This is a genomic window from Pseudomonas sp. AN-B15 (assembly GCF_019056475.1).
Classification (GTDB): domain Bacteria; phylum Pseudomonadota; class Gammaproteobacteria; order Pseudomonadales; family Pseudomonadaceae; genus Aquipseudomonas; species Aquipseudomonas parakoreensis.
This window is the reverse complement of record NZ_CP049737.1, coordinates 57,672-113,788: the sequence shown is the minus strand read 5'-3', so window position 1 is coordinate 113,788 and position 56,117 is coordinate 57,672. Positions and strand designations below refer to the sequence as shown.

General features: G+C 60.9%; 54 protein-coding genes (2 of these 54 cut by a window edge). 29 read left to right on the top strand and 25 right to left on the bottom strand.

Translation table 11 applies throughout. From position 1 onward, the window contains the following. The 3 genes from GTQ41_RS00545 to GTQ41_RS00535 all read left to right on the top strand — a co-directional run. A protein-coding gene (locus GTQ41_RS00545) for a PA0069 family radical SAM protein (protein ID WP_047297475.1) crosses the window boundary here: on the top strand, positions 1 to 436 show its 3' end. 623 nt of this gene lie to the left of the window's left edge; 436 of the gene's 1,059 nt are visible here — the last part of the coding sequence; its start codon lies off the left edge, out of view; the stop codon is at positions 434 to 436. Between the two features lie 238 nt (positions 437 to 674). Continuing rightward, positions 675 to 1,406 (top strand): carbonic anhydrase, encoded by a 732-nt coding sequence (locus GTQ41_RS00540; protein ID WP_047297474.1) that lies wholly within the window; start codon positions 675 to 677, stop codon positions 1,404 to 1,406. A 90-nt stretch (positions 1,407 to 1,496) separates the two neighbouring features. Further along, positions 1,497 to 3,023, top strand: coding sequence for a SulP family inorganic anion transporter (locus GTQ41_RS00535; protein WP_047297473.1), 1,527 nt, complete (start codon positions 1,497 to 1,499; stop codon positions 3,021 to 3,023). A gap of 124 nt (positions 3,024 to 3,147) precedes the next feature. Here GTQ41_RS00535 and GTQ41_RS00530 read toward each other — a convergent pair whose 3' ends face one another. Continuing rightward, positions 3,148 to 3,798, bottom strand: coding sequence for a hypothetical protein (locus tag GTQ41_RS00530; protein WP_047297472.1), 651 nt, complete (start codon positions 3,796 to 3,798; stop codon positions 3,148 to 3,150). A 370-nt stretch (positions 3,799 to 4,168) separates the two neighbouring features. On the opposite strand from GTQ41_RS00530, the gene coxB reads away from it, so the two are divergent. The 4 genes from coxB (at position 4,169) to GTQ41_RS00510 (ending at position 8,559) form a co-directional block, all read left to right on the top strand. Next, the gene (gene coxB / locus GTQ41_RS00525) at positions 4,169 to 5,296 is read left to right on the top strand and encodes a cytochrome c oxidase subunit II (protein WP_047297471.1); all 1,128 of its coding nucleotides are present in this window, start codon (positions 4,169 to 4,171) and stop codon (positions 5,294 to 5,296) included. Positions 5,297 to 5,378: 82 nt separating this feature from the next. Then, positions 5,379 to 6,965, top strand: coding sequence for a cytochrome c oxidase subunit I (gene ctaD, locus GTQ41_RS00520; RefSeq protein WP_041074772.1), 1,587 nt, complete (start codon positions 5,379 to 5,381; stop codon positions 6,963 to 6,965). A gap of 129 nt (positions 6,966 to 7,094) precedes the next feature. Further along, the gene (locus GTQ41_RS00515; RefSeq protein WP_047297470.1) at positions 7,095 to 7,646 is read left to right on the top strand and encodes a cytochrome c oxidase assembly protein; all 552 of its coding nucleotides are present in this window, start codon (positions 7,095 to 7,097) and stop codon (positions 7,644 to 7,646) included. A gap of 25 nt (positions 7,647 to 7,671) precedes the next feature. Continuing rightward, complete coding sequence (locus GTQ41_RS00510; protein ID WP_047297469.1) at positions 7,672 to 8,559, top strand: cytochrome c oxidase subunit 3; 888 nt, start codon at positions 7,672 to 7,674, stop codon at positions 8,557 to 8,559. 7 nt (positions 8,560 to 8,566) lie between these two features. Here the strand turns inward: GTQ41_RS00510 and GTQ41_RS00505 are convergent, their stop codons facing one another. After that, positions 8,567 to 8,770: a twin transmembrane helix small protein gene (locus GTQ41_RS00505; protein WP_041073718.1), complete on the bottom strand. Its 204-nt coding sequence runs from the start codon at positions 8,768 to 8,770 to the stop codon at positions 8,567 to 8,569. 71 nt (positions 8,771 to 8,841) lie between these two features. Between GTQ41_RS00505 and GTQ41_RS00500 the strand changes: the two genes are divergently transcribed. The 5 genes from GTQ41_RS00500 to GTQ41_RS00480 are packed head-to-tail and all read left to right on the top strand — an operon-like array spanning position 8,842 to position 12,750. After that, positions 8,842 to 9,582 carry an SURF1 family protein gene (locus tag GTQ41_RS00500; RefSeq protein WP_047297468.1) on the top strand — a complete coding sequence of 247 codons (741 nt, stop codon included), beginning with the start codon at positions 8,842 to 8,844 and terminating at the stop codon, positions 9,580 to 9,582. Then, positions 9,548 to 10,141: a hypothetical protein gene (locus GTQ41_RS00495; RefSeq protein WP_047297467.1), complete on the top strand. Its 594-nt coding sequence runs from the start codon at positions 9,548 to 9,550 to the stop codon at positions 10,139 to 10,141. The genes GTQ41_RS00500 and GTQ41_RS00495 overlap by 35 nt, the downstream gene beginning before the upstream one ends. A gap of 10 nt (positions 10,142 to 10,151) precedes the next feature. Then, positions 10,152 to 11,231, top strand: coding sequence for a heme A synthase (locus GTQ41_RS00490; RefSeq protein ID WP_047297466.1), 1,080 nt, complete (start codon positions 10,152 to 10,154; stop codon positions 11,229 to 11,231). Next, a complete protein-coding gene (gene cyoE / locus GTQ41_RS00485) occupies positions 11,219 to 12,118 on the top strand; it encodes a heme o synthase (protein WP_047297465.1) in 900 nt (299 codons plus the stop codon). Before GTQ41_RS00490 ends, cyoE begins: the two co-directional genes overlap by 13 nt. Next, positions 12,115 to 12,750: an SCO family protein gene (locus GTQ41_RS00480; RefSeq protein ID WP_007962772.1), complete on the top strand. Its 636-nt coding sequence runs from the start codon at positions 12,115 to 12,117 to the stop codon at positions 12,748 to 12,750. Before cyoE ends, GTQ41_RS00480 begins: the two co-directional genes overlap by 4 nt. Before the next feature lie 190 nt (positions 12,751 to 12,940). Here the strand turns inward: GTQ41_RS00480 and GTQ41_RS00475 are convergent, their stop codons facing one another. The 3 genes from GTQ41_RS00475 to GTQ41_RS00465 form a co-directional block, all read right to left on the bottom strand. Further along, positions 12,941 to 13,711: a MetQ/NlpA family ABC transporter substrate-binding protein gene (locus GTQ41_RS00475; protein ID WP_047297464.1), complete on the bottom strand. Its 771-nt coding sequence runs from the start codon at positions 13,709 to 13,711 to the stop codon at positions 12,941 to 12,943. A gap of 78 nt (positions 13,712 to 13,789) precedes the next feature. Continuing rightward, positions 13,790 to 14,464, bottom strand: coding sequence for a methionine ABC transporter permease (locus tag GTQ41_RS00470; RefSeq protein WP_041073706.1), 675 nt, complete (start codon positions 14,462 to 14,464; stop codon positions 13,790 to 13,792). Further along, complete coding sequence (locus GTQ41_RS00465) at positions 14,464 to 15,471, bottom strand: methionine ABC transporter ATP-binding protein (protein ID WP_027610230.1); 1,008 nt, start codon at positions 15,469 to 15,471, stop codon at positions 14,464 to 14,466. The genes GTQ41_RS00470 and GTQ41_RS00465 overlap by 1 nt, the downstream gene beginning before the upstream one ends. A gap of 260 nt (positions 15,472 to 15,731) precedes the next feature. Here GTQ41_RS00465 and katE point away from each other — a divergent pair, with 260 nt between their 5' ends. Continuing rightward, positions 15,732 to 17,873 (top strand): catalase HPII, encoded by a 2,142-nt coding sequence (katE, locus tag GTQ41_RS00460; protein WP_047297463.1) that lies wholly within the window; start codon positions 15,732 to 15,734, stop codon positions 17,871 to 17,873. Between the two features lie 76 nt (positions 17,874 to 17,949). Here the strand turns inward: katE and GTQ41_RS00455 are convergent, their stop codons facing one another. Genes GTQ41_RS00455 through GTQ41_RS00440 form a run of 4 tightly spaced genes read right to left on the bottom strand, consistent with a single transcriptional unit; the run spans position 17,950 to position 20,749 of the window. Then, the gene (locus GTQ41_RS00455; protein ID WP_047297462.1) at positions 17,950 to 18,663 is read right to left on the bottom strand and encodes a PA5502 family lipoprotein; all 714 of its coding nucleotides are present in this window, start codon (positions 18,661 to 18,663) and stop codon (positions 17,950 to 17,952) included. 37 nt (positions 18,664 to 18,700) lie between these two features. Continuing rightward, positions 18,701 to 19,489, bottom strand: coding sequence for a zinc ABC transporter permease subunit ZnuB (znuB, locus tag GTQ41_RS00450; protein ID WP_041073699.1), 789 nt, complete (start codon positions 19,487 to 19,489; stop codon positions 18,701 to 18,703). Then, complete coding sequence (gene znuC / locus GTQ41_RS00445) at positions 19,482 to 20,267, bottom strand: zinc ABC transporter ATP-binding protein ZnuC (RefSeq protein WP_041073697.1); 786 nt, start codon at positions 20,265 to 20,267, stop codon at positions 19,482 to 19,484. The genes znuB and znuC overlap by 8 nt, the downstream gene beginning before the upstream one ends. Next, entirely contained in the window at positions 20,267 to 20,749 is a 483-nt protein-coding gene (locus tag GTQ41_RS00440; RefSeq protein ID WP_041073695.1) for a Fur family transcriptional regulator, read from the bottom strand. Before GTQ41_RS00440 ends, znuC begins: the two co-directional genes overlap by 1 nt. A 66-nt stretch (positions 20,750 to 20,815) precedes the next feature. Between GTQ41_RS00440 and GTQ41_RS00435 the strand changes: the two genes are divergently transcribed. Beyond that, a complete protein-coding gene (locus GTQ41_RS00435; RefSeq protein ID WP_080963336.1) occupies positions 20,816 to 21,736 on the top strand; it encodes a zinc ABC transporter substrate-binding protein ZnuA in 921 nt (306 codons plus the stop codon). An 84-nt stretch (positions 21,737 to 21,820) separates the two neighbouring features. Here the strand turns inward: GTQ41_RS00435 and GTQ41_RS00430 are convergent, their stop codons facing one another. Both GTQ41_RS00430 and GTQ41_RS00425 read right to left on the bottom strand, forming a co-directional pair. Then, entirely contained in the window at positions 21,821 to 22,774 is a 954-nt protein-coding gene (locus GTQ41_RS00430) for a homoserine kinase (protein ID WP_047297460.1), read from the bottom strand. Positions 22,775 to 22,836: 62 nt separating this feature from the next. Further along, positions 22,837 to 23,133 carry a DUF2782 domain-containing protein gene (locus tag GTQ41_RS00425; protein WP_041073689.1) on the bottom strand — a complete coding sequence of 99 codons (297 nt, stop codon included), beginning with the start codon at positions 23,131 to 23,133 and terminating at the stop codon, positions 22,837 to 22,839. 74 nt (positions 23,134 to 23,207) lie between these two features. Between GTQ41_RS00425 and polA the strand changes: the two genes are divergently transcribed. Beyond that, entirely contained in the window at positions 23,208 to 26,012 is a 2,805-nt protein-coding gene (gene polA, locus GTQ41_RS00420; RefSeq protein WP_217325403.1) for a DNA polymerase I, read from the top strand. 413 nt (positions 26,013 to 26,425) lie between these two features. Here the strand turns inward: polA and yihA are convergent, their stop codons facing one another. Beyond that, positions 26,426 to 27,070, bottom strand: a complete 645-nt coding sequence (yihA, locus tag GTQ41_RS00415; RefSeq protein WP_047297458.1) for a ribosome biogenesis GTP-binding protein YihA/YsxC — start codon at positions 27,068 to 27,070, stop codon at positions 26,426 to 26,428. Positions 27,071 to 27,261: 191 nt separating this feature from the next. Here yihA and GTQ41_RS00410 point away from each other — a divergent pair, with 191 nt between their 5' ends. From GTQ41_RS00410 to GTQ41_RS00380, 7 genes are all read left to right on the top strand, one after another. After that, the gene (locus tag GTQ41_RS00410; RefSeq protein WP_047297457.1) at positions 27,262 to 27,567 is read left to right on the top strand and encodes a cytochrome c5 family protein; all 306 of its coding nucleotides are present in this window, start codon (positions 27,262 to 27,264) and stop codon (positions 27,565 to 27,567) included. 32 nt (positions 27,568 to 27,599) lie between these two features. Beyond that, positions 27,600 to 28,211, top strand: coding sequence for a cytochrome c (locus GTQ41_RS00405; protein ID WP_047297456.1), 612 nt, complete (start codon positions 27,600 to 27,602; stop codon positions 28,209 to 28,211). Positions 28,212 to 28,411: 200 nt separating this feature from the next. Further along, on the top strand, positions 28,412 to 29,053 hold the full coding sequence (locus tag GTQ41_RS00400; protein WP_007962741.1) for a thiol:disulfide interchange protein DsbA/DsbL: 642 nt from the start codon (positions 28,412 to 28,414) through the stop codon (positions 29,051 to 29,053). Between the two features lie 14 nt (positions 29,054 to 29,067). Continuing rightward, positions 29,068 to 29,946, top strand: coding sequence for an endonuclease/exonuclease/phosphatase family protein (locus GTQ41_RS00395; RefSeq protein WP_047297455.1), 879 nt, complete (start codon positions 29,068 to 29,070; stop codon positions 29,944 to 29,946). Further along, on the top strand, positions 29,943 to 32,009 hold the full coding sequence (locus tag GTQ41_RS00390; protein WP_047297454.1) for a GGDEF domain-containing protein: 2,067 nt from the start codon (positions 29,943 to 29,945) through the stop codon (positions 32,007 to 32,009). Before GTQ41_RS00395 ends, GTQ41_RS00390 begins: the two co-directional genes overlap by 4 nt. A gap of 101 nt (positions 32,010 to 32,110) precedes the next feature. Continuing rightward, positions 32,111 to 32,890 carry an N-acetylmuramoyl-L-alanine amidase gene (locus GTQ41_RS00385; RefSeq protein WP_217325402.1) on the top strand — a complete coding sequence of 260 codons (780 nt, stop codon included), beginning with the start codon at positions 32,111 to 32,113 and terminating at the stop codon, positions 32,888 to 32,890. 76 nt (positions 32,891 to 32,966) lie between these two features. Further along, entirely contained in the window at positions 32,967 to 34,580 is a 1,614-nt protein-coding gene (locus GTQ41_RS00380; protein WP_179295003.1) for an EAL domain-containing protein, read from the top strand. Here the strand turns inward: GTQ41_RS00380 and GTQ41_RS00375 are convergent. Next, the gene (locus GTQ41_RS00375; protein ID WP_047297451.1) at positions 34,577 to 36,367 is read right to left on the bottom strand and encodes a KinB sensor domain-containing domain; all 1,791 of its coding nucleotides are present in this window, start codon (positions 36,365 to 36,367) and stop codon (positions 34,577 to 34,579) included. The genes GTQ41_RS00380 and GTQ41_RS00375 overlap by 4 nt on opposite strands. A gap of 10 nt (positions 36,368 to 36,377) precedes the next feature. After that, positions 36,378 to 37,724, bottom strand: a complete 1,347-nt coding sequence (algB, locus tag GTQ41_RS00370) for a sigma-54-dependent response regulator transcription factor AlgB (protein ID WP_047297450.1) — start codon at positions 37,722 to 37,724, stop codon at positions 36,378 to 36,380. 426 nt (positions 37,725 to 38,150) lie between these two features. Between algB and GTQ41_RS00365 the strand changes: the two genes are divergently transcribed. From GTQ41_RS00365 to GTQ41_RS00345, 5 genes are all read left to right on the top strand, one after another. Next, a complete protein-coding gene (locus tag GTQ41_RS00365; protein ID WP_047297449.1) occupies positions 38,151 to 38,435 on the top strand; it encodes a hypothetical protein in 285 nt (94 codons plus the stop codon). 72 nt (positions 38,436 to 38,507) lie between these two features. Beyond that, a complete protein-coding gene (locus tag GTQ41_RS00360) occupies positions 38,508 to 38,672 on the top strand; it encodes a DUF1328 domain-containing protein (RefSeq protein ID WP_003177151.1) in 165 nt (54 codons plus the stop codon). Positions 38,673 to 38,674: 2 nt separating this feature from the next. After that, the gene (locus GTQ41_RS00355; protein ID WP_047297448.1) at positions 38,675 to 39,139 is read left to right on the top strand and encodes an inhibitor of vertebrate lysozyme family protein; all 465 of its coding nucleotides are present in this window, start codon (positions 38,675 to 38,677) and stop codon (positions 39,137 to 39,139) included. A 700-nt stretch (positions 39,140 to 39,839) separates the two neighbouring features. Next, positions 39,840 to 41,171, top strand: coding sequence for a glutamate/aspartate:proton symporter GltP (gene gltP, locus GTQ41_RS00350; protein WP_047297447.1), 1,332 nt, complete (start codon positions 39,840 to 39,842; stop codon positions 41,169 to 41,171). 186 nt (positions 41,172 to 41,357) lie between these two features. After that, the gene (locus GTQ41_RS00345; RefSeq protein ID WP_041073662.1) at positions 41,358 to 42,587 is read left to right on the top strand and encodes a nucleoside recognition domain-containing protein; all 1,230 of its coding nucleotides are present in this window, start codon (positions 41,358 to 41,360) and stop codon (positions 42,585 to 42,587) included. A gap of 140 nt (positions 42,588 to 42,727) precedes the next feature. Here the strand turns inward: GTQ41_RS00345 and GTQ41_RS00340 are convergent, their stop codons facing one another. From GTQ41_RS00340 to GTQ41_RS00295, 10 genes are all read right to left on the bottom strand, one after another. Next, entirely contained in the window at positions 42,728 to 43,351 is a 624-nt protein-coding gene (locus GTQ41_RS00340) for an ABC-type transport auxiliary lipoprotein family protein (RefSeq protein WP_047297446.1), read from the bottom strand. Next, entirely contained in the window at positions 43,348 to 44,286 is a 939-nt protein-coding gene (locus GTQ41_RS00335) for an MlaD family protein (RefSeq protein WP_047297445.1), read from the bottom strand. Before GTQ41_RS00335 ends, GTQ41_RS00340 begins: the two co-directional genes overlap by 4 nt. A gap of 1 nt (position 44,287) precedes the next feature. Next, complete coding sequence (locus GTQ41_RS00330; RefSeq protein WP_047297444.1) at positions 44,288 to 45,091, bottom strand: ABC transporter ATP-binding protein; 804 nt, start codon at positions 45,089 to 45,091, stop codon at positions 44,288 to 44,290. Next, on the bottom strand, positions 45,088 to 46,236 hold the full coding sequence (locus GTQ41_RS00325; RefSeq protein ID WP_047297443.1) for an ABC transporter permease: 1,149 nt from the start codon (positions 46,234 to 46,236) through the stop codon (positions 45,088 to 45,090). The genes GTQ41_RS00330 and GTQ41_RS00325 overlap by 4 nt, the downstream gene beginning before the upstream one ends. Positions 46,237 to 46,290: 54 nt before the next feature. After that, positions 46,291 to 47,319 (bottom strand): DUF5924 family protein, encoded by a 1,029-nt coding sequence (locus GTQ41_RS00320; RefSeq protein ID WP_047297442.1) that lies wholly within the window; start codon positions 47,317 to 47,319, stop codon positions 46,291 to 46,293. 237 nt (positions 47,320 to 47,556) lie between these two features. After that, positions 47,557 to 48,957, bottom strand: a complete 1,401-nt coding sequence (locus tag GTQ41_RS00315; protein ID WP_047297441.1) for a pitrilysin family protein — start codon at positions 48,955 to 48,957, stop codon at positions 47,557 to 47,559. 177 nt (positions 48,958 to 49,134) lie between these two features. Next, on the bottom strand, positions 49,135 to 50,793 hold the full coding sequence (locus GTQ41_RS00310) for a Na/Pi cotransporter family protein (RefSeq protein ID WP_047297440.1): 1,659 nt from the start codon (positions 50,791 to 50,793) through the stop codon (positions 49,135 to 49,137). A 377-nt stretch (positions 50,794 to 51,170) separates the two neighbouring features. Beyond that, positions 51,171 to 51,938: a TerC family protein gene (locus tag GTQ41_RS00305; protein WP_047297439.1), complete on the bottom strand. Its 768-nt coding sequence runs from the start codon at positions 51,936 to 51,938 to the stop codon at positions 51,171 to 51,173. Between the two features lie 70 nt (positions 51,939 to 52,008). Next, positions 52,009 to 53,316, bottom strand: coding sequence for a CitMHS family transporter (locus GTQ41_RS00300; RefSeq protein ID WP_041073646.1), 1,308 nt, complete (start codon positions 53,314 to 53,316; stop codon positions 52,009 to 52,011). Positions 53,317 to 53,543: 227 nt separating this feature from the next. Then, the gene (locus tag GTQ41_RS00295; RefSeq protein WP_047297438.1) at positions 53,544 to 53,888 is read right to left on the bottom strand and encodes a DOPA 4,5-dioxygenase family protein; all 345 of its coding nucleotides are present in this window, start codon (positions 53,886 to 53,888) and stop codon (positions 53,544 to 53,546) included. An 83-nt stretch (positions 53,889 to 53,971) separates the two neighbouring features. Between GTQ41_RS00295 and GTQ41_RS00290 the strand changes: the two genes are divergently transcribed. After that, the gene (locus GTQ41_RS00290) at positions 53,972 to 54,637 is read left to right on the top strand and encodes an NAD(P)-dependent oxidoreductase (RefSeq protein ID WP_041073642.1); all 666 of its coding nucleotides are present in this window, start codon (positions 53,972 to 53,974) and stop codon (positions 54,635 to 54,637) included. A 46-nt stretch (positions 54,638 to 54,683) separates the two neighbouring features. Here the strand turns inward: GTQ41_RS00290 and GTQ41_RS00285 are convergent, their stop codons facing one another. Beyond that, on the bottom strand, positions 54,684 to 55,634 hold the full coding sequence (locus GTQ41_RS00285) for a LysR family transcriptional regulator (protein ID WP_047297437.1): 951 nt from the start codon (positions 55,632 to 55,634) through the stop codon (positions 54,684 to 54,686). Positions 55,635 to 55,748: 114 nt separating this feature from the next. Here GTQ41_RS00285 and betC point away from each other — a divergent pair, with 114 nt between their 5' ends. Next, positions 55,749 to 56,117 carry the start of a choline-sulfatase gene (gene betC / locus GTQ41_RS00280; protein ID WP_047297436.1) on the top strand. It continues 1,146 nt past the right edge of the window, so 369 of the gene's 1,515 nt are visible here — the first part of the coding sequence; the start codon lies at positions 55,749 to 55,751; its stop codon lies beyond the right edge, outside the window.

The window sequence follows — 56,117 nt, the reverse complement described above, 5'->3', positions numbered from 1 at the left end:
GGCCCGGTTGCGGGCGATCCGGGTGATGCGCGAAGCGGGCATTCCGGTGGGGGTGTTGTGTTCGCCGATGATTCCGATGATCAACGACAGCGAAATCGAAAGCCTGCTGACCGAGGCGCATGCGGCGGGTGCGCAAAGTGCCGCCTACATGATGCTGCGCCTGCCGCTGGAGGTGGCGCCGCTGTTCGAGGAGTGGCTGCACGCGCACTATCCGCAGCGCGCGGCCCATGTCCTGAGCCTGATCCGCCAGAGCCGTGGCGGCGAGCTTTACGACAGCCGTTTCGGTGCACGGATGCGCGGCGAAGGGCCGTTCGCCGACTTGCTCGCGCAACGCTTTGCCAAAACGATCAAGCGTCTCGACCTCAATCATCGCGAGGGCTATGACCTCGACTGCAGCGCCTTCTGTCCACCGGGTCGCCAGATGTCGTTGATTTAGCGACAATTGGCCCTGTGGTTGAGGGGCTGGAATCCTTCCGCCGTAACCCTCAGTCACGTTTTTTGTGACCTGGAACACACGTTCTAGAGCGCTTGATTCAGTTTCAGTTAAGTTTCGGCGGCTACCTTGTTCATCGAGTGACTGACGGGTCGGGATGGCCCGGATGTTTTAAACAGCCACTGGCTTCATACCGGAATACACGGGAATGACTCCCCGAATCCGCCAAAGAGGATGAATCATGAGTGACAAGGATAAACAGCCGTTGGCTGCGTCGGCGCAAGCCGTCCCTGGGGCGCAATCCGCCGATGCAGCGCTGCGAACGATCGTTGACGGCTTTTTGCATTTTCATCATGAGGTCTTTCCGCAACAGGAAGAACTCTTCAAGAAACTCGCCACGGCGCAATCGCCACGGGCGATGTTCATCACCTGTGCCGACTCGCGCATCGTGCCCGAGCTGATCACCCAGAGCTCGCCGGGCGATCTGTTCGTGACCCGTAACGTGGGCAACGTCGTACCGCCTTATGGCCAGATGAACGGCGGCGTTTCCACCGCCATCGAATACGCGGTACTGGCGCTGGGCGTGCAACACATCATCATTTGCGGCCACTCCGACTGCGGCGCCATGCGCGCAGTGCTCAATCCGGACAGCCTGGAAAAAATGCCGACAGTCAAAGCCTGGCTGCGCCATGCGGAAGTGGCGAAGACCATGGTGCATGACAACTGCAACTGCACCGACGAAAAAGAAAGCATGCCGATCCTCACCGAGGAGAACGTCATCGCCCAACTGCAGCACTTGCGTACCCATCCTTCGGTAGCCTCACGCATGGCGAACGGTCATCTGTTCATCCATGGCTGGGTCTACAACATCGAAACCAGCGAAATCAAAGCTTACGACGCGGATCAGGGACGCTTCCTGCCGCTCGACGGCAGCCATCCGATTCCGGTGGCGACGCCCAAAGCGCGCTTCTAAATCCTCCTAAAAATCTGTGTGGTTTGACGCCGGCCGCTGTTTCAGCGGTGCGGCGAAGCCACGCCTGAAGAAAACTTCGGGAGAGTCACCATGCGTGCTGCTCAATTGAAAGCGGTTCTGCCACGGGAGTTGCTGGCTTCGGTGGTTGTGTTTCTGGTCGCCCTGCCGCTGTGCATGGGTATTGCGATTGCTTCCGGGTTGCCACCGGCCAAAGGCCTGATCACCGGGATCATTGGTGGTCTGGTGGTCGGTTGGCTGGCGGGCTCGCCGTTGCAAGTCAGCGGGCCGGCGGCGGGACTGGCGGTGTTGGTGTTCGAGCTGGTGCGCCAGCACGGGATCGAGATGCTCGGGCCGATTCTGCTGCTCGCCGGTTTCCTGCAGCTGGTGGCCGGGCGTTTGAAGCTTGGGTGCTGGTTTCGGGTGACGGCGCCCGCGGTGGTGTACGGCATGCTTGCGGGGATCGGTGTGCTGATCGTTCTGTCGCAGGTGCATGTGATGCTGGATGCCAAGCCGCAGCCCTCGGGTCTGGATAACCTCACAGCGTTCCCCGGCGCGGTGGCGCAAGCCTTGCCGTCATTTGGCTGGCAGGCCGGATTGCTCGGGCTGGCGACCATTGCGGTGATGTGGCTCTGGGAAAAATTCCGTCCGCATTCGCTGCGCTTCATTCCCGGTGCGTTGCTCGGCGTTGGCCTGGTCACGGGCGCCAGCCTGCTGCTGGCGTTGCAGGTGAAACGGGTCGAGGTGCCGGCCAATCTGGCCGAAGCCATCGACTGGCTGAAACCGGCGGATTTGCTCAGCCTTGCTGACCCAACCCTGCTGATTGCGGCTTTCGCCGTGGCGTTCATCGCCAGCGCCGAAACCCTGCTGTCTGCAGCAGCAGTAGATCGCATGCACAGCGGTGTGCGCTCGGACTTCGACCGTGAACTCTCAGCGCAAGGCGTCGGCAACATGCTTTGCGGACTGGTCGGTGCGCTGCCGATGACCGGGGTGATCGTGCGCAGTTCGGCCAACGTCCAGGCTGGCGCAACCACCCACTATTCGACGATCTTCCATGGTTTGTGGCTGCTGGCGTTCGTGCTGTTGTTGTCGAGCGTGCTGCAAAGCATTCCGGTGGCGAGTCTGGCAGGCGTGCTGGTGTACACCGGTTTCAAACTGGTGGATCTCAAGGCCTTTCGCGGTCTGGGCCGTTACGGGCGGATGCCGATGTTCACCTACGCCGCCACGGCGCTGGCGATCATCTTCACCGACCTGCTGACCGGTGTGTTGATCGGTTTCGGTCTGACGATGTTGAAACTGGCGTTCAAGGCTTCGCGCCTGAAGATCAGCCTGATCGACCTGCCGCAGGACGGTGAGATGGAGTTGCGTCTGGTAGGCGCGGCGACCTTTCTCAAGGTACCGGCACTGACTCAGGTGCTGGGCAGCATTCCAGCGGGCACAACGGTGCATGTGCCGCTCAATCACCTGAGCTACATCGACCATTCGTGTCTGGAGTTGCTGGAGGAATGGGGCCGGGCGAATGCGGCGAAGGGGTCGAAGCTGTTGATCGAGTCGCGCGGGTTGAAGCGGCGGTTGGAGGGACGGGTTCGCACAACAACAGGCATCGGCGCTGCCGGTTAAATCTGCGGGGTGAACTCAACCGCTGTAGGAGCTGCCGCAGGCTGCGATCTTTTGCTCTTGATTGTTAGAAACAACATCAAAAGATCGCAGCCTGCGGCAGCTCCTACATTGGATTGTGTGTAACTCAGGCAGCGGGCTGATCCAGCTCCAGGCCAACGCCCAGGCGGCGGCCCATGCACGGCCAGCGCTTCCAGGCGGCACCGGTGTCCGGGCTGCTCAGTTTGTCGCGGTAGGCTTCTACCGATTCCAGCGCAAAACTCTCGTCGTCGAGCATCTCGTCGATGGCGTGATGCACGGCTTCGTCCAGTTGATTGGCAAATTCCTCACCGATCAGTTGGTGAGCAATCAGATTGGCGACCGTCATGTCCAAGGGGATCAGTGGCTGGCCGAAATGCTTGATGTACAGATCGTTGACCTCTTCGACAAAGCGGTGCGCCAGATAGGCTTCGTCCAGCAGGCTGTCCAGACCAACATGCCCGGACATGATCGCCGGCGGCTGGAGGAAATACTGCTCGGCTATTTTCAGCACCGGCTTGATCTGCGATTCGATTCCCGCTTCCCTGGCGACTTCATTGGCTGCATCCAGCAGATCTGGCACTTCATCGATGTAGGCGGCGACAAAACGCGTCAGCACACCTTGGGCGTCGGCTTCCGGCAACTGGATCGCCGGGTGTAAATGAGGCAGTTTGCTTTCCAGCTGACGGGTCAGCAGGCCGGTTTCCTTCTCGTGTTTTTGGGCTTTTTGGATCTGCTCGCGCAATGCGGCGGTGTTCATGAAAACTCCAGGGAACAAGGCAATGAAATAGGGAAGACATAAGTTAGCTGGCTTACGAAAAATGCTAAGACGCATTTGTCATAATTATTTCATCCTTGATGCAGCAGCGTTATATCGGTTCGCCACCACTCGTCTGCATCCTTCTCCATTCGTGCCCTTTAGCGCAAGTCCCGGCTGTTTCAGAACATTAACGCCACGACATTGCAATTCCCGACGGCTGTCTATACTCGCCATTGAATGGAGTTAGCTGATGACGCCCGACTGCCCACGCAGCAAGGCCCGGCGATTCAAGTTCGTAGTCTGATGCAGCCGCTCCCTTGCCGAAGGCGTTGCGCCTACGGGATAACAAGAACGATAAGGGGAACCCGCAATGATGCGACATCCACACGTCTGGATGGGCCTCCTGTTGTGGTCGATTTTCAGCCCGGCCCAGGCGGCCTGGACTGTGAATATGGCGCCTGGAGCGACTGAAATCAGTCACGCAGTATTCGACCTGCACATGACCATTTTCTGGATCTGTGTGGTGATCGGGATCATCGTCTTCGGTGCCATGTTCTGGTCGATGATCGTGCATCGCCGCTCGACCGGGCAGGTCGCCGCAAAATTCCACGAAAGCACCACCGTTGAAATTCTCTGGACCGTCGTGCCGCTGCTGATCCTGGTGGCGATGGCCGTTCCGGCGACCGCCACCCTGATCCGCATGTACGACACCAGTGAGCCGGATATCGATATCCAGATCACCGGTTATCAGTGGAAGTGGCACTACAAATACCTGGGCCAGGACGTCGAATTCTTCAGCAACCTGGCCACCCCCGCCGAACAGATTCACAACAAGGAAGCCAAGGGCGAGCACTACCTGCTCGAAGTCGACAAGCCGCTGGTGCTGCCGGTCGGCGCCAAGGTGCGCTTCCTCGTGACTTCCGCCGACGTCATCCACTCGTGGTGGGTGCCGGCCTTCGCGGTCAAGCGCGATGCGATCCCCGGGTTCGTCAACGAGGCCTGGACGCGCATCGACAAGCCCGGCCTCTACCGCGGGCAGTGCGCCGAATTGTGCGGCAAGGACCACGGCTTCATGCCGATCGTGGTCGACGTCAAGGAGAAGGCCGACTACGACAAGTGGCTGGCCGAGCGCAAAGCCGAAGCCGCACAGCTCAAGGAGCTGACCAGCAAGGAATGGACCCTCGACGAGCTCAAGGAACGCGGCGACAAGATCTACCACACCACCTGCGTCGCCTGTCACCAGGCCGAAGGCCAGGGCCTGCCGCCGATGTTCCCGGCGCTCAAGGGCTCGAAAATCGCCACCGGGCCGAAAGAAGGCCACTTGAGCATTGTCTTCCACGGCAAACCCGGCACCGCTATGGCCGCATTCGGCAAGCAGTTGTCGGAAGTCGATATCGCAGCGGTCGTGACCTACGAACGTAACGCCTGGGGCAACAACAAAGGCGACATGGTCACACCAAAAGAAGTGCTTGAGCTCAAACAGGCGGAAAGCAAATGAGCCGGTCTACCGCGTACTTCGTCAATCGGTCGGGGCCGCGCGCCCCGGCCCGCCCAGTCCACTCACGTAAAGGAGACCGGCCATGAGCGCTGTCATCGATGACCACGGTCACGCCGACCACGCCCACGGCCCCGCCAAAGGCCTGATGCGCTGGGTGCTGACCACCAACCACAAGGACATCGGCACGCTGTACCTGTGGTTTGCATTCTGCATGTTCCTGCTCGGCGGCACGTTCGCCATGGTGATCCGCGCCGAGCTGTTCCAGCCCGGGTTGCAGATCGTCGAACCGGCGTTCTTCAACCAGATGACCACCATGCACGGCTTGGTGATGGTATTCGGGGCGGTGATGCCGGCGTTCGTCGGCCTCGCCAACTGGATGATCCCGTTGATGATCGGTGCGCCGGACATGGCCCTGCCACGGATGAACAATTTCAGCTTCTGGCTGCTGCCCGCGGCGTTCCTGCTGCTGGTCTCGACCCTGTTCACCGCCGGTGGCGGGCCGAACTTCGGCTGGACGTTCTACGCCCCGCTGTCCACCACCTACGCGCCGGAAAGCGTCACCTACTTCATCTTCGCCATCCACTTGATGGGGATCAGTTCGATCATGGGCGCGATCAACGTGATCGCCACCATCCTCAACCTGCGCGCCCCCGGCATGACCCTGATGAAAATGCCGTTGTTCGTCTGGACCTGGCTGATCACCGCGTTCCTGCTGATCGCGGTGATGCCGGTGCTGGCCGGGTGCGTGACGATGATGCTGATGGACATCCACTTCGGCACCAGTTTCTTCAGTGCCGCCGGTGGCGGTGATCCGGTGCTGTTCCAGCACGTGTTCTGGTTCTTCGGGCATCCCGAGGTGTACATCATGATCCTGCCGGCCTTCGGTGCCGTCAGCCAGATCATCCCGACCTTCTCGCGCAAGCCGCTGTTCGGCTACACCTCGATGGTCTACGCCACGGCGAGCATCGCGTTCCTGTCGTTCATCGTCTGGGCGCACCACATGTTCGTAGTCGGCATCCCGCTGGTGGGCGAGCTGTTCTTCATGTACGCGACCATGCTCATCGCCGTCCCGACAGGGGTGAAGGTGTTCAACTGGGCCAGCACCATGTGGCAAGGCTCGCTGACCTTCGAGACGCCGATGCTGTTCGCCGTGGCGTTCGTGATCCTGTTCTCGATCGGCGGTTTCTCCGGGCTGATGCTCGCTATCGCTCCGGCGGACTTCCAGTACCAGGACACCTACTTCGTGGTCGCGCACTTCCACTACGTGCTGGTGCCGGGGGCGATCTTCGGCATCTTCGCCTCGGCCTATTACTGGCTGCCGAAGTGGACCGGGCACATGTATGACGAAACCCTCGGCAAGCTGCATTTCTGGCTGTCATTCGTCGGCATGAACCTGACCTTCTTCCCGATGCACTTCGTGGGACTGGCGGGCATGCCGCGACGGATTCCGGACTACAACCTGCAGTTCGCCGACTTCAACATGGTCTCCTCGATCGGCGCGTTCATGTTCGGCGCCACGCAGATCTTCTTCCTGTTCATCGTGATCAAGACCATTCGTGGCGGCGCGCCAGCCCCGGCCAAACCGTGGGACGGCGCCGAGGGCCTGGAGTGGAGCGTGCCGTCACCGGCGCCATATCACACCTTTACCACGCCGCCGGAAGTGAAATGAACACTTTCTGCCTTGTGGAAACTCCTGTGGGAGCGGGCTTGCCCGCGATGGCGGCCTGCCTGAAACACCGCGTCGGCTGCATCGCTGGCAAGCCAGCTCCCACAGGGTTCTCGGCCGAGGGCAAAAATCATGGCTGACTCGATCTCGATGAAGAAACTGGTCACCCGCCTGCTCGGCGTGGTGGTGGCGATGTTTGTCTTCGGCTTTGCCCTGGTGCCGATCTACGACGTGATGTGCAAGGCCTTCGGCATCAATGGCAAAACTGCCGGGCAGTACGAGGGCGAGCAGGTGGTGGACAGTTCGCGGCAAGTGCGCGTGCAGTTTCTGTCGACCAACAACATCGACATGCCGTGGGAGTTCTACCCCAAACACGATGAGTTGACCGCCAACCCCGGCGCGGTCAACGAGATGATTTTCGTCGCGCGCAATCCCACCGATAAACCGATGAGTGCGCAAGCCGTGCCGAGCATCGCGCCAAGCAATGCGGCAGCGTATTTCCACAAGACCGAATGCTTTTGCTTTACCCAGCAGGTGCTGCAGCCCGGTCAGCAGATCGAGATGCCGGTGCGTTTCATCGTTGACCGCGACATGCCCAAGGACGTGAAGCACCTGACGCTGTCCTACACGCTGTTCGATATCACCGCCCGACATCCTCCGGTGGCTGCAAACACTGGCGGTTAAGCGTGCCCGATAAGGAGAACAATAAATGGCAACTCATGAGCACTATTACGTTCCGGCCCAGAGCAAATGGCCGATCGTCGCCACGGTGGGGATGTTCGTCACCGTGTACGGCCTGGCGACCTGGTTCAACGATCTGAAGGCCGCGCGCCCTGAATCCCACGGGCCACTGATCTTTTTCGTCGGCGGACTGTTGCTGGCGTACATGCTGTTCGGCTGGTTCGGCGCGGTGATCAAGGAAAGTCGCGCCGGGCTGTACAGCCCGCAGCTCGATCGCTCGTTCCGCTGGGGCATGAGTTGGTTCATCTTTTCCGAGGTGATGTTCTTCATCGCCTTCTTCGGTGCGCTGTTCTACGTGCGGCATATTTCCGGCCCGGCGCTGGGGGGCGAAGGGCCAAAAGGCATCGCCCACATGCTCTGGCCGAACTTCCAGTTCACCTGGCCGCTATTGCACACGCCTGACCCGAAACTGTTCCCGCCGCCCAAAGAAGTCATCAGCCCGTGGGGCCTGCCGCTGATCAACACGATTCTGCTGGTCAGCTCCAGTGTGACCATCACCATCGCCCACCATGCCTTGAAGAAGGGCCATCGCGGCGCGCTGAAAGTCTGGCTGGCGATCACTGTGCTGCTGGGCTGCGGCTTCCTTGCCTTGCAGGCCGAGGAATACATGCACGCCTACCACGAACTGGGCCTGACCCTGGGTTCGGGCATCTACGGCGCGACGTTTTTCATGCTCACCGGTTTCCACGGTGCCCACGTGACCATCGGCACGATCATTCTGTTCGTAATGCTGATGCGCATCATGAAGGGCCATTTCGATGCCGAGCATCAGTTCGGCTTCGAAGCGGCGAGCTGGTACTGGCACTTCGTCGATGTGGTGTGGATCGGCTTGTTCATCTTCGTTTATGTGCTTTGAGCACTGATCACCAAGGCGCGTGCGACACCAGTTGGCCGCTGTAGAAGCCCCAGGCAATCAAGCCGACGGTGGCAGCGGCCAGGGCCACCCGAACACTCAAGGCGATCACCAGACGATTGGAGCTGCTGTCGTCCTTGACCAGGAAAAACAGGCCGCTGAACAGGCTGATCACCGTGGCAATCAGCAGCACGACAATGGCTGCTTTGAGCATGGGAAGAACTCCGGGGGACAGGCGATGCAGTTGAGTATAGCGATCGCGACGACTGCCTTTATGGCGCGGCCATGAAGCGCTTCCGCCCGGGCGTGATACCGACCGTGGTGGTGGCGCTGTTGCTGCCGTTGCTGGTGTCGCTGGGCTTCTGGCAACTAGGACGGGGCGCGGAGAAAACCGCCCTGCTCGCCAGTTATGCCGAGCGGCGCGCAGCCGAGCCGATGGCCAGCAGCGAATTACTGCACAGCGCCGACCCGGCCTTTCGCCGCGTTCATCTATATGGTCAGTTCGATAGCGCTCACAGCCTGTTGCTGGACAACCGTCAGCGTAACGGCAAGGTTGGCATCGAGTTGCTGCAACCGTTTCAGGATCGGGCCAGCGGCCTGTGGCTGCTGGTCAATCGCGGCTGGCTGTCGTGGCCGGACCGTCGGGTAACGCCGCAATTCTCCACCCCCGTCGATGCCGTGAGTCTGGACGCCTGGGTGTACGTCGCCCCCGGCGCGACCTTCCAGTTGCACGCCGACCCGGCCAGCAGCACCTGGCCGCAAACCGTCACCGCCGTGGAGCCGGCCAAACTGTGGCAAACCCTCGATCGCGAGGGCTTCGCCTATGAATTGCGCGCCGAACCCGGTCCCGCCAGTTATGAGGCCGACTGGCCGGTCGTGGCCATGGGTCCGGAAAAACACCTCGGTTACGCCGTGCAGTGGTTCGCCATGGCCACCGCCCTGCTCGGTCTCTACCTCTACCTTGGATTGCACAACGCAAAGGAGAACCACCATGGGAACGGCCATGAATCCACCCAGCATGTCTGAGGCGAAAACCCCGGCCACCCGCCGCCGTGGACGGATCCAGCTGTTGCTGATTGTGCTCGGCGTAGTGGGCCCGATGATCCTTGCCACCGGCATGTACAAATTGCAGTTCTGGGTGCCGGAAGGTCGCAGCTATCACGGCGAACTGATCGGCAATGGCCAGACCCGCGCCGACCTCGGCGTGCAGGCCGATGAGCAACGCTGGCAGATGCTGGTGACCGCGCCGAAAGATTGCGCAGTGGACTGTCAGCAACTGGTGTACCTCGCCCGGCAGATTCAGATCGGTCTCGGTCGCGATGCCGGACGCGCCAGCCATGCCCTCGCCACTGCCCAACCGTTGAGCAGCGACTACGAAGCAAAACTGAGCCGCGAATACCCGCAACTGCAACGCTACCCGCTGGACACCGCAGCGTTGAGCAAAGCCACTGGCGACAAGGCCGTGCCGCAGCTGTGGATCATCGACCCGCACGGCAATCTCGTACTGCGCTACGACCCGAGCGTGAAGGGCAAGGATCTGCTCAACGACCTGCGCCACCTGCTGAAACTGTCGAACATCGGATAAGGGCATCGTCATGGCCAAACCTGGATTTCGCCTCGCGCTGTTTGCCACCCTGCTGGCACTGATCGTCGTGCTGCTCGGCGCCTACACCCGCCTGACCCACGCCGGCCTGGGCTGTCCGGACTGGCCGGGCTGCTACGGCTTTATCAGCGTGCCGAAAAGCGAAGCCCAACTGGCCCATGCCGAACTGCATTACCCCGACTCGCCAGTGGTGGCGCACAAGGGCTGGAACGAGATGATCCACCGCTACTTCGCCGGCACCCTCGGCCTGCTGATTTCGGTATTGGCCGGGCGCGCCTGGGTCAATCGCAGCCATCCGGGACAGCCGCTGAAGCTGCCGCTGTTTCTGCTGGCGGTGGTGTTCGCGCAAGCGGCATTCGGCATGTGGACGGTGACGCTCAAGCTCTGGCCGCAAGTGGTCACCGGGCACTTGCTCGGCGGTTTTGCGACCTTGAGTCTGCTGTTCCTGCTGACGTTGAGGCTGTCCGGCGTACTGCCGGCGCTGACCGTGCCCAAGCGCTTGCAGTATTGGGCGACGGCGGGGCTGTTGCTGGTGATCGGCCAGATTGCCCTCGGCGGCTGGGTCAGCTCCAACTACGCGGCAGTGGCCTGCATCGATTTCCCGACCTGCCACGGCCAATGGCTGCCGCCGGCGGACTTTGCCAACGGCTTTCACTTGACCCAGCACATCGGCCCGAACTACCTCGGCGGGCAACTCGACAGCGATGCGCGCACGGCGATTCACCTGACTCACCGTATCGGTGCACTGCTGGTGACATTGGTGCTGCTCGGTCTGGCCTGGCAACTGAGAGCCGTCGGCATGACCCGGCTCGCCGGGCTGGTGCTGATCGCCCTCGGCGCACAGATCACCCTTGGCATCAGCAACGTGCTGTTCCATCTGCCACTGCCGGTGGCCGTGGCGCACAACGCCGGTGGCGCCGCGCTGCTGCTGACCATGGTGCTGGTCAATTACCACGCGCGCACCAGTCTGGTTCGGGTCAAACAGCCGATGATGGCGCGCTGGCGTCTGAGCCCGCGTAAACATTCGGCTGCGCCCATCACGATAAAAGGAGAAACGCCATGGCGCTTCTGATCGGCGAACGTCCCGCGCAAGCGCTGTGGCGTGACTATCTGGAGCTGACCAAGCCAAAAGTGGTGGTGCTGATGCTGATCACCTCGCTGGTCGGCATGTTCCTCGCGACCCGCGCCGGGGTGCCATGGACGGTGCTGGTGTTCGGCAACCTGGGGATCGCGCTGTGTGCCGGCGGAGCAGCAGCGGTCAACCATGTGGTGGACCGGCGCATCGACGCGGTGATGGCGCGCACGCACAAACGACCGTTGGCCGAGGGCCGGGTTTCACCGGCGGCGGCGCTGACCTTTGCGCTGGTGCTGGCGCTGCTCGGGCAGGCGATGCTGCTGACGTTCACCAATCCGCTGACGGCATGGCTGACACTGGCTTCGCTGCTGGGTTACGCGGTGATCTACACCGGTTTTCTCAAACGCGCGACGCCTCAGAACATCGTCATCGGCGGCCTCGCCGGCGCCGCCCCACCGCTGCTCGGCTGGACTGCCGCTACCGGCCATGTCAGCGCCGAACCGTTGCTGCTGGTGCTGATCATCTTCGCCTGGACGCCGCCGCACTTCTGGGCGCTGGCGATTCATCGCAAGGAGGAATACGCCAAGGCCGACATCCCAATGCTGCCGGTGACCCACGGCGAGCACTACACCAAGGTGCATATTCTGCTGTACACCTTCGCCCTGCTCGCGGTGAGCCTGCTGCCGTACGTGATTCACATGAGCGGCGTGCTCTACCTGATCTGCGCCCTCGCCCTCGGCGCAAGGTTTCTGCAATGGGCCGTGGTGCTGTACCGTGGCACTCGGCCGCACGCGGCGATCAACACCTTCAAGTACTCTATTTATTACTTGTTCCTGTTGTTCATCGCCCTGCTCGTAGACCACTACTTACTGTTGAACCTATGACTCGAACCCAGAAAACCGTCTTCATCCTCGTCGCCGTGATCGCGCTGATCCTGGGACTGACCGTCAACAAAGTGCTGAGCGGCAAGGGCCAGGGCGACCCCACCGCACTGATCGACGCCGGCATCATCCTGCTGCCGCAGAGCCGCACCCTGCCGGGCGTGACCATGACCAATCAGGACGGCCAACCGGTCGCCATCGACGAGTTGAAAGGCAAATGGAGCCTGCTGTTCTTCGGCTACACCTTCTGCCCCGACATCTGCCCGACCACCCTCGCGCAGCTGCGCCAGATCAAGAGCGAATTGCCCAAGGATGCTGTGGATAAATTGCAGATCGTGCTGGTCAGCGTCGACCCGAACCGCGACAACCCGCAGCAGCTGAAGCAGTACCTGGGCTACTTCGATCCGCAGTTCGTGGGACTGACGCCGAAGTCGATCGAAGAGCTGCAGAAAGTCGCAAATGCGGTGAGTATTCCGTTCATCCCGGCCGACACCAGCAAACCGAATTACACGGTGGATCACAGCGGCAATCTCGCGGTGATCGGCCCGGACGGCACGCAACGCGGGTTCATCCGGGCGCCGCTGAACAACGCCAAACTGGTGGCGCAGCTGCCAGTAATGCTCAACCGCAAATAATGCAGTACCTGCAGGGGTAAACATTTCTCTGTAGGAGCTGCCGAAGGCTGCGATCTTTTGCTCTGATCTTCAACAGCAAGATCAAAAGATCGCAGCCTCGTTCCACTCGACAGCTCCTACAGGGGAATTTGCCCCATAAAAAAGGCGATCCCGAGGGATCGCCTTTTTATTGCGCCTGTCCCGTCCTGTATCAGAACGCCGGCAATACCGCGCCTTTGTACTTCTCGGTGATGAATTTCTTCACTTCCGGGCTGTGCAGCGCAGCGGCCAGTTTCTGCATCGCGTCGCTGTCCTTGTTGTCCGCACGGGACACCAGGATGTTCACGTACGGCGAGTCGTTGCCTTCGATCACCAGCGCATCCTTGGACGGATCGAGCTTGGCTTCCAGCGCGTAGTTGGTGTTGATCAGCGCCAGATCGACCTGGGTCAGCACGCGCGGGATGGTCGCGGCTTCCAGTTCACGGATTTTCAGGTCTTTCGGGTTCTGCGCGATGTCTTTCGAGTTCGACAGGATGTTGGTCGGATCCTTCAGGGTGATCAGGCCGGCCTTGGCCAGCAGCAACAGCGCGCGGCCGCCGTTGGTGGCGTCGTTCGGAATCACCACGTTGGCGCCGCTTGGCAGATCCTTCAGATCCTTGATCTTGTTCGAGTACGCGCCCAGCGGCTCCAGATGCACACCGGTCACCGCCACCAGGCTGGTGCCCTTGGCCTTGTTGAACTCATCGAGGTACGGCTGGTGCTGGAAGAAGTTGGCGTCCAGGCGCTTTTCGGCCACCTGTACGTTCGGCTGAATGTAGTCGGTGAAGACCTTGACCTTCAGATCCACGCCTTCCTTGGCCAGGGCCGGCTTCACGAACTCGAGGATTTCCGCGTGCGGCACCGGGGTGGCGGCAACGGTCAGGGTTTCAGCGTGGGCCGAAAAAGCGGCTACGGCAGCGAAAGCAGCGATCAGTTTTTTCATTCAGCTAACTCCTTTTCAAAGCGCCCGTGTGGCGCCTGCCAGCGAATGGCCGGCTCATCTCTTGATTACAAAAACCGGTTATTTGCGCGAGAAATGCACGACCAGACGGTCGCCCACCATTTGCAGCACTTGTACCAGAATCAGCAGCAACACCACGGTGACGATCATCACGTCAGTCTGGAAACGCTGGTAGCCGAAACGGATCGCCAGGTCACCCAGACCACCGGCGCCGACCACACCGGCCATCGCCGTGTAGGACACCAGAGTAATCGCAGTCACCGTAATCGCGGCGAAGATGCCTGGACGGGCCTCAGGCAGCAAGGCGTTCATGATGATCTGCCGGGTGGTCGCACCCATCGATTGAGTGGCTTCGATGATGCCGCGATCGACTTCACGCAGCGCGGTTTCCACCAGACGCGCGAAGAACGGGGTCGCACCCACCACCAGCGGCGGAATCGCACCGGCCACGCCCAGCGAAGTGCCGGTGATCAGCACGGTGAACGGAATCATCACGATCAGCAGAATGATGAACGGCAGCGAACGCAGGATGTTCACCGCCAACGACATGAAGGCGTAGAAGCCACGGTTTTCCAGCAACTGCCGCGGGCTGCAGAGGAACAGCAGCACGCCCAGCGGCAGGCCGAGCAATACGGTGAACAGCAGCGAGCCACCGAGCATCAGCAGGGTGTCGCCAGTGGCCAGCCAGATTTCCAGCCAATCGATGTTTTCGAAAAAAGCCTTGAGCATTTCCATTAACGCAGCACCTCCATATGAACGTCAGCGGCGGTGAAGCGGGCAAAGGCCGCTTCCATGTCGCCACCGGTGACGGCGAGGGTCAATTGCCCGTAAGGAATGTCTTTGATGCGGTCGATGCGTCCGGCAAGGATGCTGTAGTCGACCCCGGTTTCCCGGGCAACGGTACCGAGCAACGGCGCGTAGGTCGCTTCGCCCTGGAAGGTCAGACGCACGATGCGGCCCGGCACGTGAGCGAAGTCATCGCGCTGTTCGCTTTCGTCGATCTGCTCGCTTTCCTGGACGAAACGCTTGGTGGTCGGGTGCTGTGGATGCAGGAACACATCGGCTACCGAACCCTGCTCGACGATCACCCCGGCGTCCATCACTGCCACCTGATCGCAGACGCGACGGATCACGTCCATCTCGTGGGTGATCAGGACGATGGTCAGTTTCAGCTCACGGTTGATCTCGGCCAGCAGTTGCAGGACCGAGGCGGTGGTCTGCGGGTCGAGGGCGCTGGTGGCCTCGTCGCACAGCAGAATTTTCGGCTTGGTCGCCAGGGCGCGGGCGATGCCGACGCGCTGCTTCTGGCCGCCGGACAGCTGCGCCGGATACTTCTTGGCGTGATCGGACAGACCGACCCGCGCCAGCAATTCGGCGACGCGCTGATTGATTTCGCTGCTCGACAGTTCGCCGGCCAGGGTCAGCGGCAGCGCGACGTTGTCGGCCACGGTCTTGGAGGCAAGCAGGTTGAAGTGCTGGAAGATCATCCCGACTTGCTGGCGAAAACGGCGCAGGCCGTTGGCGTCCAGCGCGGTGACTTCTTCGCCGTCGACGATGATCTTGCCGCCGCTGGAGTCTTCCAGGCGATTGATCAGACGCAGCAGGGTACTTTTTCCCGCACCGGAATGGCCGATCAGGCCGAAGACCTGACCGTTTTCAATCGAAAGACTGGTCGGGTGCAGGGCGGGGATGTCCTTACCGGCGACGCGGTAAGTTTTGTGGACGTTTTGAAACTCGATCACGTAGCGAACCTTGTGGGGCGCGTTAGAAAAGGATCAGCGGTTAGCCGGGCGCGCATTTTAGCCTGTCCGTATAGAGGTTCTTAGCATTTATTTCGCAATTAACCTTCGATTTGGCAATAACAAGATCAAAGGTCATAAAAAAGGAACGCCCGTTCCTGCTCATTGGTCACTAGTTAAGCGACTTGAAACCCTGGGTAACCGTGCCCGGAAACGCTCAAGAGTCCCCGTTGAAACGGGGTCAACCGAGGAGTTTACGTCTGATGAGCAGCAAGAAACCTACCACCGACAAAAGCCAGCTGGCCGGAACCGATACCAAGGATCGCGCCAACACCAACGCCAAACTCGACAGCCTGGAGAAGTTTCGCTCCGACGCTACCGGCCAGGCCCTGCGCACCAATCAGGGGGTGAAGGTCGCCGATAACCAGAACACCCTCAAGGCCGGCCCGCGGGGACCGTCGTTGCTGGAAGACTTCATCATGCGTGAGAAAATCACGCACTTTGACCATGAACGCATTCCGGAGCGCATCGTCCATGCCCGCGGCACCGGCGCGCATGGTTTCTTTCAGGCCTACGAGAACCATTCGACGCTGACCAAGGCCGGTTTCCTGCAGGACCCAGGGAAAAAGACGCCGGTGTTCGTGCGCTTTTCCACGGTGCAGGGACCACGCGGCTCCGGCGATACCGTGCGTGACGTGCGCGGTTTCGCGGTGAAGTTCTTCACCGACGAGGGCAACTTCGACCTGGTCGGCAACAACATGCCGGTGTTCTTCATTCAGGACGCGATCAAGTTTCCCGACTTCGTCCACGCGGTGAAGCCCGAGCCGCACAATGAGATCCCCACCGGCGGTTCGGCCCACGACACCTTCTGGGACTTCGTTTCGCTGGTGCCGGAATCGGCGCACATGGTGATCTGGGCGATGTCCGACCGGGCAATCCCGAAAAGCCTGCGCAGCATGCAGGGCTTTGGCGTGCACACCTTCCGCCTGGTCAACGCCGAGGGCAAATCACGCTTCGTCAAATTCCACTGGCGCCCGACCGCCGGCACCTGTTCGCTGGTATGGGACGAAGCGCAGAAGCTCGCCGGTAAAGACACCGACTACCACCGTCGCGACCTCTGGGAAGCCATCGAGATGGGCGACTACCCTGAATGGGAGCTGGGCGTACAGATCATCGAGGAAGAAAACGAACACGACTTCGATTTCGACATCCTCGACCCGACCAAGCTGATCCCCGAAGAAATCGTGCCGATCACCCCGCTGGGCAAAATGACCCTGAACCGCAACCCGGACAACTTCTTCGCCGAGACCGAGCAGGTCGCGTTTTGCCCGGGCCACATCGTGCCGGGAATCGACTTCTCCAACGATCCATTGCTGCAAGGTCGGCTGTTTTCCTACACCGATACGCAAATCAGCCGACTGGGTGGGCCGAACTTTCATGAGCTGCCGATCAACCGCCCGGTGGCACCGTTCCACAACGGCCAGCGCGACGCGCAGCACCGCACAGTGATCGACAAGGGTCGCGCCTCCTACGAGCCGAACTCGATCGATGGCGGCTGGCCGAAAGAAACCCCGCCAGCCGCGCAGGACGGTGGCTTCGAGAGCTACCCGGAACGCATCGACGCGAACAAGATCCGTCAGCGCAGCGAGTCGTTCAGCGATCACTTTTCCCAGGCACGGCTGTTCTTCAACAGCATGAGTGAGCACGAGAAGGAACACATCATCGCCGCTTACAGCTTCGAGCTGGGCAAGGTCGAACGTGAGTTCATCCGTGCACGGCAGGTGAACGAGATTCTCGCCAACATTGACCTGGAATTGGCCAAGCGCGTGGCGGCCAACCTCGGATTGCCGGCGCCGAGCAAAGGCACGGTCGAGGTGCGCAAGACTTCGTTCGATCATTCCCCGGCGCTGAGCCAGGCCAACTTGCTGCCAGAGGACATCAAAACCCGCAAAGTGGCGATTCTTGCCGCTAACGGCGTCGATGGTGCGGCGATTGATGCGATGAAAAAGGCTTTGGCGGCTGAAGGCGCACACGCCAAGCTGCTCGGCCCGACTTCGGCACCGGTGAAGACTGCCGACGGCAAAGCCCTGGCGGTGGACGCATCGATGGAAGGCATGCCTTCAGTGATCTTCGATGCGGTGTTCGTGCCCGGTGGCGCGGCGTCGATCAAGGCGTTGAGTGGCGACGGCGTGGCGCTGCATTACCTGCTGGAAGCCTACAAGCACCTCAAGGCGATTGCGCTGCACGGCGATGCCAAACAGTTGCAGGATCTGCTGAAGCTGGAGGCGGATGCAGGGTTGCTGCAGGGCAAGGATGTGCCGGGATTGACCAAGCCGTTCTTTGCGGCGATCGGGCAGCATCGGGTTTGGGCGCGGGAGTCTAAGGCCAAGGCCATTCCAGCCTAAAGCAAAAGATCGCAGCCTTCGGTAGCTCCTACAGGGTTTACTTGCACCTGTAGGAGCTGCCGGAGGCTGCGATCTTTTAGGTTTTGGCTGGAATCAAGACCATCTGCGCCGGCACTGTACGCAGGATCTGCTTTTCAATCTTCAGCTCGAAATCCGGATTCAATTTCTTCACACGTTTTTTCAGCAACGTCGCCAGCCAAGGGTAATCCTGGGTCCGCGGCGCCTGAATGCTGACAGCGCACTCATAATTCACCACGTCGGCGGCGATCGCATCCAGTTGCCGGCGAAGTTTGCGGCTATCGTTGATGTTCAACGCCACCGTGGTGCTTTCGGCAGTCGGATCAATGACCTTGGCTTTCGGTTTGGCTTCGGCCGCCAGCAGCGCCGCTTCGGCTTTTTCCAGCTCGGCTTTGCGGGCTTCGGTGATGGCGCCATTGACGCCACCGGTCAGTGCCGGGGCTTTGGGCATCAGGGCACGGGCGCGGCTCAGCGCGGTGGCTGCCGCATTCACATCACCTTTCTGCAATACGATCTGGCTGCGGCGCAAGTAGGCTTCGGCCAGCTGGCGCTGGTATTGCTCAAGGGACTGATCGTTGGGGTTCTGTGCCTGCAAGGCGGCCAATTGGTCTTCGGCGGTGGCCAGTTCGCTGCTGGCCAGGCTTTGCTCCAGCTGTGCGATGGCCGTGGCCCGCGCGTCGGGGGCTTCGGCCACCGGCGGCGTGCTTTGGCAGGCGCCCAGCAGCACGGAAAATGCGACAAGGAGCAGATAACGGGAGGCGAACGGCTTCATTCCTGCGACTCTCTAATTGCGCAAAAAGCGAGCAAGTCTACACCCCTCGACGGGGCAGAACAAAACTCAGCAGAAACAGTGCGGCCGCTGTCACAACGATCGACGGTCCCGCCGGGGTGTCCTTGAACCATGACAGCGCCAGCCCGCCACACACCGCGAGCATGCCCAGCAGGCTCGCGCCCAGCGCCATCTGCTCCGGCGAGCGGGCGTGACGTTGTGCCGCAGCCGCCGGGATGATCAGCAGCGAAGTGATCAGCAACACACCGACGATTTTCATCGCCACCGCGATCACCACCGCAATCAACAGCATCAGCGCCATGCGCAGGCCCGCCACCGGCAGACCTTCGACCTTGGCCAACTCCTCATGCACGGTAATCGCCAGCAGCGGCCGCCACAGTGTCACCAGCAACACCAGCACTGCCGCGCTGCCGCCGAGGATCCACGCCAGGTCGGTCGGACTGATCGCCAGCAGGTCGCCGAACAGATAGGCCATCAGGTCGATCCGCACTTCATGCATGAAGCTTAGTACCACCAGGCCAAGAGAGAGCGTGCTCGGTGCAAGAATCCCCAACAGCGTGTCGGAGGCCAGCGGTTGACGCTGCTGCAAGGTCACCAGCAACACTGCCAGCAGCAGGCAGCCGACGGTCACCGCGACCGTCGGGCTGACATCCAGCAGAAAGCCCAGCGCCACGCCGAGCAACGCGGCGTGGGACAGGGTGTCGCCGAAGTAGGCCATGCGCCGCCAGACCACAAACGAACCAAGTGGCCCGGCGACCACCGCCAGTGCCAGACCTGCAAGCAGGGCATACAACAGAAAATCAGCCATGCTTGCAGTGGTCTCCGTGAACGTGGGTGTGGCCCGCACCGGGCGCCTTGACCACAGAACCGTGCAGGTCATGGGCGTGGTCGTGATGGTGGTGATAGATCGCCAGACTCGGCGCATTCTTGCCGAACAGCTCGACGAACGCCGGATCGCCGCTGACTTGCTCGGGATGCCCCGAGCAGCAGACGTGGCGATTCAGGCACACCACCTGATCGGTGGTGCTCATGACAAGGTGCAAATCGTGGGACACCATCAGCACGCCGCAGCCGTGACGGTCACGCAGGCGGGTGATCAGGCTGTAGAGCTCGGCTTGCCCGGCGACATCGACGCCTTGCACCGGCTCGTCCAGCACCAGCAACTCTGGTTCACGCAGCAGCGCCCGGGCCAGCAACACACGTTGCATCTCACCGCCGGAAACGCTTTGCACCGGGCTGTCGATGACGTGTTCGGCGCCGACTTCTTTCAGCGCCGCCAACGCGCGCGGGCGGTCTACACCGGGCACCAGGCGCAGGAAGCGCAGCACCGACAGCGGCAAGGTCGGGTCGACGTGCAGCTTTTGCGGCATGTAGCCAACGCGCAGTTTCGGCTTGCGCCAGACGCTGCCGCTGTCCGGCTTCAGCAGCCCGAGTACGGCGCGCACGAGGGTGGTCTTGCCGGCGCCGTTGGGGCCGATCAGGGTGACGATCTGCCCCGGCTCGACGCTCAGCTCAATGTTGTCGAGCACGGTCTGCCCGGCAAACGTGACAGCAACGTGCTGAAGACGGATCAACGGGTTGCTCATCAAGCCCCCTGGCAACCGGCGCACAGGCCGACCACTTCGACGGTCTGCGCTTCGACAATGAACCCGACGTCTTTGGCGCTGTGGATAATCGCGTCGCTGATGGCTTTCTGTTCCAGCTCGATCGCGGCGTGGCACTCGCGGCAGATCAGGAACTGGCCCTGATGCGCATGCTCCGGATGCACACAACCAACGAAGGCGTTGAGTGAAGAGATGCGGTGCACCAGGCCGTTTTCCAGCAGGAAATCCAGCGCGCGGTAAACGGTTGGCGGCGCGGCGCGACGGCCGTCCTGTTCGCTCAGTACCGCGAGAATGTCGTAGGCGCCCAGCGGCTTGTGGCTCTGCCATACCAGTTCCAGCACCCGCCGGCGCAGCGCAGTCAGGCGCAGGCCTTTCTGGGCGCACAAGGTATCGGCCTCGGTCAGTGCGCTGTGGACGCAATGAGAGTGGTCGTGGGGACGGCTGGCAATCGGTGTAATAGGCATGGGCGGCGACGAGTTTTGATAGAGACGTTATTATGTTACCCGTTCTCGCCTCCTTGAGTGGTCATCGTGTCCCGACTTTTTTCTGTTTTTGTGGCTTTTGTCGCCAGTTTTCTGCTGATCGGTTCGGCTCAGGCCGAGGTCAAGGTTCTCACCAGCATCAAACCGTTGCAGTTGATCGCTGCAGCGGTCCAGGACGGTGTGGCCATCCCGGAAGTGTTGCTGCCGCCGGGTGCTTCGCCGCATAACTACGCACTACGCCCGTCCGACGTGCGCAAGGTGCAATCGGTGGACCTGCTGTACTGGATCGGCCCGGACATGGAAGGTTTCCTGCCGCGTGTGCTGAACGGTCGAACGCTGCCGAGCGTCGCCGTGCAGGATCTGCCGGGCATGAAACTGCGCCGCTTCGCCGAAGACAGCCACTCCCACGCCGAAGACGCCGACGAGCATGATCACGATCATCGCCCGGGTACGCTGGACGCGCATTTGTGGCTATCGCCGGTCAACGCCCGAGTCATTGCCGGGAAAATGGCTGCCGACCTCAGCGCTGCCGATCCGGCCAACGCCGAACGCTATCAGCGCAACGCCAAGGCCTTCGATGAGCGTCTCGATGCGTTGGACGCGCGGCTGAAGCAGCGTCTGGCCAGCGTTGAAGGCAAGCCGTATTTCGTGTTCCACGAAGCCTTCGACTATTTCGAAGATGCTTACGGCCTGAAACACACTGGCGTGTTCAGCGTGGCCGCCGAAGTGCAACCGGGCGCGCAACATGTCGCCGCGATGCGCAAGCGTCTGCAGGAAGTGGGCAAGACCTGTGTGTTCAGCGAACCGCCACTGCGTCCGCGCCTGGCAGAAACCCTGGTGGCGGGCCTGCCGGTGAAGCTGGCGGAACTGGATGCGCTGGGCGGTTATACGCCGGCGACGGCTCAGGGGTATGAGCAGGTGCTGGAGAAGCTGGGCAACGATTTGGCCGGCTGCCTGGAATCGTTGTAACCCCAAAGAAAAAGATCGCAGCCTTCGGCAGCTCCTACATGGTGATCCCCTGTAGGAGCTGCCGAAGGCTGCGATCTTTTGATCTTAAAGAGCGAAGGGTAGCGGCGTATGCACCTGCTGCCGCTGCGCCAACCGCAACTCAAATTCCCGCGGATCATGAATCAGCACGTCCTGCCCGGCAAACTGCTCGGCGGCGATCAACCGCGACAGCCAGAACCGCACGCACGCCACGCGCAGCATGGTCGGCCAGAGTTCAGCTTCAGCGGCAGTGAACGGACGCAGTGCCGCATAGGCGCCGAGGAATGCGCGGGCGCGCGGCCCGTCAATCAAGCCTTCCTCGTCCGAACACCAGTCATTCAAGGCGATCGCCACGTCGTAGAGCATCGGCCCCGAGCAGGCGTTGTAAAAATCGATCAACCCGGTCAGGTGCGTGCCTTCGAACATCGCGTTATCGCGGAACAGGTCGGCGTGAATGTTGGCCCGTGGCAGCGCGAGAATTTTGTCTTTCTGCACGGTGATTTCATCCAGCGCCTTGTGCAGCAGCGCACGCGGCTCGTCGCTCAAGTGCGAGAGAAACTCGTTGCCCTCCTCCAGCATCCAGTCCAGGCCACGATCGGTCTTGCGCTTGATCATGCGCTCGCCCTGGGTCGCCAGGTGCAGATGCGCCTGCAACTCGCCGACCTGCGCGCAATGCTGGGCGTTGGCGACCTTGATGTGTTTGCCGGACAGCCGTGGTTGCAGCAGCGCCGGCTTGCCCTTGAGCTCACGCAACGCCACGCCGTCAGTGGTGCGCAGCGCGTAAGGCACCGGCAGATCAGCCTCGTGCAACACGTCGAGCAGGTCGATGAAGAACGGCATTTCCTGCACCGGGCCACGTTCGACCAGGGTCAGGACGAATTCGCCCTGCTCCAGACTGATAAAGAAGTTGGTGTTTTCGCTGCCGGCGGCGATCCCCTGGAAATCAAGCAGACGGCCAAGCCCGTAAGGGGCAAGAAAGGTTTCCAGCTCTGGCCGAGCCAGGGGGGTGAACACAGACATGGTTAAAAACTGCTCAGTTCGGGCGCCGCGATCAAGCGGCGCCGATTAAAAAGTCAGGAATCTTACTTCCAGGTAAAGATTTCCCACGACGGAATCAGCATATCCGGCTGGTCGGAACGGATGTAGTTCACGTCCGAACCATCGGCGCGCACCAGGAAATACGGTTTGCCGCCCTTCGGCGTGACCTTGATCGCATAAACGAAGCCACTGCGGCTGTATTCCTGAATGACCTTGTCGCCCTCGGTGTGCGTGTTAATGGTAACTTCCGGCTCCTTCGACGGCGCATCATCCGCCGCCATCGCGGCCAATGGTGAGACAGCAATCAAACCGACCAGCAGCAAGCGATTTAACGTACGCATGATAACCTTGTCCCTTTGTCGTCAACGGTCCCGCTATTCTAGCGCCGGGCCCGCCGAAAAGGTTGATTCTGCTCATGAGCCAAGCCCCCCTCGTCCTGGTGGACGGTTCGTCTTACCTGTACCGCGCTTTCCACGCACTGCCACCGCTGACCACCTCCAAAGGCCTGCCGACCGGTGCGGTCAAAGGTGTGCTGAACATGCTCAAGAGTCTGCGCAAGCAGTATCCGGACAGCCCGTTCGCCGTGGTTTTCGATGCCAAGGGCGGGACGTTTCGCGATGAGATGTACGCCGAATACAAGGCCAACCGCCCCAGCATGCCCGACGATATGCGCGTGCAGATCGAGCCGCTGCACCAGAGCGTGATTGCTCTCGGCTTCCCGCTGTTGTGCGTGGAGGGCGTCGAGGCAGACGACGTGATCGGCACCCTGGCCCGCAGCAGCGCGGCAGCCGCTCGCCCGGTGATCATTTCCACCGGCGACAAGGACATGGCGCAATTGGTCGACGGCCACATTACCTTGGTCAACACCATGTCCGGTAGCTCGATGGATGTGGAGGGCGTAAAGGAGAAATTCGGCGTCGCTCCGGAGCAGATCATCGATTATCTGGCGCTGATGGGCGATTCTTCCGACAACATCCCGGGCGTTCCCGGCATCGGCCCGAAGACCGCGTCCGGCCTGCTGGTCGGCGTTAACGGCGGCCTCACCGAGCTTTATGCAAACCTCGACATCGTGCCGACCTTGCCGATTCGCGGGGCCAAGACCCTGCCGGCCAAGCTTGAAGAGCACAAGGAGATGGCCTTCCTCTCCTATCAGCTGGCAACGATCAAGGTCGACGTGCCGCTGGACATTGGCCTCGATGACCTGCAAATGGGCCCGGAAGACCCGGCCAAGCTCTACGAGCTGTACACCCTGCTGGAATTCAAGAGCTGGCTGAATGACCTCGATCGCGACGCCAAGCGCCAGGAGCTGAGCGCGACCGCCGAGCCTGCGCCGGCGGGCGATCTGTTCAGCGCGACGACAGTCGAAGCGCCCGTCGCCCCCGCTGAAGCCGCGTATGAAACCATCCTCGATCAGGCGCGATTCGACGCCTGGCTGGAAAAACTGAACAACGCCAAGCTGTTCGCCTTCGACACCGAAACCACCGGTATCGACGCGCAACAGGCGCAATTGGTCGGTCTGTCGTTCGCGGTGCAGGCCAACGAAGCGGCGTACATCCCGCTGACCCATTCCTACATCGGCGTGCCCGAGCAACTGGATCGCGACACTGTGCTGCGCGCGCTGAAGCCGATCCTGGAAGACCCGAACAAACTCAAGGTCGGCCAGCACGCCAAGTTCGACATGAACATTCTGGCCAACTGCGCCATCGGCGGCGATCAGAACGAAGGCATCACCGTGCGCGGCATCGCTTTCGACACCATGCTTGAGTCCTACGTGCTCAATTCCACCGCCACCCGCCACGACATGGACAGCCTTGCGCAGAAGTACCTGGATCACACCACCGTGAGTTTCCAGGACATCGCCGGCAAAGGCGCCAAGCAGTTGACCTTCGACCAGATCGCTCTGGAGCAGGCCGGCCCGTATGCCGCCGAAGACGCCGACATTACGCTGCGCCTGCACCAGACCCTGTTTGAAAAGCTCAGCGCGATCCCGAGCCTGGCCAGCGTGCTGACCGACATCGAAATCCCGCTGGTACCGGTGCTGGCGCGCATCGAGCGTCAGGGTGCGTTCGTCGACGCCGAACTGCTGGGCATCCAGAGCATCGAGCTGGGCAACAAGATGGTCGCACTGGAGCGCGAAGCGTTCGAGATCGCTGGCGAAGAGTTCAACCTCGGCTCGCCGAAGCAGTTGGGCGTGATCCTCTACGAAAAACTCGGCCTGCCGGTTTTGAAGAAAACCGCCAAGGGCCAACCATCGACCGCCGAGGAAGTGCTGGCGAAACTGGCCGAGGATGATCACCGCTTGCCGAAGGTGCTGATGGAACACCGCTCCATGAGCAAGCTGAAAAGCACTTACACCGATCGCCTGCCGGAGCAGATCAACCCGCGCACCGGACGTATCCACACGTCGTACCATCAGGCTGTGGCGTCCACCGGGCGTTTGTCTTCCAGCGATCCGAACCTGCAGAACATTCCGGTGCGCACCGCTGAAGGCCGCCGCATTCGTCAGGCGTTCGTCGCGCCGAAAGGCTACAAACTGCTGGCAGCGGACTATTCGCAGATCGAACTGCGGATCATGGCCCACCTGTCCAAGGACGAGGGCCTGATGAACGCCTTCCGCAACAATCTGGACGTGCACACCGCCACCGCTGCCGAAGTGTTCAAGGTCGAGCTCAACGAAGTGACCTCCGACCAGCGCCGAGGTGCCAAGGCGATCAACTTCGGCCTGATCTATGGCATGGGCGCGCAGAAGCTCGGCAAGGACATCGGCGTCGACACCAAGACCGCCAAGGCCTACATCGACACCTACTTTGCCCGCTACCCCGGTGTGCGCGAATACATGGAGCGCACCCGTAAGCAGGCGGCGGATCAGGGTTACGTCGAGACCTTCTTCGGTCGACGCCTGTACCTGCCGGAAATCAACTCGAACAAGCCGCAGGAACGCGCCGCCGCCGAACGCACGGCGATCAATGCGCCGATGCAAGGCACCGCCGCCGACATCATCAAGAAAGCCATGGTGGCGGTGGATAACTGGCTGACAGCGTCCGGGCTGGACGCCAAGGTCATCCTGCAGGTACACGACGAACTGGTGCTGGAGGTTCGCGAGGATCTGGTTGAGCAGGTGAGTCAGGAAATTCGCCTGCATATGAGCGAAGCGGCGAAACTGGACGTACCGTTGCTGGTGGAAGTCGGCGTCGGCAACAACTGGGATGAGGCGCACTAAGGCGTCTGGACCGGGCGTTTGCCGCGACACACTGTCGCGGCAAACGCCCGAAATGGCCTTATTTCGAATCGCGCTTGGGGTTATTCCAAAGCTTTTTGAAAAAAATCTGAACTAATCTGACAACTCACTACTCAGAGATACTGAATGGCTGGTGAAGCCCTTCGATGCTCCTATGTTGTGTTAAGTGTTGGCAGATATCTGAACCCCGCCCTAGCGGTTCGGAACTTAAACCCCGGAACTTCTCCCTCCCCATATGAAGTCCGGGGCTTTTTTTGCCCCAAAATCGGCTGTAGCGCGGTCATGCTGCGTTAAAAGCGTTACTAAAAAATGCTCATTTAGGTCCCCTAAACTCCGCTTTTTAGTAACGCTTTTGCCTTACCTGACCGCACTACAACCAATTTTCCACAATCCGATTATTCAGCTGGTACTTCAGCGCCCTTGTCTGCCAGTTCCATCCAGCCTGCCAACACAGTGTAGGCCTCTTCCAGGCCCATGCGTTTGGGCGCGGAGAACAGCTGGATCGTCACCAGATCCCCCCAGCCCTTGCGGATTTCCGACTGCACCTTGAGCAGCGTGTTCTTGGCGGCGCCGTAGGTCAGCTTGTCGGCCTTGGTCAGCAGAATGTGCATCGGCATGCCGGCGGCGACGGCCCAGTCGAGCATCAACAGGTCGAAGTCGGTCATTGGATGACGGATGTCCATCATCAGAATCAATCCCTTCAAACTCTCCCGGCCACCGAGGTACGCCTCGAGGTGACGCTGCCAGTGTTGCTTGAGCGGGATCGGTACTTTTGCATAACCGTAGCCCGGCAGGTCGACCAGACGCCGTTCATCGTCTAGCTTGAAGAAGTTCAACAGCTGTGTGCGACCTGGGGTTTTCGAGGTGCGCGCCAGGCTGGCGTGAGTCAGGGTGTTCAGCGCGCTGGATTTACCGGCGTTGGAACGACCGGCGAACGCCACTTCGAAGCCTTCGTCGTCAGGGCATTGATCGACTTTGGCGGCACTGAGCATGAACGTGGACTGTTGGCACAGGCCGAGGATGGGATTCTTGAGTTGCATGGGATTTCCGATGTGGGCGGCGCCGGGATTGGGCGCGGAACGCGGTGTCGCTTCCGTTTCAGTGACGCCAGTATATAATGCCGCAGATTTTGTGTGTGCTTTGTCCCAGCGAAGGATGAAGTTCACGAGAGCCAAAGACCTTGATTGCGCATCAGAACGCAGAACGCTCTCAACCCTGAAAAGGTCGTTTTATGACGAAATGGCTGCTGGCTGCCGGAGTCCTGATACCGCTTTACGGCGCACAGGCTACACAGGAACCGGAAGCCGTGTACAACCGTGTTTGTGGTGCCTGTCATTCCGGCCAACTACCCATGGCGCCCGAAAGAGGCGATCAGGCAGCTTGGACGCCGAGGTTGGCGAAAGGTATGGAGACGCTGGTGCAACACGTGACCCAGGGTTTCAAGGCGATGCCGCCGCGTGGTTTGTGCATGGACTGCAGTGCCGAGGATTACCAGGCCATCATCCTTTGGATGAGCGAGAGTAAACCCGGTCCATAACTCTTAACCCTTAGCCGTAGTTGGATTAGCTGATGAACAAATTGATCGTGAGTCTGCTGTTGACCGTGGGAATATCCGGCATCGCCCATGCTGCAGGTGATGCAGCAGCCGGCCAGGCAAAAGCTGCCGTGTGCGGAGCCTGCCATGGCCCGGACGGGAACAGCATGGCACCCAACTTCCCGAAACTGGCCGGTCAAGGTGAACGCTACCTCGACAAGCAGTTGCACGACATCAAGTCGGGCAAACGCCAGGTTCTGGAAATGACCGGTCTGCTGACCAACCTGAGCGATCAGGACCTGGCCGATATCGCCGCTTACTTTGCCAGTCAGAAGGGCAGCGTCGGCGCCGCCGATCCAAAAATCGTCGCCCGTGGTGAAGCCCTGTTCCGTGGCGGCAACCTGGACAAAGGCCTGCCAGCCTGCACCGGCTGCCACTCGCCGAAGGGTGCCGGCAATGCCGCCGCCGGCTTCCCGCACCTGGGAGGCCAACACGCTCAATACGTCGCCAAACAGCTGACCGACTTCCGCAAGGAAGAAGGCGGTCGCGCCAACGACGGCGATTCCATGCCGATGCGCACCATCGCACGCAAACTCAGCGACGAAGACATTGCTGCGGTCGCCAGCTACATTCAGGGCCTGCACTAACCGCCCTGCATCGAGCGTTACCGGTGATGGACATCTCCTGCAACGTTAACGCTCGATTAATCCGTCGCAGCAAGTATAAAAAGGGTGGCTTTGGCCGCCCTTTTTTGTGGCCGCTACCGTTACACTACAGAACTCATGCCCGCCAGGATCTGTCTGAAAACAGGTCGCGCGAGGCGACCAAAATTGTCCAGGAGTAAAGCATGCGTAATCTGATCATCAGCGCCGCTCTCGTCGCTGCCAGCCTGTTCGGCGTGACCGCCCAGGCCGCCGAAGCACCCGCTGCCCCTTATGTCGAACTGGCCAACCCGGTGCCGGTGGCAGAGCCTGGCAAGATCGAAGTCGTGGAGCTGTTCTGGTACGGCTGCCCGCATTGCTACGCGTTCGAGCCGGTGATCAATCCCTGGGTTGAAAAACTGCCGTCCGATGTCAACTTCGTACGCATTCCTGCCATGTTCGGTGGCCCGTGGGATGCTCACGGTCAAATGTTCCTGACCCTGGAAGCAATGGGCGTCGAGCACAAGGTTCACGCTGCGGTATTCAATGCGATCCAGAAAGAACACAAGAAGCTGACCGACAAGAACGACATGGCTGACTTCCTCGCCACACAAGGCGTGGACAAGGACAAGTTCCTCGCCACCTTTGACTCGTTCGCGATCAAAGGGCAGATCGTCAAGGCGCGTGAGCTGGCCAAGAAATATGAAATCACTGGCGTGCCAACCATGATCGTCAACGGCAAATACCGCTTCGACATCGGCTCTGCCGGTGGTGCGGAAGAAGCCTTGAAGCTGGCTGATCAACTGGTCGCCAAAGAGCGAGCGGCCAACAAGGCAGCTGCCAACTAAGCGCGGTCATTGCCATGCGCCGCTGGGGCACCGAACGCATCGTTGGCCTGCATGATCCGCAGGTCAACGAGCATCACCTGGAGTCCACGGGCTTGCCCGCAGACCATCGTCTGCGCTTGCTCAGCTTCAACATCCAGGTCGGCATCAGCACCGAACGCTATCGGCATTACCTGACCCGCAGCTGGCAGCACCTGCTGCCGCACACGGGGCGCTCAGGCAATCTGCAGAAGATCGGCGACCTGCTTGGCGACTTCGACCTGGTCGCCCTGCAGGAAGCCGATGGCGGCAGCCTGCGCTCAGGCTACGTCAATCAGGTCGAACACCTGGCCCACCTCGGCGCCTTCCCTTACTGGTATCAACAACTCAATCGCAACCTCGGCCGGCTGGCCCAGCACAGCAATGGCGTGCTCAGTCGACTGAAACCGTGGGCGATCGAAGACCATCCGCTGCCGGGCCCGAAAGGTCGTGGCGCAATCCTGCTGCGCTTTGGCGAAGGCCCGGAAGCGCTGGTGGTGGTGATGATGCACCTGGCCCTCGGCGCCCGGGTGCGCAGCCTGCAACTGGCCTACATTCGGGACCTGATCGGTGGCTACAAGCACCAGGTATTGATGGGCGACATGAACACCCATGCCAGCGATCTGCTACAACAGTCACCGTTACGCGATCTCGGCCTGCTGGCCCCGCAGATGCAAGCCACGTTTCCCAGCTGGCGGCCGCAACGTTGCCTGGATCATATTTTGCTCAGCCCGACCCTGACTCTGGAAAAGGTCGAAGTGCTGGCCCAACCCATTTCCGATCACCTGCCGGTCGCGGTAGAGATTCGTCTGCCGGGTTCGCTCACGGCCGATGCATTGCCCGCGTTGAGTCCTGCCCCTCGCGGAACCCCTGAATGAGCGACGACGCCCAGCGCTGGAAAGAGAAGTACCTCAAAAGTATCGAACAGCAGGACAAGCTCGAACGGCGCTGGGCCGCCCGTCTCGACTTGCTGCGCCGCGGTCTGGTACGCAGTACGCTGGCCGCTGAAGGCACCGACAAGGTCGTTGATCAGTGCATGAAAGAGATGCGCGACGTGGTGCGCACCGACGACATGGATGCTGGTCTCGCCGCCCTGCTGCCGCGCCTGGAGAAAGCCGTACTCGACTCCGAGCAGCGCCGCGAAACCCGCATTGATCAGGTCAGCACCGCGTTGACCGCACTGGTTACCCAACTGCAAGCGTTGCCACTGCCGCGGGAAGTCGCCCAGCCGCTGAAGAAATTCGCCAAGCAACTGGACAGTCGGGTCGGCCAGGCGCGGGAAATGCCGCTGCTGCTGAGCGAACTCAGCGGTTTGCAGGGCAAAGCGTTGAGCCAGCTGGAAACCCCACCCGCGCCAGAACGCCCGGGCCTTCTGCAACGCCTGTTTGGCAATCGCGAAGCCGAAGAAACGCCAGGGACGCAGGGCCCGGAGCAACCTCAAGCGCCTGCGCCAATACCAGCGCCGCCATCAGCCAACACTGAACCTGATGTCGAGCCCGCACAGGTGCCAACAGGCGAACCGACTCCGGCACCGGTCAGCGCCGCGCCTCTATTGCAACCGGCAGAGGCAAGCCCTCACCAGGCACCTGCAGCGCAACCGCAGGCCGAATCGTCCGTGGTGTCATTTGTGCCGCCGGTCATTGCCATCGAGACGGCGCCCGAACCACTGCCTGAACTCAAACCGCCCCTCGAACCTCTGGCCCCGCCGCTTGCGCCACCAGCCTTCATAGCGGCGATCAACCCTGACGAGTTGATCCACCCGGGCGACGCCCCGGCCCCCTTGCTCCTCGACAGCCTGCCCCTGCCCGCCCCGATTGCCCAAGCCTTGGCTGCCATCGATCCGGAGCAGCCCGAGCAAGACATTCTTTACGCCCTGCCCGATTCGCCGGAGCCTTCCTACAGCTCGGTGGCCAAACACATCGAAGACACGCTGATCGGGCTGCTCGACGATCTGACCTTGCCAGAGCGCCATCGCCCGCAAGCCGAGGCCATGCGTGATCGCTTGAAAAATGGCCTGAACTGGTACGAACTCCTGCCCATTCTCGACGACCTTGCCACCTTGATGCTGGCAATCACCGACAGCGGCCAACACGAATTCGAAGCCTATCTGCAGCGGCTCAACGAACGCCTCGAAGCATTCCAGAGCAATTTGCAGGCCGCCAGCGAGGGCCATGCCGACAACAGCTCGGCAGCCCGGGCGATGGACACGCAGATTCGCGAGCAAGTCGACGGCTTGCAGACCAGCGTGCAGGAAGCGGCCGATCTGGATGATCTCAAGCGAGTGCTGGAGAACCATCTCGAAGGCCTGCTCGGTACCATGGACCAGCATCAGCAACAACGCGATGCCCGCGAGCAGGAAGTGGCAGCACGTCTCAAAGGCCTGGCCGAACGTGTGGCGCACATGGAGCAGGAAGCCCTGGGCTTTCGCGAACATCTGGAAGAACAGCGACAGAAAGCCCTGATCGACCCGTTGACCGGCCTGCCCAACCGCGCTGCCTGGAGCGAACGGCTGGAACACGAGATCAGGCAATGGCAACAACACGGCAACACCTTGAGCCTGGCGATGCTCGACCTCGATCATTTCAAGCGCATCAACGACAACTACGGCCATCTGGCGGGCGACAAGGTATTGAAAATCATCGCCACGGTGCTGCGCAAACGTCTGCGTGGGGCGGATTTCATTGCTCGTTTCGGCGGAGAGGAGTTCGTTCTGCTGTTGCCAGCCACCACGCCGGCCGTCGGCGCCAAATTGCTGGAAACCCTGCGAGCGGCCATCGAAGCGTGCCCGTTTCACTTCAAAGGTGAACGGGTGACGATCACCATTTCCATGGGACTGGCGTCGTTCAAGCCGGGAGAACACAGCGATCTGGTGCTTAAAAGAGCCGATCAGGCGCTGTACCGGGCGAAAAACGGCGGACGGAACCGAGTCGAACTGGGCTGAGCAAGTTGTTCCATTTTGTTTAAATCGGCCCGTCAGGCGTCGATAGGCAAGGCAGTACGTTACACTGTTGCATTATTGTCTTGCGTGTACTGCCTTCTGCCATGAAATTTTTCGCCCTCCTCGCGTCGCTGCTCGTTCTGGCCGGTTGCGCCAGCGGCCCGCGTTATGACACCAGCCACCCTTCGGCCAATCACGACAGCCGCGTGCAGTTCGTGATCGTGCACTACACTTCCGCTTCCCTCGCCCATTCGCTGCAACTGCTGACCCACGGCGAAGTCAGCAGCCACTATCTGATCGGCGACGACAAGGGCGGCACCATCTACAAACTGATGGATGAAAACCAGCGCGCCTGGCACGCCGGCGAGAGCCAGTGGCAGGGCCGTACCTGGCTAAACTCCAGCTCGATCGGCATCGAAATCGTCAATCCGGGCTTCAAGGACACGCCGACCGGGCGCCTCTTGTACCCGTACAGCGAAGCGCAGATTCAATCGCTTATCGTCCTGCTCAAGGACATCAGCCAGCGCCAGGGCATCAGCCCGCGCCATATCATTGGCCACAGCGACATCGCACCCCTGCGCAAACTCGACCCGGGTCCCTTGTTCCCATGGAAACGTCTGGCCGCCGAAGGCCTGGGCGTATGGCCCAACGAACAAGCGGTGGCCCGGCAACAGCTGCAGTTCAACGCCGAACTGCCGAGCATCAGCTGGTTCCAGGCGCAACTGGCGCGCTTCGGTTATGACACTCCGCAGACCGGCGAGCTGGACGTAGCGACCCGCCATGTCCTGGCAGCGTTCCAGATGCACTTTCGCCCTTCACGCTTCGACGGCACACCGGACGCACAAACGGCAGCGTTGTTGCAGGTCCTCAATCAGACAAAATAATGACGCCCGCCCGACGGTCAGGGCGAAAACGAAATCAGCAGCTATAACTCATTGGTAATTCTTCGGATATTCCATGATGGTTGCTACCCGAGCGACGCTGCGTAGCTGGTTTTATCGCCCGTGGTTTTTGGCGATGATCGCGGCTGTCTTCAGTGTTGCATTGCTGATAGCCGGCGGAATGTTCGTCGCCATGCGCCAGATTGAACAGAACGAAAGCCAGGAAATGAACACCCAGGGCGAGCGTTTTCTGGCACGCCTTGAGCAGCTGTTCGGGCAATTGCGCGAAAGTCTCGATGACCTCGAAGCACAGCCGCTGCGCAGTTGCGATGAGGAAATGATCGCCACCCTGCAACAGGTCACCTTCAACTATCGCTTCGTCTATGAAGCGGCCTACATGGATGGTGCGCGGATATGCTCCAACCGGCCACGTCAGGAAGGACTGTCGGTGGTTCGCGCACCGGATATCAAAGGACCGACCTACAGTTACTGGCTCAACACCACCACCGAACCGGATGAAAACCGCGCGGCACTGATGCTCGGGCGCGGCAATTTTCGTGTGGCGACATCACGCGGGCATTTGACCGACATGGTCGATCTGCCGCCGGACAGCAGCCTGCTGGTGGTGCTGGACCACGGCAAACGGGCGATTCCGGTGCTGGGCACCGCGCAGACGTGGCCACCAACCGAAGCGTGGCCACCCAAAAGCCGCGCGCCCCTGCAAGTCACCCAGTCACGGCTGATCTACCGCATGCCAACCAACAATCCGGAATACCAGTTGGTGCTGATCACCCCGCGCAGCGGCATGCATATTCCCAGCGTCTGGTGGTGGATGGTGCCGATCTGCCTGCTGCTGGGAGCGTTTGTCGGATTCTTTGTGTTTTTGCTGGTGCGCCAGCGCCAGTCACTGGACGCCGAACTCCAGGGCGCCATTCGACGTGGCGAGCTGCAAGTGTTGTATCAGCCGATCTTCGATCTCGATAGCCGCAATTGCGTAGGCGCCGAAGCCCTGCTGCGCTGGCGTCGCCCGGACGGCACGCTGACCAGTCCTGACCTGTTCATTCCATTGGCGGAAAACACCGGGCAGATCCGGCAGATGACAGACTTTGTCCTGCAACGGCTGCTGGAACAACTGGGACCGGTGCTGCGCGCCAATCCGCAGCTGTACATTTCGGTCAACCTCGCCGCCTGCGACGTGATGGTGCCGCGCATCGGCCAGGTCATGGCCAGGCTGCTGACGCTGCACCGGGTCGCCGCGCGACAGATAGCCTTTGAAGTCACCGAGCGCGGACTGATCGACGTGGTGGTGGCGCGGGAGAACCTGCAAGCCTTGCGCGATGTAGGCCATCAAGTGCTGATCGATGACTTCGGTACCGGTTATTGCAGCCTCGCCTACCTGCAGACGCTGCCAGTGGATTGCCTGAAGATCGACAAGGCCTTCATCGACGCGCTCGGCCATGATGCGGCCAGCAGCGGCGTTGCGCCGCACATCATTCACATGGCGCAGGCTCTGGAGTTGAAAGTGATTGCCGAAGGCATCGAGCACGAAGCGCAAGCCGTGTTTCTCAGCAGTGAGGGGGTCAAGTTCGGTCAGGGCTGGCTGTTTGCCCAGGCCCTGAGTGCGGTGCAGTTCATCGAACTGATCACCCGTGGACGGCGCCTCACCGGGCGCCGGCTGGACGACGAAGCCTAGACCGCCAGCGCCATGTAGAACTGCGTGCCCTGCCCCGGCCGCGAATAGACGCCCATCCGCCCGCCATGCAGCTGGACGATTTCCTTGCACAGCGCCAGACCCAGCCCGGCGCCACCCTTCTTGCGCCCGACCTGCACAAACGGCTCGAAAATCCGCCCCTGCTGACCGTAGGCAATGCCTTCGCCGTTGTCTTCGACGCTGATGATCACCCGTTCGCCATGCCGCCGCGCCTGCAGGCGAATCTGGCCGTCGCGGGCGGTATGGCGCAGAGCGTTGTCGATCAGGTTGTCGAGTACCCGCTCAAGCTGTGCCTGATCGGCCTGCAGACGCGGCAACGGCCCTTGCACTTCGACGCTCAGGGCAATGCCTTTGCCCGCAGCGCAATCGGCGAAGCGCGACTGCGCCTGCTCCAGCAAATCTTCGATGGAGCACGGCGCCAGAGTGAGTTTCTGCAAGCCGTTCTGATAGCGCGAGAAGTTGAGCAAGTCGTTGATCAACTGCATCAAGCGCTGCATCTCTTCGTTGACCGTGTCGAGCAGGTCCGCCTCGCGTGACTCCGGGGGGAACTTCGCACGTTCGCGAAACAGGCCGAACGCCATGTGCATGCCGGTGACCGGTGTACGCAGCTCGTGGGAGGCGCGCAGCACGAACTCGCTGCGCACGCGCTCAAAGGCGCGTTGCTCGGTGACATCGTGCAGCACCATCACCGCACCCAGAATATGCCCCTGGATGTGACTGACCGGGGTCAAACTGTAGGTCAGCAAGCGCGATTCGCCATCGACCTCGATGCTCAAATCTTCCGGGGCGCGCTCAAGGGTACCGCCGCGCAGCACCAGTTGCAGTTGCGCGTCGAGCTCCGGGCGCTCGAGCGCAGTGCCCAGGCCTTGGCCGAGACGGTCACTGTCCCAACCCAACTGACGCTGAGCCACTGGATTGAGGTGTTCCAGATGCCCTTCACGGTCGATCATCAACAAGCCGTCGTCGATGCTGTCGAGCACCGCCTGCAGGCGTTGCTGACCGGCCAGCAATTCGTCGACGTTGGTCGCCTGATGCTCGCGCAGCGCCTCGGCCATCAGCCCGAAGCGCTTGGTCAGCTGGTTCATTTCCATCGCCGAGGAAATCGGCAGCGTCACTTCGAAATTGCCTTGGCCGATGTTGTCCGCCGCTTTGGCCAGCGCCTCGATGGGCGCGCCAAAACGCCGGGCAATGGCGTGCGCGGTGACGAAGCCGATAATCAGCACCGCCAATCCCACCAGCCCGAGCAGACCGGAGACCAGCAGTGCCCTTTCCCGGGCGTCATGCTGCACTGCGTTGATGTTGTCCAGCGCGTGCTTGTGCTCGGTAATCAAACCGTTGCGCAAGGTGTTGAAGCGCTCCCTGAGGTCGCTGTTGCCACTGAGCACATTGCCCGGATCACGCGACATCTCGAACGCCTGGAGAAAACTCAGGTAGTCAGCCTTGGCCTGGGTAAACCCGTACTGTCGGCCATCGCCCTCTGCCTCCTGCGAAATGCCTTCATCCAGCAATTGCAGGTAATGCTGCTTTGACGCTTCGAACGCGGCCGGGTCGGGCTTTTCGGCCAGCATCAGCACCAGTTGATCGCCGAGGGTCTGGCGCAGTTTGAGCCCCAGGTCGAGGGTCACGAAGTTGCTGCGGATCGTTGCTTCCTGAGTACCAGCCATCTGCATCACGCTGACCAGGCCGAGCAACAGCCCGAGCAAGGCGACCGTGATCAGCGCAGAGATGCTCAGAAACAAGCGAGTGCGCAACTTCATCGCCAGTTTCATCGTCGGGTGCTCACAGGTTGTACTGCTTGCGCTTGCGATACAGGGTCGACGCGTCGATGCCCAAGGTTTTCGCTGCCTGATCAAGGGTGCCTGCCGTTGCCAGCACCGCGCCAATGTGGGCTTTTTCCAGTTCATCGAGGCTCAGCGCGGCACCGACCCGCGGTGCGTTGTTCGCCGGTTGCTCGGCCATGCCGAGGTGGCTGATTTCCACGCGCTCCTGCGGGCAGATAATGCTTGCCCGTTCCACCACGTTACGCAGCTCTCGGATGTTGCCCGGCCAGCGATAACCCAGCAACGCCTCGCGCGCCTCGTCACTGAAGCCCCGTGCCGGCCGCGCGTACTCTTTGACGAAACGCGCGAGGAAGCGGTCGGCCAGGGTCAGGATGTCCTCGGCACGTTCGCGCAATGGCGGCAGATGCAGGGTGATCACATTGAGGCGATACAACAGGTCTTCACGGAAGCGCCCGTCGCGCACCATGTCTTCAAGATTGAGGTTGGTCGCGGCGAGAATCCGCACATCGGCGCGGCGGGTCACTGGATCCCCTACCCGCTCGTATTCCTTGTCCTGAATAAAACGCAGCAACTTTGGTTGCAAAGTCAGCGGAAAATCGCCGATCTCATCGAGAAACAGCGTGCCGCCGTCTGCTTGATTGACCCGACCCAAGGTGCTTTCACTGGCCCCGGTGAACGCACCGCGACTGTGGCCGAACAGCTCGCTCTCCATCAGTTCCGCAGTCAACGACGGGCAGTTGATGGTCACGCAGGATTTCTTCTCGCGCTTGCTCCAGCCGTGAATGGCCCGGGCCAGTTCGCCCTTACCTGTGCCGGATTCGCCGAGAATAAGGATGTTGGCGTCGGTACCGGCGACCTGCCGCGCAGTTTCCAGCACGACTTTCATCGCCGGGCTGTGGGAGTCGAGGCCGTCCTTGGGTTTGCGGATCTCGCCTTCGAGGGCTTCCAGACGCGCCGAGAGCTGACGCACTTCCAGTTGTTTGGCGGTGGCCAGGCGCAACTGGTCGGGGCTGCAGGGTTTGACCAGATAATCGGCGGCGCCCGCCTGGATCGCATCCACCGCGGTATCAACCGCCGAGTGGGCGGTGACAATGACCACGCGCATCCATGGCGCCTGAATGCGCATCTGCGCCAGTACGTCGAGACCGTTGTCTTCACCCAGACGCAAATCAAGGAAGCACAGGTCAAACACCTGACGTTGCAACAATGCCTCGGCCTGAGCCGCGCTGTTGGCGGTGGCCACTGTATAACCTTCGTCCTCGAGGCAGTAACGAAAGGTTCGCAGGATGGCGGACTCATCGTCCACCAGCAGAATGCGGCCTTGATGCTCAGTGGCAGATTCCATTTTTCCTACGCTCCATAGTGATTGATCTTGGGTTAGTCCCGGAAAAATCGGGCAAGTTGCATGGTTGATTCTGAACGATGCGAGCCATAGGAGGGTAGCTCTCTCCTGCCTTAACGGCCAATCCATTGATTTTGTTGAGTTTTTAAACAATCACCGATTCGCAGGGGTAACCCCGCGTACATTTCTGACATCCAGGACGTGCTCTCAATTCCATAAGAATGAAATCTCCTACGAAATAATCGTGCATTCCGCACGACCGTAGATGACCCATCGTGCAGGATGCGTCCGTCGCTGAATTTTAACTACTTGTAACATATTGATTTTATTGAATATTTTTCAATTAAAAAACTGGCATGCAGCCTGCAATAACTCATTCAGCCCGGGCAGATTCCACTGCCCCAACCGAATAAGAGTGAGGAACCCAGGATGACTCGCCAACGTGCCGCCCAAGTGCGTATCTCGCCACTGCATATCCAGCAAGGCCTGTTTGGCGTGCTTGCACTGTTGATCACCCTGATCGCCTGCCAGCAATACCTGAGCTGGGAAAACAGCCAGAAGCCTGAGCCGCTGATCTCGATTCAACACAGCACGCAGACGCACTTCAGTGCCGTTAGCAGCAGTCAGGCCGAAAGCGCCTCGATGCGCATGATGGACGTCGATCAGCCGCAGCCGCTGGATCAACTGCCACGTGAAGAGCGCTGGGTTTTCTGACAAACCAACGAATTCGGGCGCCTGGCGCCGGGACACGCAATATCCCTAAATAGAGAAGTAAGGAGAATCACCATGTTGAGTTGGGCAATTACATTCTTGATCATTGCCATCATCGCCGCCGTACTGGGCTTCGGTGGTATCGCGGGCACCGCCACGGGTATCGCCAAGATTCTCTTTGTCGTGTTCCTGGTGATGTTCATCGCTTCCTTCTTCTTTGGCCGTCGCGGCCGAGGTTAACGATGATTGCGTTAAAGACACTGGCAGCCGCCCTGCTTCTGGGCGGTAGTGCCATGGCGATCGCGGCCAATGATGGCCAGGCGCGGGTCAACGAGCTGCTCAGCTCCGACCCGCAATACCGGGAAACCTGGCAAGGCGTTGTGAAGCATGAAGAGCGCCTCCCGGAATGGGTGATGAACCTGTCCGGTACGCCAGAGCAGCAGATGAATGCCGTGACCGAAGATGGCGATAAGTATCTGGTCGGCCCGCTCTGCGAATCCGCAGACAAGTGCCTCAACCACCGCTTGATCGTAGCGTTCAGCTTCGACAAGAAAGATGCCTACGCCATGCTCGTCGATGTGCCCGAAGGACTGCCGGCCGACAAGTCGCCAACGCGACATGCCACTTACCGTTTCCTCGGCAAACCGGATCAGGGCATGCAGAACCTGTTGATGGAAACGCTGAAGAAAGATCCGAACTGGTACTGATTCGAACATGAGGGCAGCGCCCCGCTGCCCTTTATTGCGCCTGCCCGAGGAAGGTCGGCGCATGACCAAGGGGCCGGGACGTTCTGACTGTTGCAGGGTCGGAGTGACCTACGGGTACAGGGAGTGCCTGCGCGAGGGCCGGGTCAGGGTAAAAGCTGCGACGCAGGTTCGCCGACCCTCAGCGGTTCGACGGACTTGCGCTGAGCTTCGCGCGATACAAAACATTGATCCAGAGCGTCCTGCTCGCCTTTTTATGGTTCAAACTGCGCGCGAAAACATTTCGCCGTGTTTCCTGGCGACCGTATATCGAGAAAGAGCCCCTTTAAAGTGTGGGACTTCTAGTCTGCAAATGTAGGCTTTTTCCTGAATTTTTCGATGAATTCACTCGTTCAAAAAACAACCAACCTAAGCTGAAATGGCCGGTTCACGGCACTTATGCCGGCTGAAATGTCGTAATCGAACCGCTTGGGACGTCAGTTTCATTTAAAAAATCTCATGCCGATTCGGCATAGGGTAGGCGTTTACGGCATTAGACGGCGCAACCTTGCATCGGAATAGTTGCGCCTTTTTTCGCCTGCCGAAGAGCCGTAAATACGCGCTTCGGGGCACCTTATACGGAGGCAGATGCACAGACTTTTCCGCTAAAGAGCGTTCCAGTTGCTGCATGTGCCTGAGTCAAACGCAAGTAAGGGTAAAGATAATGAAGAAGGCAAAACTCAGCCTCGCCTGGCAGATCCTCATCGGTCTGGTTTTAGGGATTGCAATTGGTGCGTTGCTCAACCACTTCAGTGCCGAAAAAGCCTGGTGGATCAGCAACGTCCTGCAACCGGCAGGCGATATCTTTATCCGTCTGATCAAGATGATCGTGATTCCGATCGTCATCTCCTCCCTGATCGTCGGCATCGCCGGCGTGGGCGACGCCAAGAAACTCGGGCGTATCGGCCTGAAGACCATCATCTACTTCGAAGTCGTCACCACCATCGCGATCATCGTTGGCCTGCTGCTGGCCAACCTGTTCCACCCGGGTGCCGGCATCGACATGAGCACCCTGGGCACCGTGGATATCTCCAAGTACCAGGCGACCGCCGCCGAAGTACAACATGAACACGCGTTCATCGAGACCATCCTCAACCTGATCCCGTCGAACATCTTCGCGGCCATGGCCCGCGGCGAAATGCTGCCGATCATTTTCTTTTCCGTACTGTTCGGTCTCGGTCTGTCGAGCCTGCAGTCGGATCTGCGCGAGCCGCTGGTGAAGATGTTCCAGGGCGTCTCGGAAAGCATGTTCAAAGTCACCCACATGATCATGAACTACGCCCCGATCGGCGTTTTCGCCCTGATCGCGGTGACCGTGGCCAACTTCGGTTTCGCCTCGCTGCTGCCGCTGGCCAAGCTGGTGATCCTGGTTTACGTCGCCATCGCTTTCTTCGCTTTCGTGGTGCTGGGCCTGATCGCCAAGCTGTTCGGCTTCTCGGTGATCAAGCTGATGCGCATCTTCAAGGATGAGCTGGTCCTGGCTTACTCCACCGCCTCCTCGGAAACCGTGCTGCCACGCGTCATCGAGAAGATGGAAGCCTATGGCGCACCGAAAGCCATCTGCTCCTTCGTGGTGCCGACCGGTTACTCGTTCAACCTCGACGGTTCGACCCTGTACCAGTCGATCGCAGCGATCTTCATTGCCCAGCTGTACGGCATCGACCTGTCGATCAGCCAGCAACTGCTGCTGGTGCTGACTCTGATGGTCACCTCCAAAGGCATCGCCGGCGTACCGGGCGTGTCCTTCGTGGTGCTGCTGGCGACCCTGGGCAGCGTTGGTATCCCGCTGGAAGGCCTGGCCTTCATCGCCGGTGTCGACCGCATCATGGACATGGCCCGTACCGCACTGAACGTGATCGGCAACGCCCTGGCGGTACTGGTTATCGCACGTTGGGAAGGCATGTACGACGACGCCAAGGGCCAGCGCTACTGGAACTCCCTGCCGCACTGGCGCAGCAAGGAAAAACTGCCGGCTGGCGAAATCTCCAAGAACTGATCGCTGAACCTCTGTAGGAGCTGCCGCAGGCTGCGATATTTTGATCTTGCTTTTAAAGATCGCAGCCTTCGGCAGCTCCTACAGGTGATTGAGGCAAGCCTTACCGACAAACCCCGGCGCAATCCGGGGTTTGTCGTTTCTGGCGACCCCGCTATCATTCGCCGCATCTTCCGGGGGATTTGACTGATGCTTAATGGCCTGTGGCTTGGCTTCTTCGTCGTGGCAGCAATATCTGCGCTGGTGCAGTGGCTGGTCGGCGGCAACGCCGGGATTTTCGCAGCGATGGTGGAAAGCATTTTTGCCATGGCCAAACTCTCGGTCGAGGTCATGGTCCTGCTGTTCGGCACGCTGACCCTGTGGCTGGGCTTTCTGCGCATCGCCGAGAAGGCCGGGATCGTCGAATGGCTGGCCAAAGTCCTCGGGCCGCTGTTCCTGCGGCTGATGCCGGAAGTCCCGGCGGGGCACCCGGCGCTCGGTCTGATTACCCTGAACTTCGCCGCCAACGGCCTGGGCCTGGACAACGCCGCCACACCGATCGGCCTCAAGGCCATGAAAGCGCTGCAGGAGCTCAACCCCAGCGCGACCATCGCCAGCAACGCGCAGATCCTGTTCCTGGTACTCAACGCCTCGTCCCTGACCCTGTTGCCGGTGACCATCTTCATGTACCGCGCCCAGCAAGGTGCACCGGATCCGACCCTGGTATTCCTGCCGATTCTGCTGGCGACCAGTTGCTCGACTATTGTCGGCTTCCTTTCGGTGGCGTTCATGCAACGCCTGCGCATCTGGGACCCGGTGGTGCTGGCTTATCTGATTCCCGGCGCGCTGATCCTCGGCGGCTTCATGGCGCTGCTGGCGACGATGTCGGCCACGGCGCTGGCCGGGCTGTCGTCGATCCTTGGCAACCTGACGCTGTTCGGCCTGATCATGCTGTTCCTGGTGATCGGCGCATTACGCAAGGTCAAGGTCTACGAGGCGTTTGTCGAGGGCGCGAAGGAGGGCTTCGACGTCGCCAGGAACCTGCTGCCGTATCTGGTGGCGATGCTCTGTGCGATTGGCGTACTGCGCGCATCCGGAGCGCTGGACTTTGGCCTGGACGGCATCCGCCATCTGGTGCAGTGGGCCGGTTGGGACACGCGCTTTGTCGACGCGCTGCCGACGGCGATGGTCAAACCGTTCTCCGGCAGCGCCGCCCGGGCGATGCTGATCGAGACCATGAAGACCTCCGGCGTCGACAGCTTCCCGGCGCTGGTGGCGGCGACGGTGCAGGGCAGTACCGAAACCACGTTCTATGTGCTGGCGGTGTATTTCGGTGCGGTGGGGATCCAGCGCGCAAGGCACGCCGTTGGATGCGCGCTGCTGGCCGAACTGGCCGGCGTACTCGGCGCCATCGGCGTCTGCTACTGGTTCTTCGGCTGACCCACAAGGGCTTCGGGCGACCAATTTCTCTGTGGCGAGGGAGCTTGCTCCCGCCGGGGCGCGAAGCGGCCCTGAAAGATGGGGCTGCTACGCAGCCCAGCGGGAGCAAGCTCCCTCGCCACAAAAGCAATGTTGATCGATCAGGGTCTCTGAAGGGCGACTTTCTGGCCTTGATCTACCGCCCACGCAACAACCTTGGCCGTCAGCCGATCACTGGCCTGTCCAAACCCTGCCACCACCGCCGGCACCTGCACATCGCTCAGCGGTTGGCGCTCTTCAAAGCGCCGACTGGCGAGAATCTTCTGGTCATAGCCGCGCACCAACAACGCATCGACGCGCACCACGACGCTGGCCTGATTGCCCTGATACTCGGTCTGAAACGCCTGCAAGCTGCCGCCCAGTTCCAGATCCGCAGCGAAGTTGCTGTCATCGGTGCTGAGCAATGTCACCCGACCATCGCGGGCAAAACCATCGAGCAGCCGATTACGCACCAGCACCGGCGCCGGATCGCTCCAGCGCGAGGCTTTGTAGCTGCTGATCACGTCACCCTGTGGAATCACCGCGATGTTCGGCCGGTTCAGCGCTTCGCTGGCCTGCAATTTGTTCAGGCGCAGCGACCAGTGCTGGGTCGCCGCCGAACTGGCCGGGGCGGGCGCTTGCGCAGCGGGCAGGCGATAGACGTCCGACGGCTCGGCCTTGGGCAGGATCGAGCACGCCGAGAGCAGGGTAAAACTGGCGAGAAAGGCGAAGTGAGTCAGCTTCATGGGGTGAATTCCTTGTTCTTGTCACTGCCCAGCAGGTAGCCGCTGGGGTTGGCCTCAAGGCGTTGGGAAATGCCGCGCAGCGAGGTCAGGGTTTCGCGCAGTTCGCGGATCGCCGGCGCCAGCCCATTGAGGCCCTGCATACCGTTATCGAGGGAGTTCTGGTTTTTGCTCAGCAGGCCGTTGATGGTGGCGCTGCTCTGTTCCAGCGACTTCATCGCCTGCTCGGCACTGCCCAGCGCCTGCTTGCCCTGATCGTTGAGCAGGCCGTTGGCGTTGCGCATCAGTGCCGAGGTTTGCTCGAGCATGCTGCCGGCTTGTTTGCCGACGCTCGCCAGTTGCTGCATGGCCTGACGCAAGTCGCCGCGCTGATCGTTGATCGAACCGGTGGTCTGTTCCAGATGCGCCAGAGTGTTCCTGACGCGCTCGACGTTCTCCGGGGAAAACATCTGGTTGGCATTGTTCAACAGGGCGGTGACGCCGGTCATCAGGTCGTTGCTGTCGTTAAGCAGCCGGGAAATGGGCGAGGGCGATGCGACGATGGTCGGCAATTCGCCGTCGTGTCCGCGCAGTTTCGGACTCTCCGGGGTGCCGCCGCTGAGCTGGATGATCGAAGTGCCGGTGATCCCGGCCAGCGCCAGTTTGGCCTGGGTGTCTTCCTTGACCGGGGTGTCACCGCCCAGACGAATCCGCGCCAGCACCCGGCGCGGGTCTTTCGGGTCGAGGCGCAGGCTGACCACGTCACCGACCTTGATCCCGCTGTACTGCACCGGGCTGCCCTTGGACAGACCGCTGACCGCCTCATTGAAGACGATTTCATAATCCTTGAACTCGCTGTCGACGCTGGACTTGGCCAGCCACAGACCGAAGAGCAGGGCGCCCGCCACGACAATTACGGCGAACAGGCCGATCAACACATGATGGGCTCGGGTTTCCATGTCAGACCTCGTTGAGCAATTTGGCGGCGTCCAGCGCCGAGCGGCCACGCGGGCCGTGGAAGTATTCGTGAACCCACCCGTCATCGGTTTCCGAGACCACGTCGATCGGACCGGCGACCAGTACCTTCTTCTGCGCCAGCACCGCCACACGGTCGGTGATGGTGTAGAGCGTGTCGAGGTCGTGGGTCACCAGAAACACGCTCAGGCCCAGCGCATCGCGCAGGGTCAGGATCAGTTGATCGAACTGCGCCGCGCCAATCGGATCGAGGCCGGCGGTGGGCTCGTCGAGAAACAGGATGTCCGGATCCAGCGCCAGAGCCCGGGCCAGCGCAGCGCGCTTGATCATCCCGCCGGACAGCGACGCCGGGTATTTGTCCGCCGCCGACAGCGGCAGCCCGGCCAGCGCCAGCTTCACCGCCGCCAGGTGCTCGGCGTCGTTGCGGCTCAGACCGGCGTGTTCGATCAGCGGCAGGGCGACGTTCTCGGTCACCGTCAGCGAGGAAAACAGCGCGCCTTTCTGGAACAGCACGCCGAAACGCCGCTCGACCAGTGAGCGCTCATGCTCGGACAGGCTCGGCAGGTTCTGCCCGAACACCTTTACGTTGCCTTCGCTGGGCCGGCGCAGGCCGACAATGCTGCGCAGCAGCACCGATTTGCCGCTGCCGGAACCGCCGACCACGGCGAGGATTTCGCCCTTGTACAAATCCAGATCGAGATTCTCGTGCACACTCTGGCTGCCAAAGCGATTGCACAGGCCACGGACTTCGATCACCGCCTCCGAGGGCGCGCGGGGTAAACGACTCACCAGCCCATCTCCATGAAGAACAGCGCAGCCACCGCGTCGAGCACGATCACCACGAAAATCGACTGCACCACGGCGGACGTGGTGTGCGCGCCGACCGATTCGGCGCTGCCACTGACCTTGAAGCCTTCCAGGCAACCAATGGTCGCAATCAGGAAGGCAAACACCGGCGCTTTGACCAGACCAACCAGAAAGTGCTGAATGCCGATGTCGCTCTGCAACAGCGAGAGGAACATCGCCGGCGAAATCCCCAGCGACACCGCGCACACCACGCCGCCACCAATGATCCCGCAGAGCATCGCCAGAAACGTCAGCATCGGCAGCGCCACCAGCATCGCCAATACCCGCGGCACTACCAGCAGCTCCATCGGATCGAGGCCGAGGGTGCGGATTGCGTCGATCTCTTCGTTAGCCTTCATCGAACCGATCTGCGCGGTAAACGCGCTGGCGGTGCGTCCGGCCATCAGGATTGCCGTGAGCAGCACACCGAACTCGCGCAAAAAGGAGAAACCCACCAAATCGACGGTAAAGATCGTCGCACCGAAACTGGCCAGCACCGTGGCACCGAGAAACGCCACCACCGCGCCCACCAGAAAGGTCAGCAGCGCCACAATCGGCGCGGCGTCGAGGCCGGTCTGTTCGATGTGGGCGACGACGGGGGTGATGCGCCAGCGCTTGGGCCGCAGCAGATTGCGGGCAATGGTTTCGAGGATCAGGCCAATGAAACCCAGCACTTGCAGGGTATCCTGCCAGACCGTTTCCACCGCGCGCCCGATGCGGGTCAACAGTTGCACGCTGACGCTGACTTCCGGCTCCTTGATCGGCACACAGAAGTCGGTCAGCGAGCGATACACCGTTTGCAGCAGCGCGCGGTCAGCCTGGGAAATCGTGCAGTCAGGGTGTTCAGCGGAGCGGCCCAGACGCTCGGAACCGAGCAGCTCCACCAGCAACGAAGCGCCTGCAGTGTCGAGGGCACCGAGGCTGTTGAGGTCGACCACGGTGTTGGCGTCGTACTGGCCGGTCAGTTGTTCGGTCAGGTGCTTGAGCTCGGCGTAATGGGCAAGCGTCCAGTCCCCGGAAACCCGCAGGCGGGCAGGGCTGATTGACGTGTCCAGCTGGGCATTACCGCTCATTGAGCTGCTGATCATAAGCTCCGTGCTTGTTCGGCTATTAAGCGAACTAACGTAATAGCACGAACCGGATTACTTTTCTTTGATCGCTGTGCTGTCTGTCACTTTGAAACGCAGCACGCCGATCACCTGACCGTCTTCAGTCAGCACCCGCACCTGCCACTTGCCCGCCGGGTTACCGGGGAAGTTCTGCTTGTGCGTCCAGGCCCGGTAGCCTTCCTTGCGCCCGCCGTGGATGTCGAGGGCGATGCGATCGACCTCTTTGCCGTCGAACTGCCACACATGGTAGATGCGTTCATCCAGCCCGCGCGGCGCGTTGATTGCGGTGTAGGCGTAGAGGCCGCCGTTGCGGATCTGCTCGGCGCTGACCTCGTCGAGGCTGGCGCCAGGCGTGCGGTCCTGCAACTGCGTGCTGATCGCCACGTCGGTCATCCACAGCGTCGCCGGCGGCACCCACGAGCGCAGGGTCCAGCCGACCGCGCCGATGCCGACAGTGATGCACAGAATGGCCAACGCGTTGCGCACGGTGCGGATCGGAAAGATCGACGCCAGACTCGGGAACGACAGCACCACCGCCGTACCCAGTGCCCATTTGAAACTCTGTGCGGTGGTCAGGTGCATGATCACCGGCAGCGCAGTGAGCAGGGCGGCGAACAGGGTCAGGGTGTGCAGCGCGAGAAACGCCCAGCGCCGAGGCGCCAGCCATTTGTAATAGAGCGGGTCGACAATCGAGATCAGCGCAGCGATGCACAGCAGGCCGGTGAAGATCAGTTGGCCGCTGTTCCACGTCGTCGTGATGAAGAAGAACGGCAGAACGAAAAACAGACTTTCCTGGTGGATCATCTGCGTCGCGTAGCGCAGCAGCGGCTGGGGGATTTCCCGCTTGAAGATGCGCGTGAACAGCCCGGTCAGGGTGTTTTCCAGCATCAGCCAGATCCAGCTGAGCAGCATGATGATGGTGATCCAGCTCGCCAGCCCTTGCTGGCGATCGACCAAAATGAAACTGCCGACCCCGGAGATGAAACCGCCGAGCGCAATGACCCCGGGATAGCGCTTCATCAATTCGAGGATGCGCTGGATCAGCTGGGGTATTTTCGGCATGTGGGCGGTTCACGACTGAATGGGAAAAAACCTCGACAGAGTACCGCCCGCCGGGCGACGTGGCGAGGCTCCCGGTCAGTAAAACCTCTTATTTCTGTGGCGAGGGAGCTTGCTCCCGATCGACTGCGCAGCCGTCGCAAAACCTCAGTGCGCGGTGTTCCTGAAACATCTGAATCGTCGGTATTGGGTCTGCTTCGCAGCCCAGCGGGAGCAAGCTCCCTCGCCACAGGATTCTCTTCATCCTTCGTCTTTGTGTTTGTGTTTGTCCCGACGGCGCAGACGCCAGCCGATCAGGATCAACAGCAGAACCCCGAGACCACCGGCAATCAGCCACAAAACTTCATCATCACTGAGCAACGGCTTTTCGATTCGCAGATACCCCGGCTGCAACAGCAACTCGCGCATGGCCTTGTTCGCCGTTTCCAGGGTCACGCCTTGCAGCTCGCGGGCAGGGTTGGCAAAGCGCCCGTCCTCGTAGTCGCCCAACGCGCTCCAGTAATAGTCGGCCATCGCGCTGTTGCCCTGCACGGCCCAGGCCTGGTGGGCGATGGCGGCCTGTTTGATCCGGGCGAAGGTGTCGGGGTCGAGGCCGTTTTTCAGCAGGTCGGCCTTGAGGTCTTCCAGCACCTGTTTGGCCTCGACAAGATCATCGCGATCAACATCGGCATTGAGGCTCATGAAACCGACCCCGCCGAACACTTCGCGCTCGGCCCACGGCCCGTAGGACAAGCCATGGTTCAGGCGAATCTGCCGGTACAGTGCCCAGTCGAGGTAGTCCTTGAGGATGTCGAAAGTCTCGTCGTACTGATCGTCAAGCATCGGCTCCGGCACCAGCCAGTGCAACTTGGCGCTGTCGCCGATGAAGCCGCGGGTGAGGGTGCGCTCATGGGCGGCGCTGGTGCGGATGTCCGGCAGCTCACGGTGCTCGGCCGGATCCACCGCTTCGAGCGCGCCCCAGGTGCGTTCCAGATAGGCCGGCAGCAGTTTGTCGAGTTCACCGACGACGATCAGCGTCATGTTGTTCGGCGCGTACCAGGTCTTGCGCACCTTCTCCAGTTGCTCCTGGGTCAGGTGCCCGACCTCGGCGCGTTGCGGGCATTTCAGGCCCAGCTCCACCGCCAGTTGATTGCTGGCGGTGTGGCCCAGGTCCTGGCGGTCGAGAAAGCGTTGCAGGCGCGTGTAATGGCCGCCGTCCTCGCGCTCGACTACGCGCTTGGCGGCGTTGATCGCATTGTCGTCAATGCGGGTCTGGGTCAGCAGACCGAGCAGCAAGTCGAGCACTTTGCGCTGATTCTTCGCCGGGGCTTCGATGACGAACGTGGTGTCGGCGTTGCTGGTGAACGCGTTCCACTCACCGCCCAACGCCTGCATGCGCTCTTCAAGGCCACCTTCGCCAGTGGCATCGACACCGCTGAACAACAGGTGCTCGAGCAAGTGCGGCAGCTCTTTTTCATCGCAATCGAAATCGTCGAGGCCGACGCCGACCACCAGACGAATCGCCACATGCCCGCGTTCAGTGCCGGGTTTGAGCAACAGCTGTAATCCGTTGGGCAGCGCATAGCCTTCGACCTGGAAGCGATCAACGGCGAAGGCGGGCAGGGAACCGAGCAACAGACAGGCGAACAACAGGCAACGCATAACAGGCTTCCGTACGGCTGATTTGGAGATCCGTGTCGTCAGTCAGGGCTCCATCGCTGGCAAGCCAGCTCCCACAAGGATTTGCGGCGCTCACAAAACCCTGTGGGAGCTGGCTTGCCAGCGAAGGCGTCCGTGAAGCTGAACTCTGAGTTACTGACTGACCCCAGCCCCAGACGTTCAAGGCGAATGCGTAATGTCTACCATATCGTCTGCTTCCAGCGCCCCGGTATCCGCCGTTTCCAGCACCACATAAGCACTGCTGCAGAACAGCGAATTCAAGCGCTTCATATCCGCAATCAGCTCCAGGTGCAGCGAACTGGTTTCCAGACTCTGCACGATCTTACGTTGCAAACGGCTGACATGGGCGTGGGCCAGACGCCGTTCCTGTGCGCGAAAGCGACGTTTCTCGCGCAACAGCTGACGGGCGCTTTCCTTGTCACCGCTGAGGAACACCGACAGGCCCAGGCGCAAGTTGGCGATCAGTTGCTGATGCAACCCGGCCAGATCCTCCAGGCCTTCTTCGGAAAACGACCGACGCTGGGAAGTCTTCTGCTGCTGCACCTTGCGCAGCATGCGTTCAATCAAGTCGCTGGCCAGTTTCAGGTTGATCGCCAGTTCGATGGTCTCCGCCCAGCGCCGACTGTCCTGCTCGCCGAGATCTTCGCGGGGCATTTGCGCCAGGTACAGCTTGATCGCGCTGTACAGCGCTTCGACGTCATCGGTCAGACGACGCATCTCCTGGGTCACGGCGGTCTGCTTGCCACGCAACACATCGAGCATCGCGTCGAGCATGTTGTCGATCAGATCGCCCATGCGCAGAGTCTCGCGGGCCGCGTTGGCCAGCGCCAGGCTAGGTGTCGACAGTGCCGTCAAATCAAGGTGACGCGGCTTGGCGGTGCCGTTGACTTCCGGGCGCTCCGGCAGCAACCAGGCGCACAGCCGCGCCATCGGGGCGACGCTGGGCAGCAGGATCAGGCAGCGCGCGGTGTTATAGAGCAGGTGAAATCCGATGACCATTTCCTGCGGGCTGAAGTCGAGCCCGTCCATCCAGTGCACCAGCGGATCGAGCACCGGGATGATCAGCAGCAGACCGATCAGCTTGTAAAGCAGGCTGCCCAGCGCCACTTGTCGGCCTGCTGCGTTCTGCATGCTGGTGCTCATGAACGCCAGCACGCCACTGCCGATGTTGGCGCCGATCACCAGGCCGATCGCCACAGGCAGGCTGATCACGCTGGCGCCGGCCAGCGTCGCGGTCAGCAGCACAGCGGCGAGGCTGGAATAGGAAATCATCGCGAACAACGCACCAACCAGGGCGTCGAGGAGGATGTCGCCGGTCAGCGAAGCGAAGATCACCTTCACACCTTGGGCGTGGGTGATCGGCGCGGCAGCTTCGACGATCAGTTGCAGGGCGAGAATAATCAGCCCCAGACCGATGCTGACCCGGCCCATCTGCCCGAGGCGCGTCTGTTTGCGCGACAGAAAGAAAATCACCCCGAGGAAAATCAGCAACGGCGACAGCCACGACAAGTCAAAGGTCAGCACCCGCGCCATCAGCGCGGTACCAACGTCGGCACCAAGCATGGTCGCCAGCGCCGGGGTCAGCGCCATCAGGCCCTGACCGACAAATGAAGTGACGAGCATGGCCGTGGCGTTGCTGCTCTGCACCATCGCGGTGACGACGATGCCGGCGACGAACGCGAGCCAGCGTCTGGACATGTTCTGGCCGATCACATGCCGCAGATTGGTGCCGTACACCCGCAGGATGCCGGTTCGGACGATGTGCGTGCCCCAGATCAGCAGGGCCACGGCAGACAGCAAATTGAGCAGGGTGAGCATGCAGACCCCCTGTAGTAGCAGCGCCCCAGAGGGGCAAGTGGACGGCACCGCGCGGTTTCTACGTCTTGTACTTAAGCTGTAGTCGGCTAACGGACTGGGCGCCAGCATTGCACAGCTAAAGTGCGGATTGAAACAAAAGTGTCATGAAAACAGCTTTATTCATACCCCGCGCAATCACCCCAAATCCCTGTGGGAGCTGGCTCGCCAGCGATGACGGCAGCACTGGCGACATTGATGTTGCCTGACACGCCACTATCGCTGGCAAGCCAGCTCCCACAGGGTTTGGGTACGAGTTCAAAATCCGCTGGAACAAAAAAACCTGTGGGCGTCTGGCAAGCCAGCTCCCACAGGTTTTGTATTGCTATCGGACTACCGGATTACTGCCCCGGCACATCCTTGCGCAGCTTCACCGGGTCCTGCTGTTTTTTCTTCCTGGCGATCGCGGTGCGCATCTTGATGTTGATCGCTTCCACCGCCAGCGAGAACGCCATGGCGAAGTACACGTAGCCTTTTGGCACATGCACATCGAACGCTTCGGCGATCAGTACGGTACCGACCACCAGCAGGAACGACAGCGCCAGCATCTTCAGCGACGGGTGCTTGTCGATAAATTCGCTGATCTTGCCCGAGGCCGCCATCATCACCAGCACGGCGACGACGATTGCCGCGACCATCACCGGCACATGGGAGACCATGCCGACGGCGGTGATCACCGAATCCAGCGAGAACACGATGTCGATGATCGCGATCTGGATGATGGTATAGAGGAAATTACCGCCCTTGCCCGAAGGCTCGTCGCCGCTTTCGTCTTCGCCTTCGAGCGCGTGGTACATCTCTTGCGAGCTCTTCCACAGCAGGAACAGGCCACCGAAGAACAGGATCAGGTCGCGCCCGGAAATGCCCTGGCCGAACACCACGAACAGGTCGGCGGTGAGGCGCATGACCCAGGTGATCGACAGCAGCAACAGGATCCGCGTGATCATCGCCAGACCCAGGCCGAAGATCCGTGTGCGCTGCTGCATGTGCTTGGGCATGCGGCTGACCAGGATCGAAATCATGATGATGTTATCGATACCCAGGACGATTTCCAGGGCGGTCAGAGTAAAGAAGGCAACCCAGATTTCGGGGTTGGTCAGCCAATCCATGTGTATTCCTTTGAGCGAGTGTTAAACCATGACGCCAGCAAGCAGCTGGCGTCATGGTGAGTGAATGCCGTTACATCGTGCTGAACAGCGGGAATGTCCCCAGCAGCAAGGCGGCCACCAGTATGCACAGGCAGACCAGCACTGCCCACTTCAGGGTGAAACGCTGGTGGTCACCGAACTCGATACCGGCCAGCGCCACCAGCAGGTACGTCGACGGTACCAGCGGGCTGAGCAAGTGGACGGGCTGACCGACGATCGAGGCACGGGCCATTTCCACCGCGGTGATGCCGTAATGGCTGGCCGCTTCGGAGAGCACCGGCAACACGCCGTAGTAGAACGCGTCGTTCGACATGAAGAACGTGAACGGCATGCTCACCAGCGCCGTGATCACGGCCAGGTACGGGCCGAGGAAGTCCGGAATCACTGCCAGCAGACTTTTCGACATGGCGTCGACCATGCCGGTTCCGGACAGGATACCGGTGAAGATACCCGCCGCGAAAATCAGACTGACCACCGACAGCACGCTGCCGGCGTGGGCCGCCACGCGGTCCTTCTGCATTTGCAGGCACGGGTAGTTGACGATCATCGCGATGCTGAACGCCACCATGAACAGCACCGGCAGCGGCAGCAGGCCGGCGATCAGGGTGCACATCAGCGCCAGGGTCAGCAGGCCGTTGAACCAGATCAGCTTCGGACGGCGGGCATCGGGGAACTGCGAGACGCTGATTTCGCTGTGATCGATCTCGTCGCCGATCAGGTGCAACTCGCCCAGACGCGCACGTTCACGTTTGCCGTAGAAGTAGGCAATGATCAGGATCGCCACCACACCGGCGGCCATCGCCGGGATCATCGGCACGAAGATGTCCGACGGGTCCACATGCAGCGCACTGGCGGCGCGGGCGGTCGGGCCACCCCACGGGGTCATGTTCATCACGCCACCGGCGAGGATGATCAGACCGGCCATGATCCGCGGGCTCATGCCGATGCGGCTGTACAGCGGCAGCATGGCGGCCACGCAGATCATGTAAGTGGTCGCGCCGTCACCATCGAGGGAGACGACGAGCGCCAGCACGGCGGTACCGACCGAAACTTTCAGCGGGTCGCCCTTGACCAGTTTGAGGATCTTGCGCACGGCCGGGTCAAACAGGCCGGAGTCGATCATCAGGGCGAAGTACAGAATGGCGAACATCAGCATCACGCCGGTCGGCGCAAGCTTGGTAATACCTTCGAGCATCATCGGGCCGATCTTCGGCGCGAAACCACCGAACAGGGCGAACAGGATCGGGATGATGATCAGGGCGATCAGCGCAGACAGGCGCTTGGTCATGATCAGGAACATGAACGTGATGACCATGGCGAAGCCAAGGAAAGTCAGCATGGGATTACTCCAGGCGTAGCGCGGCTAATTGAGTGAGCGGATCGCAGGGGATCAGCGCAGAACGGGAAGCACGAGACGTACGGGCGGAGTTTCAGCGAGGAGGCGGGCTACAGAGGACATCAGAATCACCATTGTTGTTGTTAATTGGGCCTGTCGTGCGAGCGATCACACGCATCGGCCAACCGGTCTGTTGCCGGTAGTGGCGGCGATCCTAATCGGGCAACCTTTCAGCTACCTTTCGTTGACCGGAAAACAGACAGGTCCAGCGGCCGCATCGCGCCCATCCAGATCGCGTGCTCGGTGTGATCGAGCAAATCGTCGCCGGTGTCGGGGTGAAGGAACACCACCAGGCCCTTGCGATTGAGTGCCAGCCACGGCAATACCTCGCCGATCATCTGCGGGCCGAAGGCCAACTGGCAGCTCCAGTCAGGGTGCGGGCCGACCGGGCGTTCATGAACGCGGCCCATCTTCAATGGAAACGACTGCGCGGCTTGCTCACACAACGCGCGTGCCTGATCGATGGTGTCGGCATCGAAATAGATGTGGGCGTGGTAGCCCTTGATCGCTGGCATCTGAAACCCTCGCAAATCGGTTCGAACCCTGGGCGGTGCCCATATGTCACACGCCATACAAGGGATTATAAAAAGGATCAGCCATGAAAAATGCCGAAACCCCGACGGTGAAAGTGGTGCTCTATGGTGCCATGGCCAGCCTGGGCGGTGCGTTGATGGCTGAGTTGCTGCGACGCCAGCACGAAGTCATCACGATTCTCGACGATTTGAACGTACTCGCGCCACGTCCCGGCCTGCGCACCAAAAGCGGCGATTTGTTCGATGCCGAGCGGGTCAAGCAAAGCGTAGCGGGCAGCTCGGCAGTGATCTGTCTGCTGGACGCGCCGGGCTTGCCGTTCAGCAGCGACCATGTGGAAAGGTCCGTGGTGCTCGGGCCGGTGGAACAAGTGCTGGCGGTCGATGCGCTGGTCGACGGCCTGCAAGCGGCCAATGTTTCACGGCTGTTTCTGGTGGGGAATTTTGCCGTGCTCGACGAGCCGGAACTGGACGACGGCCTGCAACGCCACGCCGCCGAAGAAATCCGCGAAGCCCTGCAGAGCAGTCCGCTGCAGTGGACGCTGGTGAACGCACCTCATGGCGTGGCGGGGCTGACCATCGAGCATTTCAGCCAGGTCGGCGGCAATCTTGAGCCAGGGCTGGCGGAGCCGCTGGAGCGGCTGAACCGGGTCGCGGTGGGGATTGCCGATGAGCTGCGGCTGAACCTGCATGTCGGGCAGCATGTGAATTTTGTGGCGACGTCGGATACGTAAAAGATCGCAGCCTGCGGCAGCTCCTACAGAGAGTTGTTTTTGATGTTCAAACCGCAATCGACGGCAGCGCCACCCCGGCAAGGGATTCGGCGCTGCTGGCCTGCTCGGCCATCAACCAGTCGACAAACTGCTGAATCAACGCGCCCCGGCGTTTGCGTTGCGGCAGCACCACGTAATAACCCAGGCGCGACAACGTGGTCTCGGCGATCGGCCGACACAGCAAGCCTTGGCTCAGCAAGTTATCCACAAGGTGGCGCCAGCCGATGGCCACGCCTTGGCCGCCAATCGCCGCTTGAATCAACAGCGTGTAGTTGTCGAAGCGCAATTGCCCCGGTGCCGGCGGGGTGCTGATGCCCAGTTCGCGAAACAGCCCGCTCCAGTCAAACCAGTTGCTGCTGTTTTCCCCGCGCAGATGCAGCAGCGGAAACTCCAGCAACGCCTGGGCAGGCAAAGGCAGGGCGCGCTCCTTGAGCAGTTGCGGGCTGCACACCGGGAACACTTCTTCGCTGAACAGCCAATGGCTTTCGCCCTGTTTGAAGCGCCCGTCACCAAACAGGATCGCGACATCGATGTCGGTGCGCAGCATGTTGTGGCTGCGCTCGCTGGTGACCAGGCTGACATCGACGTTCGGATTGGCTTCATGGAAGCGGTGCAGGCGCGGCATCAGCCAATAGGCGGCGAAGGCGAAATCGGTGGCGACCTGCAATACCTCGTGTTGTTGCTGCGTGCTGATCGCACTCAATCCTGCGTCAATATGCTGCAAACCGAGCTGAACCTGCTCGAACAGGATCGCGCCGCCTTCGGTCAGTTCAATACCGCGATAGATCCGGTCAAACAGTCGTGCTCCCAGCTGTTCTTCCAGACGCTTGATCTGCTGGCTGATCGCTGGCTGCGTGGTGCCCAGCTCAACCGCCGCCGCAGTAAAACTGCGGTGACGGGCCGCCGCTTCGAAAGCGCGCAACAGGTCGAGAGACAAATTGCCGAGGGCTTCATACATAAGCTGTGCTTATCCTAGTCATTGTCCGGCGCGGGCTTTACCCGACAGAGCATGGACTCCATGCTCGATCGCAGCAATGTCGCATAACTATTCACTATGGAATGCCGCGATCACATGAAGCGCAAGAACATTCTTTTCATCATGGCCGATCAAATGGCCGCGCCAATGTTGCCGATCTACGGCCCGTCGCCGATCAAACTGCCGAATCTTTCGCGCCTCGCCGCCCAGGGCGTGGTATTCGATGCCGCTTACTGCAACAGCCCGCTGTGCGCGCCGTCGCGTTTCACCCTGGTCAGCGGCCAGCTGCCGAGCAAGATCGGCGCCTACGACAACGCCGCCGATTTCCCCGCTGACATTCCGACTTACGCCCACTACCTGCGCCGTCTCGGCTATCGCACCGCGCTGTCGGGCAAGATGCATTTCTGCGGCCCGGACCAATTGCACGGCTACGAAGAGCGTCTGACCAGCGACATCTACCCGGCC

Bases quoted from the DNA above. Each gene is read 5' to 3' on its own strand.
- GTQ41_RS00540 (WP_047297474.1), top strand. From the start codon at position 675: ATGAGTGACAAGGATAAACAGCCGTTGGCTGCGTCGGCGCAAGCCGTC.
- GTQ41_RS00535 (WP_047297473.1), top strand. From the start codon at position 1,497: ATGCGTGCTGCTCAATTGAAAGCGGTTCTGCCACGGGAGTTGCTGGCT.
- GTQ41_RS00530 (WP_047297472.1), bottom strand. From the start codon at position 3,798: ATGAACACCGCCGCATTGCGCGAGCAGATCCAAAAAGCCCAAAAACAC.
- coxB (WP_047297471.1), top strand. From the start codon at position 4,169: ATGATGCGACATCCACACGTCTGGATGGGCCTCCTGTTGTGGTCGATT.
- ctaD (WP_041074772.1), top strand. From the start codon at position 5,379: ATGAGCGCTGTCATCGATGACCACGGTCACGCCGACCACGCCCACGGC.
- GTQ41_RS00515 (WP_047297470.1), top strand. From the start codon at position 7,095: ATGGCTGACTCGATCTCGATGAAGAAACTGGTCACCCGCCTGCTCGGC.
- GTQ41_RS00510 (WP_047297469.1), top strand. From the start codon at position 7,672: ATGGCAACTCATGAGCACTATTACGTTCCGGCCCAGAGCAAATGGCCG.
- GTQ41_RS00505 (WP_041073718.1), bottom strand. From the start codon at position 8,770: ATGCTCAAAGCAGCCATTGTCGTGCTGCTGATTGCCACGGTGATCAGC.
- GTQ41_RS00500 (WP_047297468.1), top strand. From the start codon at position 8,842: ATGAAGCGCTTCCGCCCGGGCGTGATACCGACCGTGGTGGTGGCGCTG.
- GTQ41_RS00495 (WP_047297467.1), top strand. From the start codon at position 9,548: ATGGGAACGGCCATGAATCCACCCAGCATGTCTGAGGCGAAAACCCCG.
- GTQ41_RS00490 (WP_047297466.1), top strand. From the start codon at position 10,152: ATGGCCAAACCTGGATTTCGCCTCGCGCTGTTTGCCACCCTGCTGGCA.
- cyoE (WP_047297465.1), top strand. From the start codon at position 11,219: ATGGCGCTTCTGATCGGCGAACGTCCCGCGCAAGCGCTGTGGCGTGAC.
- GTQ41_RS00480 (WP_007962772.1), top strand. From the start codon at position 12,115: ATGACTCGAACCCAGAAAACCGTCTTCATCCTCGTCGCCGTGATCGCG.
- GTQ41_RS00475 (WP_047297464.1), bottom strand. From the start codon at position 13,711: ATGAAAAAACTGATCGCTGCTTTCGCTGCCGTAGCCGCTTTTTCGGCC.
- GTQ41_RS00470 (WP_041073706.1), bottom strand. From the start codon at position 14,464: ATGGAAATGCTCAAGGCTTTTTTCGAAAACATCGATTGGCTGGAAATC.
- katE (WP_047297463.1), top strand. From the start codon at position 15,732: ATGAGCAGCAAGAAACCTACCACCGACAAAAGCCAGCTGGCCGGAACC.
- GTQ41_RS00455 (WP_047297462.1), bottom strand. From the start codon at position 18,663: ATGAAGCCGTTCGCCTCCCGTTATCTGCTCCTTGTCGCATTTTCCGTG.
- znuB (WP_041073699.1), bottom strand. From the start codon at position 19,489: ATGGCTGATTTTCTGTTGTATGCCCTGCTTGCAGGTCTGGCACTGGCG.
- znuC (WP_041073697.1), bottom strand. From the start codon at position 20,267: ATGAGCAACCCGTTGATCCGTCTTCAGCACGTTGCTGTCACGTTTGCC.
- GTQ41_RS00440 (WP_041073695.1), bottom strand. From the start codon at position 20,749: ATGCCTATTACACCGATTGCCAGCCGTCCCCACGACCACTCTCATTGC.
- GTQ41_RS00430 (WP_047297460.1), bottom strand. From the start codon at position 22,774: ATGTCTGTGTTCACCCCCCTGGCTCGGCCAGAGCTGGAAACCTTTCTT.
- GTQ41_RS00425 (WP_041073689.1), bottom strand. From the start codon at position 23,133: ATGCGTACGTTAAATCGCTTGCTGCTGGTCGGTTTGATTGCTGTCTCA.
- polA (WP_217325403.1), top strand. From the start codon at position 23,208: ATGAGCCAAGCCCCCCTCGTCCTGGTGGACGGTTCGTCTTACCTGTAC.
- yihA (WP_047297458.1), bottom strand. From the start codon at position 27,070: ATGCAACTCAAGAATCCCATCCTCGGCCTGTGCCAACAGTCCACGTTC.
- GTQ41_RS00410 (WP_047297457.1), top strand. From the start codon at position 27,262: ATGACGAAATGGCTGCTGGCTGCCGGAGTCCTGATACCGCTTTACGGC.
- GTQ41_RS00405 (WP_047297456.1), top strand. From the start codon at position 27,600: ATGAACAAATTGATCGTGAGTCTGCTGTTGACCGTGGGAATATCCGGC.
- GTQ41_RS00400 (WP_007962741.1), top strand. From the start codon at position 28,412: ATGCGTAATCTGATCATCAGCGCCGCTCTCGTCGCTGCCAGCCTGTTC.
- GTQ41_RS00395 (WP_047297455.1), top strand. From the start codon at position 29,068: ATGCGCCGCTGGGGCACCGAACGCATCGTTGGCCTGCATGATCCGCAG.
- GTQ41_RS00390 (WP_047297454.1), top strand. From the start codon at position 29,943: ATGAGCGACGACGCCCAGCGCTGGAAAGAGAAGTACCTCAAAAGTATC.
- GTQ41_RS00385 (WP_217325402.1), top strand. From the start codon at position 32,111: ATGAAATTTTTCGCCCTCCTCGCGTCGCTGCTCGTTCTGGCCGGTTGC.
- GTQ41_RS00380 (WP_179295003.1), top strand. From the start codon at position 32,967: ATGGTTGCTACCCGAGCGACGCTGCGTAGCTGGTTTTATCGCCCGTGG.
- GTQ41_RS00375 (WP_047297451.1), bottom strand. From the start codon at position 36,367: ATGAAACTGGCGATGAAGTTGCGCACTCGCTTGTTTCTGAGCATCTCT.
- algB (WP_047297450.1), bottom strand. From the start codon at position 37,724: ATGGAATCTGCCACTGAGCATCAAGGCCGCATTCTGCTGGTGGACGAT.
- GTQ41_RS00365 (WP_047297449.1), top strand. From the start codon at position 38,151: ATGACTCGCCAACGTGCCGCCCAAGTGCGTATCTCGCCACTGCATATC.
- GTQ41_RS00360 (WP_003177151.1), top strand. From the start codon at position 38,508: ATGTTGAGTTGGGCAATTACATTCTTGATCATTGCCATCATCGCCGCC.
- GTQ41_RS00355 (WP_047297448.1), top strand. From the start codon at position 38,675: ATGATTGCGTTAAAGACACTGGCAGCCGCCCTGCTTCTGGGCGGTAGT.
- gltP (WP_047297447.1), top strand. From the start codon at position 39,840: ATGAAGAAGGCAAAACTCAGCCTCGCCTGGCAGATCCTCATCGGTCTG.
- GTQ41_RS00345 (WP_041073662.1), top strand. From the start codon at position 41,358: ATGCTTAATGGCCTGTGGCTTGGCTTCTTCGTCGTGGCAGCAATATCT.
- GTQ41_RS00340 (WP_047297446.1), bottom strand. From the start codon at position 43,351: ATGAAGCTGACTCACTTCGCCTTTCTCGCCAGTTTTACCCTGCTCTCG.
- GTQ41_RS00335 (WP_047297445.1), bottom strand. From the start codon at position 44,286: ATGGAAACCCGAGCCCATCATGTGTTGATCGGCCTGTTCGCCGTAATT.
- GTQ41_RS00325 (WP_047297443.1), bottom strand. From the start codon at position 46,236: ATGATCAGCAGCTCAATGAGCGGTAATGCCCAGCTGGACACGTCAATC.
- GTQ41_RS00320 (WP_047297442.1), bottom strand. From the start codon at position 47,319: ATGCCGAAAATACCCCAGCTGATCCAGCGCATCCTCGAATTGATGAAG.
- GTQ41_RS00315 (WP_047297441.1), bottom strand. From the start codon at position 48,957: ATGCGTTGCCTGTTGTTCGCCTGTCTGTTGCTCGGTTCCCTGCCCGCC.
- GTQ41_RS00310 (WP_047297440.1), bottom strand. From the start codon at position 50,793: ATGCTCACCCTGCTCAATTTGCTGTCTGCCGTGGCCCTGCTGATCTGG.
- GTQ41_RS00305 (WP_047297439.1), bottom strand. From the start codon at position 51,938: ATGGATTGGCTGACCAACCCCGAAATCTGGGTTGCCTTCTTTACTCTG.
- GTQ41_RS00300 (WP_041073646.1), bottom strand. From the start codon at position 53,316: ATGCTGACTTTCCTTGGCTTCGCCATGGTCATCACGTTCATGTTCCTG.
- GTQ41_RS00295 (WP_047297438.1), bottom strand. From the start codon at position 53,888: ATGCCAGCGATCAAGGGCTACCACGCCCACATCTATTTCGATGCCGAC.
- GTQ41_RS00290 (WP_041073642.1), top strand. From the start codon at position 53,972: ATGAAAAATGCCGAAACCCCGACGGTGAAAGTGGTGCTCTATGGTGCC.
- GTQ41_RS00285 (WP_047297437.1), bottom strand. From the start codon at position 55,634: ATGTATGAAGCCCTCGGCAATTTGTCTCTCGACCTGTTGCGCGCTTTC.